General features: G+C 42.8%; 47 protein-coding genes (1 of these 47 running past the window's edge). 13 read left to right on the forward strand and 34 right to left on the reverse strand.

Annotated features, from left to right (window positions below; translation table 11 throughout):
- Positions 1–787: 787 nt before the first annotated feature.
- The 3 genes from DSL64_RS23795 to DSL64_RS23805 form a co-directional block, all read right to left on the reverse strand.
- Complete coding sequence (locus DSL64_RS23795; RefSeq protein ID WP_115833458.1) at positions 788–1,798, reverse strand: LLM class flavin-dependent oxidoreductase; 1,011 nt, start codon at positions 1,796–1,798, stop codon at positions 788–790.
- Between the two features lie 318 nt (positions 1,799–2,116).
- A complete protein-coding gene (locus tag DSL64_RS23800; RefSeq protein ID WP_115833459.1) occupies positions 2,117–2,800 on the reverse strand; it encodes an alpha/beta hydrolase in 684 nt (227 codons plus the stop codon).
- Positions 2,801–2,885: 85 nt separating this feature from the next.
- On the reverse strand, positions 2,886–3,635 hold the full coding sequence (locus tag DSL64_RS23805; protein WP_115833460.1) for an NUDIX hydrolase: 750 nt from the start codon (positions 3,633–3,635) through the stop codon (positions 2,886–2,888).
- A gap of 139 nt (positions 3,636–3,774) precedes the next feature.
- Here DSL64_RS23805 and DSL64_RS23810 point away from each other — a divergent pair, with 139 nt between their 5' ends.
- Positions 3,775–5,409, forward strand: a complete 1,635-nt coding sequence (locus tag DSL64_RS23810) for a carboxylesterase/lipase family protein (RefSeq protein WP_115833461.1) — start codon at positions 3,775–3,777, stop codon at positions 5,407–5,409.
- A 118-nt stretch (positions 5,410–5,527) separates the two neighbouring features.
- On the opposite strand, the gene DSL64_RS23815 is transcribed toward DSL64_RS23810, so the two are convergent.
- Both DSL64_RS23815 and DSL64_RS23820 read right to left on the reverse strand, forming a co-directional pair.
- Positions 5,528–5,719, reverse strand: a complete 192-nt coding sequence (locus tag DSL64_RS23815) for a hypothetical protein (protein ID WP_115833462.1) — start codon at positions 5,717–5,719, stop codon at positions 5,528–5,530.
- Positions 5,720–5,728: 9 nt separating this feature from the next.
- Positions 5,729–5,977, reverse strand: a complete 249-nt coding sequence (locus DSL64_RS23820; protein ID WP_115833463.1) for a DUF1223 domain-containing protein — start codon at positions 5,975–5,977, stop codon at positions 5,729–5,731.
- Between the two features lie 270 nt (positions 5,978–6,247).
- On the opposite strand from DSL64_RS23820, the gene DSL64_RS23825 reads away from it, so the two are divergent.
- The 4 genes from DSL64_RS23825 (at position 6,248) to DSL64_RS23840 (ending at position 13,649) form a co-directional block, all read left to right on the forward strand.
- A complete protein-coding gene (locus tag DSL64_RS23825; RefSeq protein ID WP_199539488.1) occupies positions 6,248–8,665 on the forward strand; it encodes a TonB-dependent receptor in 2,418 nt (805 codons plus the stop codon).
- A gap of 15 nt (positions 8,666–8,680) precedes the next feature.
- The gene (locus DSL64_RS23830) at positions 8,681–9,901 is read left to right on the forward strand and encodes a DUF4374 domain-containing protein (protein WP_115833465.1); all 1,221 of its coding nucleotides are present in this window, start codon (positions 8,681–8,683) and stop codon (positions 9,899–9,901) included.
- Positions 9,898–11,142, forward strand: a complete 1,245-nt coding sequence (locus tag DSL64_RS23835) for a PepSY-associated TM helix domain-containing protein (RefSeq protein WP_229217208.1) — start codon at positions 9,898–9,900, stop codon at positions 11,140–11,142. Before DSL64_RS23830 ends, DSL64_RS23835 begins: the two co-directional genes overlap by 4 nt.
- A gap of 65 nt (positions 11,143–11,207) precedes the next feature.
- Positions 11,208–13,649, forward strand: coding sequence for a TonB-dependent receptor (locus DSL64_RS23840; protein ID WP_115833466.1), 2,442 nt, complete (start codon positions 11,208–11,210; stop codon positions 13,647–13,649).
- Positions 13,650–13,724: 75 nt separating this feature from the next.
- On the opposite strand, the gene DSL64_RS23845 is transcribed toward DSL64_RS23840, so the two are convergent.
- The 5 genes from DSL64_RS23845 to DSL64_RS23865 all read right to left on the reverse strand — a co-directional run bounded on the left by DSL64_RS23845 (position 13,725) and on the right by DSL64_RS23865 (position 24,149).
- On the reverse strand, positions 13,725–16,589 hold the full coding sequence (locus DSL64_RS23845) for a PVC-type heme-binding CxxCH protein (protein WP_115833467.1): 2,865 nt from the start codon (positions 16,587–16,589) through the stop codon (positions 13,725–13,727).
- A gap of 75 nt (positions 16,590–16,664) precedes the next feature.
- The gene (locus tag DSL64_RS23850) at positions 16,665–17,954 is read right to left on the reverse strand and encodes a hypothetical protein (RefSeq protein ID WP_115833468.1); all 1,290 of its coding nucleotides are present in this window, start codon (positions 17,952–17,954) and stop codon (positions 16,665–16,667) included.
- Between the two features lie 106 nt (positions 17,955–18,060).
- Positions 18,061–19,317 carry a DUF2264 domain-containing protein gene (locus tag DSL64_RS23855; protein ID WP_115833469.1) on the reverse strand — a complete coding sequence of 419 codons (1,257 nt, stop codon included), beginning with the start codon at positions 19,315–19,317 and terminating at the stop codon, positions 18,061–18,063.
- A gap of 91 nt (positions 19,318–19,408) precedes the next feature.
- Complete coding sequence (locus DSL64_RS23860) at positions 19,409–20,275, reverse strand: tetratricopeptide repeat protein (protein ID WP_115833470.1); 867 nt, start codon at positions 20,273–20,275, stop codon at positions 19,409–19,411.
- A gap of 109 nt (positions 20,276–20,384) precedes the next feature.
- The gene (locus DSL64_RS23865; protein ID WP_115833471.1) at positions 20,385–24,149 is read right to left on the reverse strand and encodes an ATP-binding protein; all 3,765 of its coding nucleotides are present in this window, start codon (positions 24,147–24,149) and stop codon (positions 20,385–20,387) included.
- Between the two features lie 326 nt (positions 24,150–24,475).
- Here DSL64_RS23865 and DSL64_RS23870 point away from each other — a divergent pair, with 326 nt between their 5' ends.
- The gene (locus tag DSL64_RS23870; RefSeq protein WP_115833472.1) at positions 24,476–25,627 is read left to right on the forward strand and encodes a hypothetical protein; all 1,152 of its coding nucleotides are present in this window, start codon (positions 24,476–24,478) and stop codon (positions 25,625–25,627) included.
- 46 nt (positions 25,628–25,673) lie between these two features.
- Here the strand turns inward: DSL64_RS23870 and DSL64_RS23875 are convergent, their stop codons facing one another.
- Positions 25,674–25,973: a winged helix-turn-helix transcriptional regulator gene (locus DSL64_RS23875; RefSeq protein WP_115833473.1), complete on the reverse strand. Its 300-nt coding sequence runs from the start codon at positions 25,971–25,973 to the stop codon at positions 25,674–25,676.
- A gap of 232 nt (positions 25,974–26,205) precedes the next feature.
- Between DSL64_RS23875 and DSL64_RS23880 the strand changes: the two genes are divergently transcribed.
- Complete coding sequence (locus DSL64_RS23880; RefSeq protein WP_115833474.1) at positions 26,206–27,120, forward strand: ClpXP adapter SpxH family protein; 915 nt, start codon at positions 26,206–26,208, stop codon at positions 27,118–27,120.
- 105 nt (positions 27,121–27,225) lie between these two features.
- Here DSL64_RS23880 and DSL64_RS29350 read toward each other — a convergent pair whose 3' ends face one another.
- The 6 genes from DSL64_RS29350 to DSL64_RS23905 form a co-directional block, all read right to left on the reverse strand.
- Positions 27,226–27,411 (reverse strand): hypothetical protein, encoded by a 186-nt coding sequence (locus DSL64_RS29350; RefSeq protein WP_229217209.1) that lies wholly within the window; start codon positions 27,409–27,411, stop codon positions 27,226–27,228.
- 5 nt (positions 27,412–27,416) lie between these two features.
- Positions 27,417–28,871 carry a glycoside hydrolase family 32 protein gene (locus DSL64_RS23885; RefSeq protein WP_229217210.1) on the reverse strand — a complete coding sequence of 485 codons (1,455 nt, stop codon included), beginning with the start codon at positions 28,869–28,871 and terminating at the stop codon, positions 27,417–27,419.
- Between the two features lie 40 nt (positions 28,872–28,911).
- Entirely contained in the window at positions 28,912–30,060 is a 1,149-nt protein-coding gene (dgoD, locus tag DSL64_RS23890; RefSeq protein WP_115833475.1) for a galactonate dehydratase, read from the reverse strand.
- A 144-nt stretch (positions 30,061–30,204) separates the two neighbouring features.
- The gene (locus DSL64_RS23895) at positions 30,205–30,894 is read right to left on the reverse strand and encodes a response regulator transcription factor (RefSeq protein WP_115833476.1); all 690 of its coding nucleotides are present in this window, start codon (positions 30,892–30,894) and stop codon (positions 30,205–30,207) included.
- Positions 30,891–32,540 carry a sensor histidine kinase gene (locus tag DSL64_RS23900; protein ID WP_115833477.1) on the reverse strand — a complete coding sequence of 550 codons (1,650 nt, stop codon included), beginning with the start codon at positions 32,538–32,540 and terminating at the stop codon, positions 30,891–30,893. The genes DSL64_RS23895 and DSL64_RS23900 overlap by 4 nt, the downstream gene beginning before the upstream one ends.
- A gap of 9 nt (positions 32,541–32,549) precedes the next feature.
- Positions 32,550–34,016: a TlpA family protein disulfide reductase gene (locus tag DSL64_RS23905; protein ID WP_115833478.1), complete on the reverse strand. Its 1,467-nt coding sequence runs from the start codon at positions 34,014–34,016 to the stop codon at positions 32,550–32,552.
- Positions 34,017–34,220: 204 nt separating this feature from the next.
- Here DSL64_RS23905 and DSL64_RS23910 point away from each other — a divergent pair, with 204 nt between their 5' ends.
- The gene (locus tag DSL64_RS23910) at positions 34,221–34,421 is read left to right on the forward strand and encodes a hypothetical protein (RefSeq protein WP_115833479.1); all 201 of its coding nucleotides are present in this window, start codon (positions 34,221–34,223) and stop codon (positions 34,419–34,421) included.
- Between the two features lie 159 nt (positions 34,422–34,580).
- Here the strand turns inward: DSL64_RS23910 and DSL64_RS23915 are convergent, their stop codons facing one another.
- A complete protein-coding gene (locus tag DSL64_RS23915) occupies positions 34,581–35,441 on the reverse strand; it encodes a sugar phosphate isomerase/epimerase family protein (protein ID WP_115833480.1) in 861 nt (286 codons plus the stop codon).
- A gap of 277 nt (positions 35,442–35,718) precedes the next feature.
- Here DSL64_RS23915 and DSL64_RS23920 point away from each other — a divergent pair, with 277 nt between their 5' ends.
- Positions 35,719–36,495, forward strand: a complete 777-nt coding sequence (locus DSL64_RS23920; RefSeq protein WP_115833481.1) for an alpha/beta fold hydrolase — start codon at positions 35,719–35,721, stop codon at positions 36,493–36,495.
- A gap of 189 nt (positions 36,496–36,684) precedes the next feature.
- The gene (locus DSL64_RS23925; protein ID WP_115833482.1) at positions 36,685–38,805 is read left to right on the forward strand and encodes an FUSC family membrane protein; all 2,121 of its coding nucleotides are present in this window, start codon (positions 36,685–36,687) and stop codon (positions 38,803–38,805) included.
- 123 nt (positions 38,806–38,928) lie between these two features.
- Here DSL64_RS23925 and DSL64_RS23930 read toward each other — a convergent pair whose 3' ends face one another.
- The 3 genes from DSL64_RS23930 to DSL64_RS23940 form a co-directional block, all read right to left on the reverse strand.
- The gene (locus tag DSL64_RS23930; protein ID WP_158547976.1) at positions 38,929–39,807 is read right to left on the reverse strand and encodes a DMT family transporter; all 879 of its coding nucleotides are present in this window, start codon (positions 39,805–39,807) and stop codon (positions 38,929–38,931) included.
- A 226-nt stretch (positions 39,808–40,033) separates the two neighbouring features.
- A complete protein-coding gene (locus tag DSL64_RS23935) occupies positions 40,034–40,768 on the reverse strand; it encodes a DUF481 domain-containing protein (RefSeq protein ID WP_147300412.1) in 735 nt (244 codons plus the stop codon).
- Between the two features lie 202 nt (positions 40,769–40,970).
- Complete coding sequence (locus DSL64_RS23940; RefSeq protein WP_115833485.1) at positions 40,971–41,213, reverse strand: hypothetical protein; 243 nt, start codon at positions 41,211–41,213, stop codon at positions 40,971–40,973.
- 584 nt (positions 41,214–41,797) lie between these two features.
- Between DSL64_RS23940 and DSL64_RS23945 the strand changes: the two genes are divergently transcribed.
- On the forward strand, positions 41,798–43,030 hold the full coding sequence (locus DSL64_RS23945) for a PQQ-dependent sugar dehydrogenase (RefSeq protein ID WP_115833486.1): 1,233 nt from the start codon (positions 41,798–41,800) through the stop codon (positions 43,028–43,030).
- A 48-nt stretch (positions 43,031–43,078) separates the two neighbouring features.
- Here DSL64_RS23945 and DSL64_RS23950 read toward each other — a convergent pair whose 3' ends face one another.
- From DSL64_RS23950 to DSL64_RS23995, 10 genes are all read right to left on the reverse strand, one after another.
- On the reverse strand, positions 43,079–44,200 hold the full coding sequence (locus DSL64_RS23950) for an aldo/keto reductase (protein ID WP_115833487.1): 1,122 nt from the start codon (positions 44,198–44,200) through the stop codon (positions 43,079–43,081).
- A gap of 148 nt (positions 44,201–44,348) precedes the next feature.
- On the reverse strand, positions 44,349–45,161 hold the full coding sequence (locus DSL64_RS23955; protein WP_229217211.1) for an alpha/beta hydrolase: 813 nt from the start codon (positions 45,159–45,161) through the stop codon (positions 44,349–44,351).
- A 147-nt stretch (positions 45,162–45,308) separates the two neighbouring features.
- Entirely contained in the window at positions 45,309–45,767 is a 459-nt protein-coding gene (locus DSL64_RS23960; protein WP_115833489.1) for a hypothetical protein, read from the reverse strand.
- Between the two features lie 294 nt (positions 45,768–46,061).
- A complete protein-coding gene (locus DSL64_RS23965) occupies positions 46,062–46,928 on the reverse strand; it encodes an AraC family transcriptional regulator (RefSeq protein ID WP_115833490.1) in 867 nt (288 codons plus the stop codon).
- A gap of 55 nt (positions 46,929–46,983) precedes the next feature.
- Entirely contained in the window at positions 46,984–47,715 is a 732-nt protein-coding gene (locus DSL64_RS23970) for a LytR/AlgR family response regulator transcription factor (RefSeq protein ID WP_115833491.1), read from the reverse strand.
- Positions 47,715–48,791 (reverse strand): sensor histidine kinase, encoded by a 1,077-nt coding sequence (locus DSL64_RS23975; protein WP_115833492.1) that lies wholly within the window; start codon positions 48,789–48,791, stop codon positions 47,715–47,717. The genes DSL64_RS23970 and DSL64_RS23975 overlap by 1 nt, the downstream gene beginning before the upstream one ends.
- Before the next feature lie 224 nt (positions 48,792–49,015).
- Positions 49,016–49,459: a hypothetical protein gene (locus DSL64_RS23980; RefSeq protein ID WP_115833493.1), complete on the reverse strand. Its 444-nt coding sequence runs from the start codon at positions 49,457–49,459 to the stop codon at positions 49,016–49,018.
- A 132-nt stretch (positions 49,460–49,591) separates the two neighbouring features.
- Positions 49,592–49,996, reverse strand: a complete 405-nt coding sequence (locus tag DSL64_RS23985; RefSeq protein ID WP_147300413.1) for a hypothetical protein — start codon at positions 49,994–49,996, stop codon at positions 49,592–49,594.
- A gap of 91 nt (positions 49,997–50,087) precedes the next feature.
- Complete coding sequence (locus tag DSL64_RS23990; protein ID WP_147300414.1) at positions 50,088–50,537, reverse strand: hypothetical protein; 450 nt, start codon at positions 50,535–50,537, stop codon at positions 50,088–50,090.
- Positions 50,538–50,842: 305 nt separating this feature from the next.
- Positions 50,843–52,033 (reverse strand): peptidoglycan DD-metalloendopeptidase family protein, encoded by a 1,191-nt coding sequence (locus DSL64_RS23995; protein WP_115833496.1) that lies wholly within the window; start codon positions 52,031–52,033, stop codon positions 50,843–50,845.
- A gap of 397 nt (positions 52,034–52,430) precedes the next feature.
- On the opposite strand from DSL64_RS23995, the gene DSL64_RS24000 reads away from it, so the two are divergent.
- Positions 52,431–53,417, forward strand: a complete 987-nt coding sequence (locus DSL64_RS24000; protein WP_115833497.1) for a ScyD/ScyE family protein — start codon at positions 52,431–52,433, stop codon at positions 53,415–53,417.
- Positions 53,418–53,527: 110 nt separating this feature from the next.
- Here DSL64_RS24000 and DSL64_RS24005 read toward each other — a convergent pair whose 3' ends face one another.
- Positions 53,528–54,793, reverse strand: coding sequence for an erythromycin esterase family protein (locus tag DSL64_RS24005; protein WP_115833498.1), 1,266 nt, complete (start codon positions 54,791–54,793; stop codon positions 53,528–53,530).
- A gap of 188 nt (positions 54,794–54,981) precedes the next feature.
- Between DSL64_RS24005 and DSL64_RS24010 the strand changes: the two genes are divergently transcribed.
- Positions 54,982–55,632 carry a PH domain-containing protein gene (locus DSL64_RS24010; RefSeq protein ID WP_158547977.1) on the forward strand — a complete coding sequence of 217 codons (651 nt, stop codon included), beginning with the start codon at positions 54,982–54,984 and terminating at the stop codon, positions 55,630–55,632.
- Positions 55,633–55,635: 3 nt separating this feature from the next.
- On the opposite strand, the gene DSL64_RS24015 is transcribed toward DSL64_RS24010, so the two are convergent.
- On the reverse strand, positions 55,636–56,298 hold the full coding sequence (locus DSL64_RS24015) for a hypothetical protein (protein WP_115833500.1): 663 nt from the start codon (positions 56,296–56,298) through the stop codon (positions 55,636–55,638).
- A 183-nt stretch (positions 56,299–56,481) separates the two neighbouring features.
- A protein-coding gene (locus tag DSL64_RS24020) for a PQQ-dependent sugar dehydrogenase (protein WP_115833501.1) crosses the window boundary here: on the reverse strand, positions 56,482–57,671 show its 3' portion. It continues 43 nt past the right edge of the window; the window shows 1,190 of its 1,233 coding nt (coding positions 44–1,233); the start codon falls outside the window, past its right edge; it ends in the stop codon at positions 56,482–56,484.

Genomic DNA, 57,671 nt, shown 5'->3' on the forward strand with positions numbered 1-57,671 from the left:
GGTTACCTAGAAACAGGTACCTTTACTGGCTCGATCTAGTTTTTGGTGATCGTCTTACATTAAATAGGTAGTTCTAATTGCTTAGAAATGATTTTATTATCCTTGATACTAACTGAAGGTTTTATATTCTCGTAGCAGATTTCATACAGAATGCGGGTATAACCGTATTATGTTTTGAGAACTGGTTAGAGTAATTGTTGAAGGTAGATATACTCTGCTAAGCGGAGAGGGTTTTAGAAAGTGTTCCGGTATTTTCTATTGCTTTTACAGGCGATCAGTTATTACCTTCAAAAGCCAGTGAGTTATCAGTTTAGCCTGACCAAAGATATGTCGTAATTACCTCAATATAAGCTAATTGCTTGGTTTATTCAGATCCCTGCATCTCACAGTGCGGAAACACTCCACGAAAATGGTAGTGCAGAACTTCCTTAAGAAAGCCTGCATTTGGATATTAGTAATCACGTTGTTACTTTAGAGGTGGATTGATACCTGCTGATGTCGGTAATGATTAAGGTATTTATTGGGGAATTTTGATTAGCGGGAGAATCGTGGGAGATTTAAACCAAGAGTTGCAATGCGTTGATTATTAATTTTTTACGTTTTGGGCTCGAATCTCTTCCTCTCTGCAAAATGCCGTTTGAAGAAATTCAAGCGGCATTTTCCGTATAGCGGACAATACGCGGGACAAAATTAGATACGTTTGGTATGGAAACAAGCCCATAATAAGAAGCACTCAGCCATCAAGCTAAGTGCTTCTTATTCATATTATAAATCCAGGGAACTACTTTTAGCCTTCTTGTTGCGCCTGCTTCAAAACCTCATAGCTATGAATACGCGCCTGCGGATCGTAGATGTGACTGGTCACCATGAGCTCATCAAGTTGCGTACGCTGTTGAAAATACGTCAGATCTTTACTGATTTTATCTTTGTCGCCGATAAAAGTGTATTTCATCATTTGCATCACCGCAGCTTCCTCATAGTCGCTCCATAGTCCATCCATACTATCCACCGGTTGCTGCAAAGCACGTCTTTTACCTGTAATAATTCCGGTAGCCAATTGCAGAAATGAAGTAGCGAGCCGCTCGGCTTCACTGTTTGTATCTGCCGCAATCACATTCACACATGCCATCACATAAGGTTGAGCAAGGTGTTTTGATGGCCTGAAATTGTTACGGTAAAGTTGAATTGCGGTAAGAAAATGATTAGGCGCAAAGTGGCTTGCAAATGCATAAGGCAATCCCAGGTGGGCAGCCAAATGCGCACTATCAGGACTCGAACCTAATATCCAGATCGGAACATCCAACCCCTCTCCGGGAATCGCCCGCACCTTTGCATTGCTATTGTCCTTTGAAAAATAGGTTTGCAATGCCATTATATCGTCAGGAAAATCTTGCACCGATTCCATATAGTTTCGCCTGAGCGCTCGTGCTGTAACCTGGTCTGTTCCTGGTGCACGACCAAGTCCCAGATCAATCCGGTCGGGGTATAGCGACGCAAGCGTACCAAATTGCTCGGCTACGATCAACGGTGCATGATTCGGTAACATAATACCTCCGCTCCCAACTCTGATTGTTTTCGTGCCTCCGGCAATATAGCCAATCAATACTGAGGTCGCTGAGCTGGCAACACTTTCCATGTTGTGGTGCTCGGCAAGCCAATAGCGGTTGTAGCCAAGCTCTTCCACGCGCTGTGCGAGCCTCAGACTATTTTTGAACGTTACACCTGCATCATTTCCCTCTGTTATTGGGGCAAGATCCAGAATGGAAAAAGGTATATTTTGAATTAGTTTGTCTGCCATATCGAATTATAAACTGCAAGAATACTTCTATTAAAAAGCATTTATTCAGTTTATGAGTTCCTGAACGCGGCTATCCCCTGACATAGTAACTTACCGCAACAAGCAAAACTATTACCCTGCCATTCTTTTATACTCATCGAAATATTGATTCAAAAACAGCACCACACACCCCGCCGCATCGCTCCAGTACTCAAAATTGTGCGCACCAGGCTGTTCAAGATAACTATGGTCTACTGTGAGTTGGCTGAGCTGTTGGTGTAATGCTCTGTTGTAGGACAAAAAAGGATCCGACTCGCCGCAAGTTAAGATCAGGTGCTGTTACGTGAACTGATATTGCGCACAGTTCGACAAAATATCATAACTCTTCCAGTCTGCCACATCAATCAATTGATCTATCCCAAAACCTTTCATATATGGCTCAATGGAAACAGCTCCGCACATACTTCCTATAGCACCAAATTTTGATGAGTATTTACCACCCACGCGTAACGAGCCGTAACCACCCATGCTCCATCCCATTATCGCCCTGGCAAAACGGCTTTTAATAGTTGGATAATTCAGGTCAATATAAGCAGGCAGCTCCTCTCCCAGAAAACTTTCATACTGCACGTTCTTTTGTTTGTTACTATTCAGATACCATTTATCATAGCCGCCATCGGGAATAACAAAAACAATTTGGTACAGATCTGCCAATTTTCTTAACGAGGGAATATCCACCTGAATGGTTCTGATCGGATTGCCGCTATAGCCATGTAACACATAGACAGAAGGGTAGCTCCCCCCCTTTTCCGGTTTGATGACCAGCGTAAAAATCTGTTTGTTTATCGATGTAGAGTGTACTTGAAGGGTATCCACCTTCGAAGCATCAGCTTCTAACCTAATCAATAGCATCGATAACAGAACCAACCTGATCCCAAGTCTGTGCGGCGATGTGATTTTCACAATGTTTGAAAATACACTTTTGTTTACAGTCTCAAAAATCTCTTTTGTCAATGTTTTCATATCCTGTGGTTTGTTCAGGATGCAAACTTAAACGTGAGAAATCTGAGAATACTTAACATATGTTGAGGGGAAACTTCTTCTCTTTCTAATTCCCCTTCACAAACTGATACAAATAAGGTGCTTTGTGCGCCCCTCCGCTATACTGCTTTTCTAACCTCTCCAGTATGCCAAGCCCCAGTACCTTTCGCTGAAAACCGGAGCGTCTCAACTTTTGGCCCAGAATCGTTTCATATAATTTCTGAAGTTCGCGCATAGTAAACGACTCAGGAAGCAAAGGTGCAGCCCAGCTATCATTCCCACCCAGTTTTCTGTCAAGATCTGCCCTAAGCGTATCCAGCGCTTTCTGAATAATTGCCTGGTGATCCAGCATCAGCTGGGGCAGATTTTCCAATGTATACCAAACGCAGGTATCTGAAAGTGTATCGGGAACCGGAGCGGCTTTGCTGAAATCGATAAGCGCATAATAACCTACTGAAACGAAACGGCGTAAAAGCCAGTGATCATCAGCCGGATTCATCCCTTTAGCCTGCATAATGGTTCGTAGGGGAACCTTGTCGTAACGGGCCAAATCTCCGAAAGTATAAAACTGATCAAGGTAGATATCCGCAAGTCCTGTTCGCTCATGCAGCACGCGTCGGGCTGCATCGTTCAAATTTTCACTTTCTCTGATGAACCCTCCTGGCAGTGCACAAAGCGTAGTGTTACGGTATTCAAGCAAAAGAATTTTGAGCTGATCCTGATCAAATCCAAAAATCACAAAATCCATAGCCAATCCGGGTAAGTAGCCAATTCCCCGTGAATTCTGATGTAGTTGGTTTTCTTTATGTTCACTCATTATAGTAAAATAAGATGTGCAAGTTAGAAAAAAGAAAGATTGTCAAAAGATTTATTTATTATTGTCCCACAATGAGACAATATTGATTTAGTGATCCGATTGTCGTAATTAAATAGCACCTATTCTTCATAAGACTTAAATGAAAACTATTTTTATTACTATGTTGCTCGCTATGCAAATGTTGCATACAGCCACTGCCCAATCCGTTAAAACGGCATCCGCGCCACAAGCCAAAACTGCTAACGGTCTGGTTGAAGGCGTCACTGAATCATCCGGAGTCCGCTCATTTAAGGGGATTCCATTCGCAGCGCCACCTGTAGGTTCGTTAAGATGGCGTGAACCACAACCGGTTAAAAACTGGCAGGGAATCCGAAAAACGAACAAATTTGGTCCACGTGCCATGCAAAATGCAGTATTTGGAGACATGGGTTTCCGCTCAGATGGCATGAGTGAAGACTGTCTGTACCTAAATGTATGGACACCTGCGAAATCGGCCACCGAGAAACTGCCTGTACTTGTGTATTTCTACGGCGGAGGATTTATAGCAGGTGATGGCTCAGAGGGTCGTTACGACGGAGAGAGTATGGCAACCAAAGGTATTGTGAGCCTCACTGTCAACTACCGCCTGGGTGTGTTCGGCTTTTATGCTTCTGAAGCGCTGACCAAGGAATCGCCTCACAACGCTTCCGGCAATTATGGATATCTGGATCAGGCAGCAGCTCTGGCCTGGGTGAAACAGAATATTGCAGCTTTTGGCGGTGATCCAAACCGTGTTACGATTGCAGGAGAATCAGCTGGTTCGCTTTCTGTGAGTGCATTGATGGCCTCTCCGCTGTCTAAAAACCTTTTCTCGGCAGCCATCGGCGAAAGCGGCTCAGTCTTGGGTACACTACCACCGGTGCAATTGACTCAGGCAGAGCAGGCAGGAGCCAAATTCAACGAGCAGCTGGGTAAGAAAACACTTGCAGAAATGCGTGCTATACCTGCTGAAGAATTATTGAAGGCTACTGCAGGATCAGGCGTCCCCCGATTCTCTTCTGCTGTGGACGGATACTTTTTCCCTGAAGCCCCTTTGAAAATATTCCAAGAAGGAAAACAGTCTCAGGTACCTTTACTTGCAGGTTGGAACACGGAGGAAATGAATTTCAGAATGGTTTTAGGCAAAGAGGAACCTAATTTGGAAAACTACAAAAAGGCGGTTCAGAAACTATATGGTGAGCAAGCCGACAAGATTCTAAAGGAATACTCAGCCAGCTCCGACGCTGAAGTGGAGCAGGTGGCGACCGATCTTGCAGGTGATCGTTTTATTGGGTTCGGGACCTGGAAATGGATAGATCTCCAAAGCAAAACAGGTGGCGACAAACCGGTATACCGCTATCTTTATGGCCGCCCACGTCCTGCTATGAGTGCTGAGATAGGAAATGTAACAGCAAACCTTGCAGGTGGGGTTTCCAAAAGTACGGAAGCCAGCAAAGCGCCATTGCCAAAAGGGGCAGTACACTCTGCGGAAATCGAATATGCCATGGGAAATCTTTCACACAATAAGGTCTATGCCTGGACGCCGGACGACCATAAAGTGTCGGCAACGATGCAGGATTACTTTGTCAACTTTATCAAAAAAGGAGATCCAAACGGAAAAGGTTTGCCGCAATGGACAGCCGTCAAAAAAGACGCAAACGCGGCCTACATGTATCTGGATGTGAACAGCAGCTTAAAAACGGAAAAGCATAGAGGGCGTTACATTTTATTGGAGGAAATAGCTGGTAAAAATTAACCGCTTCTTCATTGCAAACTTCTCTGAAAAACAACAATGCAGTGGCTGGCGCAATCTTGCCACTGCATTATATTAACAGTAATTACCTAACTGAATATACTCGTTAAGGCTAAGTATTTTACGTTATTTTTAATCGGTTCGCTGCCAGAATATTACCTGACTTTTTATTCTGAACCAGTCCTAATACTTCCCAGTCTTCTGCCGAAAACCCCTCCGGTAACCCGACAATAACCTCTCCTCTTCCGGAGTTATCCAGTGCAAAAGAGCGCAACACTCTTACAATCTGCGCGTGGCGTAATGTTCTGCCCATGTTCCCACCTCATTTGATATGCCGTTCTGCCTGTTTCTGTACCACCGCAATCACCAATTCCGAACTCTCGATTTTTCCAGAAACCTGATAGGTAATAGCCATTTTCCCTTCGTGTCGCTCACCATTCAATTTCAGAGAATTGCCTGGCGTATTCTGAAAACTACTAATCAGAGCTTTGGCTACTGCCACCTGATCTGATCCAACAAATTCCGCTTTCCCATTAACAACAACCTGTGGCGTATAAACCTGACTTTGCAACCGTCAGGCTTGTCGAAGCCCGGGAGTGAAGACATCAGAATTCCGCTCGAATATACAGTAAAAACTGGCACGCGAACACATAAAACATCCTATTTCTAAAAATTTCACATTTTATTTTAATGTATTTAATTTACTCAAAATCAAATATTTAAATCATCATTATTAGTTAACAAAAATGAACCTTATCTAAAATTACCAATATTTTTCTCCCTCGACCTTCGGGATAAAAGTGCCTGCGCTACTTCCATAGAGTAAGTAATATAAAACTTTATGGATTTAAAATTACGCAGTAAGTCTACCCGATTCATTTTTACCTCTATCCTACTGCTGTACTCATTGCAGAGTATGGCTCAGCTCTACGTTCACGGAACCATCAAAGGGATTTCGGGAGAAGGAATTCCCGGTGTTGCGGTTCAGATCAAAAATTCATCACGGGGCGAACATACCGACGCTGACGGTAAGTTTCGTATTAATGGTCTTAAATCCGGAACCTATCAACTTTTGTTTTCGGCAGTAGGATATAAGAATCACCAACGGGACGTGACGCTGAAAAGCGGACAAAATCAGGAAGTGCTGATCGTGATGGAAGAAAACTCACAGCATCTGAATGAAGTCCGCGTTGTTGGGAAAACAGAAAGCAGAGCACTTAAGGAAGGAGCCTATAACGTCAATGCACTTGATACGAAGGCATTTGCGAATACATCTTCCGACATTAACCAGGTGCTTAACCGTATGAGTGGTGTCAGGATACAGGAAAGTGGTGGTTTGGGTTCCGACTTTCGGTTTTCATTGAACGGCCTCTCCGGAAACCATATTAAGTTTTTCATCGATGGAATACCCATGGAGTCATTCGGAGGAGGTTTGTCGTTGAATAACATACCCGTCAATCTTGCCGAAAGAATAGAAGTGTATAAAGGTGTTGTTCCAGCTTACCTGGGGTCGGATGCACTGGGTGGTGCTGTCAATATAGTTACCAAAGGCAAAGGTAACAACAAGCTGGACGCAAGCTATTCCATCGGTTCGTTTAACACCCACCGTGCAGCCCTTTCAGGAAGTTACACTGCTCCTAAATCCGGAATTACGGTCAACATCAGCTCTTACTACAATTTTTCTGACAACAACTACTGGATGCGGAATAATCCTGAGGCGAATGTAAAATTACAGGTAATTGAAGATGGTAAATTCGTTGTAAAAGATCGTCTCAGACGTTTTCACGATGGTTTTGAATCCTATATGGGACAAATTGAAGTGGGGATATCCAACAAAAAATGGGCGGATGTATTTGTTCTGGGTTTGACACATACGAATACCTACAAAGAGCGCCAGACGGGCGCTACCCAGGATAAAGTTATCGGAGAGATGACCAACAAAAGCCATAACACGGTACCCTCCCTGCGTTACCGCAAAGACGATTTATTTGTTAAAGGACTTGCATTAAGGGCTTTTGCTAATATTTCGAATGACAAATCGGTGGTTACCGATACAAGTTCGAGAACCTGGTATCAGTGGAACGGAATTCCTGATCGTGTAAATCAAACCAGCGGAGAATTAAACGTAAACAAGTCTATCACGCATCTTACGGGAGGAAATGCACTTGCCCAGCTCAACCTGAACTATGCGCTGACACCAGACCACATGTTCAACCTGAACTATAACTACAATGCTTCATTCAGGGAAAGTTACAATGAGATTGACCCCTATAATCACTCTTACGACCGGTCAAACCGCCTGAACAAGAAGATTCTGGGTTTTACCTACCAACAGGATTTCTTTGATTCAAGGCTATCTAATAGCTTCTTTGTTAAACATTTCGGATTTTCAGGTAAGGTAATCGGTACCGACAGTTCAGTATCCAAAGAGCACTCCAGCTACTGGGGATATGGCGGGGCTTCCCGATTCAAACTGACAGAAGGAACGGGTATTAAAGCTTCGTATGAATATGCGCTTCGGTTGCCAGGACTGATCGAACTGTACGGAAATGCGGAAGAGGTGATTGGAAATGCCAATCTCCAACCAGAAAACAGCAACAACTACAACCTTGGCGTGTTTTTCACGAAACGTGTAAATAATCACACGTTCTTCGCAGAAGCCTCAGCATTTTACCGTAACACCAAAAACTATATCTATTCGATGCCTGCATTAAGCTCCGTAGGTGGTGATTTCTCTATGTACTACAACGCAGGAGGTATCAAAATCAATGGGTTTGAAGCAGATTTGAGATATGAGTACTTCCGCTTACTCAGCTTTTCTGTGAATATGAGTTACATGAACGCGGTGGACCGGGAACGCTACGTGCGGGGAACCAACCGCGAAAAGATCACCTACCTGAGCCGCATTCCGAACCAGCCGTGGCTTTACGGTAGCACGGATTTTAATATCGGAAAAAGTGATCTGTTCGGGAAAGGCACCCGCCTGCAGTTCAACTGGTTTACACAATTCATCAACAGCTACTCGCTCAGCTGGTCGAAACTGGGTAATAAGTCCACCAAGGATTATATACCAGTTCAATTCATTCAGAATGTTGGAATTACCTACTCTTTGAAATCGGGCAGATACAACATAACTCTTGAAAGCCGCAACCTGACAGATCAGATTGCTTATGACAATTTCAAACTACAAAAACCAGGCCGCTCTTTCTCTCTGAAACTGAGGTACGTGCTCTCTTCTTACAATCTTTTTAATTATTAATCAATTTCTAAATATATGTACAATTCACTTAAACAATGGGTTTCGATCCTGAGCGTATGCTCGTCACTGTTCTTATTCTCCTGTAACGACAAGGAAGGAAACGAAACAGTGACACCATCTACTCCTGGAGAATATGCAGTAATTTTTACCGCAGATAATGGCAACTCATACATGCTTAACGCATCGTCTTTGACAGAGGGTAGCATTTCGGCCGTAGGTAAAGGGACAGATGTAACGAGCATATTTACCTGGGAAGAAAATATTATTCAGAAAGGGCGTGATTTCTATCATCTGGACCCTAACGCAGGAAAATTCGGCAAATACCGTTTTGAAAATGATGTATTATCTACAGTATCAGAAATTGTATTTACAGCTTTTCCGAGTCCATATCTTGGATGGCACGTATGGTTGGACGACAACCAGGTGATGTTCGGACCAAGAAGCTCTAACTTGTACGCGATCGTAAATACATCTACAATGACGCTTGTAAAAACGGGAGAGTTTGAAAAAACAGGTATTCCGGCTGACCATAGCAGGAGAATTTTCTCTGCCATTCCAAAAGGCAACAAGCTGCTGATCGGATATGGTTTGTATAATGAAGTGACTAAGGTTCACTACGACTCTTCTTACATGGCGGTGATGGATTTCCCAACACTTACTAACCTTACTGTTACAAGTAAAGATGGTCGCTCGGCGCCTATTGGTGCACTGCGTAACGGGTACTTCAGCCAGTTCAGCGAAGGTGGAAACACTTACGTATTGACACACCCTATCGCACTGGGTGCCAATAAGCCGGCCATGCCAACAGGTTTTTATCGCGTGAAGGACGGCAGCTACGAAATCGATCCGGGTTACTTCTTCAATGTTTCAGCAATTCGCAACGGAGACAAGCAGCTGGGTGTTGGTTACCTTGGCAATGGCAAAGCACTTCTCATCAGTGCACATGATGCAGAAACAAACGTAAAAGAATGGAACGACTGGTGGTATGCTTCTATGTGGGAATACCTGGTTGTAGATGTGAATACGCAACAGGTAGTTAAAAAACTTGATCTTCCTTATGTACTCAATTCACGTTCGGCAGTAGTCCATGAGGGAAGTGCCTATATCGCGGTTAATGACCCTAATGCAGATGCCATTTACGTGTGGGAATACAATAGTGAAAAAGATACTTTCACCAAAGGGTTGAAAATTGAAGGAGGTAGTGACAACACACCTACTCTGTTCAAACTGAATTGATTTTTTTTCAGTCGGCAGCGCCACTTACCAAAGTTGGTGTGGAGCTGCCGATGTTGTACCTGAGCAAAATTATGTTTACTAAAATAAATGCATGGATACACCTGTGGCTCGGATTATTTTCCGGCATAGTGGTGATCATTCTCAGCGTGACAGGATGTTTGCTGGTGTTTCAACAGGAAATATCCGATATTATCTATCCGTGGCGATCTGTAGAGGCGCGTACCAGTGAAGAACAACTACCTCCCTCAGAGATATTTAAGGCAGTTAAGGCTTACGTTCCGGACAAAGAAATACAAAGCATCTGGTATTACGGTCTTGATAAATCCGTAAAAGTTAATCTCAAATCAGATTCTATTCTTTATGTAAATCCCTATACGGCCGAAATGCTCGCCTTTAAGGATCATGAAGATTTCTTCCACGAAATAGATGAGGGACATCGTCACCTGTGGCTTCCTCCCAAATACGGCGACCCGATTGTGGGCTGGGGTACGTTCATTTTCTTTATTTTAACCCTAAGCGGGCTCATACTTTGGTTTCCAAAGAAATGGAGCAAAGCAAATATCAATAAAAGTTTCAAGATCAAGTGGAAGGCCAGTTTTAAAAGGGTTAACTATGACTTGCATAATGTATTGGGTTTTTACAGCTTGCTTCTGGCGTTGATTATTGCCATTTCTGGTCTTGTGATGAGCTTTCAATGGGCGCGTAAAAGTGTATACTGGCTTAGTGGCGGAGTGAACAAACCTCGCAAGGAACGCCGGAATGAGCCAAAGGAAGAAAAACCAGTTATCACGATGAAAGAGGCTTTGTTGATGCAAAAGACCGACCAGATATGGAACAAGGTCCGTAAGGAGTATGCTATCTACAATAAGGAAGAAGTTATTATTGGTTATCCGAAAGATGCAAGTGAACCCTTGTACACCTGTACAGATATGATTTACGGTTCGTGGCGCTATATCTATTTTGACTTACAAACCATGCTGCCAACCAAAGGTACCCAGACGCCTTTAAGCGAAGAGAAGGCTGCCGACTGGATTATGCGGGCGAACTATGGAATCCACACCGGTCTCATTCTGGGAACAACAAGTAAAATACTCTATTTCCTTGCAAGTCTGGTCTGTGCCAGCTTACCGATCACCGGATTCTACATTTGGTGGGGAAGACGAAAAAAGGATAAATCCAAAAAGATCAGAACCAGCAAGACAGGGATTGCTACCGTCGATCCGGGATTAGCAGCCAGATAGTTTACGTTGGCCTTCATCGTCTACCTTTGTGCATGGTTTAAACGCCGGCATCACTAACAAAACATATGAACAAATACTACCGAATTTATACTGTTTTCTCACTGCTGTTTTGCAGTCATATTCTGGTTGGACAGGCATCCAAAACGCCTTATCTTGTGAAAGGTAACGTCTCCGACTCAACCACAAAAAAGACGATTGAGTTTGCCACCATCAGTATTCTTGATGCTGAACAAAAAGTGATAGCACTCACCTACTCTGATGAAAATGGCAATTTCAAATCGTCCGATATTTCGGAAGGAAGCTATTTCATTAACCTTTCATTTGTGGGATATGGACAGAAGAATCTTCTTTTCAAAATCAGCAGCCAGAAACCAGTTTTTGATTTTGGTAACATATTACTTAATTCCCGGGTAAACCAGCTACAGACCGTTACGGTCACAGGTAGTAAACAACTTGTAGAGCAGCAGCCTGGTATGTTAATCTATAATGCTGAAAAAGACATCAGCAACAATGGTGGTACTGCTGCAGACGTACTGCGCAAGGCTCCTATCCTTAATGTGGATGCGGCTGGCAATGTATCCATGCGGGGTAATTCCAATCTCAGGATACTTATTAATGGCAAGTATTCCGGTCAGATGGCAAGAAGCCCGGGAGATGCATTGAATATGATGCCGGCCGGATCTATCAAGTCGGTGGAAGTAATCACAAGCCCCTCTGCCCGTTACGATGCTGAAGGTGCTGCCGGGGTGATCAACATTATTACTAAAAAAGGACAACAGAGTGTAAGCGGAACTGTAGAAGTTGTAGGTGGAAATCTGGAGCAGGCAATTAATCCAAGACTTTCTGTTAACCGGGATAAATGGAATATCAATTCCACTTTGCACTTGCACCGTTTCCGTAACAAAGAATTAACCGAACTTGACCGCACTACACTTGAAAATGGCCGCCCAACAGGACGCCTTTACCAGGAAATCACAAAAGACAATACCAATCCGCACAGCTCGGGTGATATACAGATTGAATATACCCCCGACTCTCTAAACCTCTTCAATTTTTCTGTGAATGGCTGGTTGGGCAGATGGCCTGACAACAGTACACAACGTAACCGCCGATTCTCTGCAGATGACGCGTTACTCGAAGAATATCAGCAATCGGCCACAACACAAGCTCCCAGCAAAGGGTTCGATTTGAACCTGGGTTATACCCATAAGTTCAGAAAACCGGGAGAAGAACTTTACCTGATGGCACAGCACAACCGCTCAACCGATGATTTCAATTATATTTCCTCTCAAACAGGACTTGAAAGAAATCTTCTTTTCAGGGAAACAAACGACAACCGTACTAACAATAATGAGTGGACTTTCCAGACTGATTACATTTTACCGCTGGACAAATCAGGACAACATGCCCTTGAAACGGGATTGAAAGCAATACTTAGAAATGGTGGAACGAACTACAATGTACAGGAGAGCAGCGACAGCAATCCGGATGTATTGGTTCCGATTGGTTCACGATCGGATCAGTTCGACTACAGGCAGGATGTAGTGGCTGCTTATGGGCAACTCAAACTCAAATGGAAAAATGGTTGGGCTTTACATGCAGGAGCAAGAATGGAAGGCACCTTTCTGGAAGGCAAACAACGCATACAGAATACTTCTTTCAATAATGAATTCTGGAATTTTGTACCAAGCGCAACACTATTCCGAAAACTCAATGCAAACAACAACCTTACGTTGAGTTATACCAAAAGAATATCAAGACCATCGCTATGGGATTTGAATCCGAATGCAAATAGCCAGGATCAGAATAATATCACTGTCGGTAATCCACGCCTCAGACCTGAGGAAGTTAATCAGACTGAATTTACTTATGCATTACAGACTGACAATGATGTTTTTCTCAACTTCTCTTTATTTACCCGCAAGACCAATAATTCAATAGAAAGTGTGGTTTCAATAGGAGATAATGGTGTTGCCACAACTTCGAAGCAAAATCTTGCATCCAATGCGCAGCATGGGCTTAACTTTTCAACCTCCTTCCCTATTTTACCAGGGTGGAAGTTCAATAGCAATGCCAATGTGAGATATGCCAAATTCCAAAGTGGTGCGCTAAATATCAGTAATGATGGTATTGCCTGGGGAATTAACCTGAATAGCAGCTGGAAACTTCCGAAAAACTTCAGCGTTCAGGTATATGGTGATTACGATGCCAAGAGCGTGACCCTGCAAGGATATGAGTCGTCCTGGTTGTACTACAGTTTCTCTGCAAAAAAGGAAATTCCCTCTAAAAAGCTGACTGTTACGCTGACAACAGTAAGTCCGTTTGGTCAATACATTTCACGAACAGATGTGGTACGGGCTTCAGATTTCAATTCGACGCTCAACAATCGCTACATGATGCGCTCAGTGAGACTGTCTCTGAACTGGGAATTCGGAGGTTTGATTAAAGGTACGCAATCAAGAAAAATCAGTAACGATGATCAGAAAAATGTGAAATCGGGAGGATAACCAAATCCTCAGCAGGAAGACAAAAGGACGTGCAAAGCAATCTTTCACGTCCTTTTCCTATATCTCTTCTCCAAACTATTTATCCAGGTATTTACCAATCAGCATAATACTTTCATGCTGATTATGAGAGCCGCTTTTTACTAATTTCTCATTTAGTTCTTTTAATGCCTTTTTAGAATCTACTGAGCCAATCTCTCCGATTCTCTGAATAGCAAAAGGCAACATTTTAGGAAACACGGATTTCTCTGCAATAGCAAGTGTACGGCTGGCATCCAGTGCCGCCAGAGGTTCAAGTCCGTACCAAACCATTAATGGAAGATTATGATCATCCTTATCCTCCACTTTGGAAGCCAGTGCCTCCATTACTTCCCAGCGAGATGCGATGTCGATACGCTGCATGGAAGCAACTAGATACAGTCTCACTAGGGCAGATTCTTCATTCTTTGCCATTTCAGCAAACTTTTTAAGTGCATTTACTGAAACAATTTTATCCTCTACGATCAGCTGAACAGCCCAGCTTCGGATATATTCATCCTTATCATTTAGTAATGCTTCTAATTCTTTATCATTAATCCCACCTGTAACATGGAGTGTCCATAACGCACGAAGTTTGCGGGTTACGTCCGGATTGCTATTCAGTATTTCCCAAAGCGCTTTATGTACTTTCTTGTTGGCTCCGCGTTGTTGTAGTATTGTGCGCGCCAGCCTTACATACCATTCATTGGCATGAAGCTGATATGCAACCAATTCTTTGTCCGTCGCTTTGGACAAATCCACTTTCACCCACTTGTCATTGTCATGAGTAATTTTAAAAATCCGGCCCATGGTTTTATCATGTACATCCGGATTGGGGCTATGGCACTGGTTTTTATCGTACCAGTCAATCGCATAAACCGAGCCGGAAGGATCATACTTCATATTCAGCCACTGTGACCAGCTGTCGTTCATCGCAAGAAAATCGGGCTGGTGAGTGGCTATATAACCCGACCCTTTTCTTGTCAATTGGTCAATATTAAGCCTGGCCCCATTGATGTTATTCATAAAAATCTGGTTTCGATATACCTCGGGCCAGCTGTTGCCACCCAGGTATATCATCGCCCCTGCATGCGCATGGCCACCACCGGCTGAAGCTGACCTGAAATTACCCGCATGTGGTCCTCGCTCTCCCACCCAGTGTACATGGTCAGCTATGGTTTTGATGTCATCAAAAGTATAAGGATTGAAATGATTGCCGGCCTGACGCTGGTAGCGTGCTCCTTGTATGACATGATACATATGCGGAATCACACAAACCGTAATGAACGGATGACCGTAATCATTGAAATCGATACCCCATGGATTGCTGCTTCCTTCCGCAAAAACTTCAAACGTATGTTTCGAAGGATGATACCGCCATACACCCGCGTTAATTTTGACTCTGTCTTTATCAGCAGCACCGGGCTTTCCAACATTTGAATGCGTAAATACACCATGTGTTCCATACAGCCAGCCGTCGGGTCCCCACCTGAGGTTGTTGAGCACTTCATGCGTATCCTGGGTTCCCCATCCGTCGAGAAGTTTCTGAACCGGACCAGCTGGTTTATCATTTTTTTCATCAATAGGTATAAAGAGCAGATACGGTGCTGCACCAAGCCAGACACCTCCCATACCTACCTCTATCCCGCTTACGAGGTTGAGTCCTTCTGCAAAAACTTTTCTGCTATCCAGTGTACCATCGCCATTGGTATCTTCAAATATTAAGATGCGATCCCTTCCCTGTCCCTCTGGTGCCGGCACAGGATAGGTATGTCCTTCCACCACCCACAGTCTGCCCCTCGAATCTATCGTAAAACTGATTGGGCGTACAATATCAGGCTCTGCAACTGCTAATGTTACTTTGAAACCCGGTGGAGGCGTCATCGCTTTGGCCGCATCTTTTCCTGAGAGGCCGGCATTCAAAACGAGATCCAGCGGTGGGAGTATGATAATATCCTGTTGCTTTAATTCATTGGGAAATTCAGGACGTGTGTAGTAGAACCTGAAATCGTCAAAATTGATATGTGCCCATTTATCATGCGGGATATAAGGAATTTGAGATATACCGGTCTCGTTATCAATTATTCTGATAAAAATCTGTTTCCCTTGATAGTTTGCCAGATCCACAACCACAGGTTGCAAAGTAGCTCTTCCCTGCCCCGTGATATGAAACAGAACTTCTTGCTTCTCCGCACCTACGAGTTCAACACGGGTATCCTGCAAGGCTCCACCTGATACCCGGAAAGCGGCAAACGGATGAGTTACTGTAAAGGGAGCAGATTGAATCTGACCAGTTAGTTTGGCGTTAGTCGTACCTCCACTGCTCAGAAAATGTTGCCCCTGAAATCCAATGTGCATGTCCTTTTCATGCACAGAAGATGGGTCGGTCGAATAAATTGCATCTTTAAAAGCTTCGCCGGTAGCTGTCCAGTCGGCAGTATTGCCCTTTTCCAAATCCAGATTGAGTACTTTTCCATTTTGTACAGGAAGATATCCCGTCACCATAGTCTCTGAAATCGAACCTTTCACTACCTCGAAACTCCCTACCATACCTGCAATACGATGTCCGGGAACAGAACAGTAATAGGTGTCAGTCTGGTCAGCTGTAAAAACAAGACTCGTACTTGTGCCCTTTTCCAGTATAACCTTACTCTTGACTCCCATTTTTTCCATAGCGATATCATGGGTCATCAGCTCTCCATTTGTGATCGTGATACGAACACGGTCACCCTTATTGGCTTTAAGCGTCGGATTGCGTGCACCATCCTTAGCAAAAAAACCAAGCATAGTGGCTTCCAAAGCATAGTCGCGGTCGAATTTGGCAGTATCCGCTTTGGCCGTTTTACTCTTTTGGGCATGAGCAATACTGAATGTCAGACACGCCAAAACTGACAGAAAAGATTTAAATCTAGAATTAAGGGGCATAGGAGATATAACTTTAATAGAAATATTTGATGTAAAACTATGAAAAAACCAAATATTCCTATTAATCAACTATACCTACTTTTTAGTTCCCGCTCTGCCGGCCTCCAGATAAGGCAGAGTACTTCGCAAAGCGGCGTTATCCAGCAAATTGCTCAAACGAACGGGATCAGGATATGGAATTTGCCCCTGTACCAGGCAACGTTGGTCTCCAGAGGTAAGATACGCCTCTACTCGTTGCTGCTGAATCATTCTATCTTCATGGGATTTGCGCATTGAGTTTAACCCTGACCTGAAACGCTGTCTGTAGCTTCCAAAGAGAGCCGCAAAAAACAGAATCAACAAAAAACCTGGAACATACCTGAATTTTCTATGTGTATAGAAATTCTCCTTCCACCTTATTACAAACCAGGCATTCCCGGCTATCCCCAATGTCAGAAGATCTGTATACCTGGATATGACTTCACCCAACTCGCCACCTCGACCGTAAGCCATTGCCGCAGCTTGTAAGGTGGACCAAACGAAACAACCAGCCATCAATATGTCGGTTTTAGTCAATTTTCTCTTGACAAGACATGAAGTAATAATGATTGCAGCTGGTATCCAGATGACACAGATAATAAGTTTACGCGCCGTTAGTGGCCAGCCGATGTGCCGAACAAAAGATGCAAGAAACTGGCCTACATTTTGCGCGTGGAGTCCAGAGTGCCCGGCAACATACGGCATTAATTTATAGGCTATAAAAGCCATCATCAGAAGTATACTGATGATCAACAAAGCCTGACTTCTCTTGACGGGTAACATCCATTGGTGCATCAGATACACACAGGCAACTGCAATGGGTGTCAATAATCCTGAGGCCATTGTAAAAATGCTTAATACACTCAGTACCAATACGCCCATAACAGCCAAAGGTACGTACGGATATTGCGAGGACAACAACAGAGCTGTTACTGCAAAAAAGCATAAGAAATAGAACTGACTCTGGAATCCAAAAAGGATATTCTCCCATGCAAATGGCAGTGCCACACCTGCAATAAGAACCGGTATAAGTAAGAGTCGCCATCCGATCAAGGCATTGCGATTATACAAATGCCAGATCATGATTAATGGAGCCAGAACACCTAGAAAGATATTTATTCTCGCTTCTATTATATTGCTCCAGGAGCCACTCAATTCGTAGCAAAGCAGGATTAAAATATGACTTGGAATAAGCCAATGTTCGTTTTGAGGATGCCATAAGTCAGATAGCTGGAATGTTCCTTCCAACCATGGGCGTAACAGCCAGTCACCTTCGGCATCCCACTGATCCCAAAAAGGTAATGCCACAGCAAACGATTCTACATAATACCATCTTGGTAAAAGCATGCTCAATGCAATTACCAGATAAAAAAGTGGCCACAAGCTGGACACTCTTATATTGATTTTTTTAAAAGGGTCGAGGATCAAAGGATTTTACTATTATTTGTAAACTTTATTTTAAAGACGCTCCATGGTCATTGTGAAAATCTTCGCCGCTCCATATTTTTTGAGAGCTCCACTTTTCAGCAGCATCAGCCCAGAAAGGATCCGTTTTCGGCAGGCCTAAGGGGAGGAAAATACTGGTTGCCAGATACGGGCTTCCCTGATTGTTATATACATCAGCCAGATCGGGCTGCGAACCGTATAACCCTAACGTCAGCCAGCCATTGGCATAGGTTGTCGGGCTTTCAAGAGTCTTGCGAATAACCGCAGTAAGCGCCCCCCTCACCTGAGCAGGTTTGAGTTCCTGTGGCAACTTACCTGTTACTGCCATATTCGCTAAATGATGAAATGCAGCACCACGATAAATAATAGAGCGACCAGTGGCGGGGAATGTTCCATCACCATTGATCAGACGCTCCTGAATAACCGCGTACCGTTCGTTCCGCTTTCTTATCTTACCAAACATGTTATTATACGCATTGGTTTTCTGACCGATAACATCTGCAATTGCTGTCAGATAGGGATGGATCACATAACTGTTATAATAGTCAAACGCATACGACGTCCCGTCCATGTACATCCCATCTCCTACATACCACTGTTCCAACTGCTGCAAGGCATAATCAACCCGCATCGGGTCCCACTCGTATCCGTATTTGCTGAAAAAGGCTTCGGTCATTGCTGAAAAAAGCAGCCAGTTGGAAAACACCGGCTTGTAGCGGCGCGTACTTCTCAACGCAGTCACCATGCGTTGCTGATCCACAGCTCTGAGGTTTTCCCATAACCACGGAGCTCTCACAAATGCCGCGGCCAGGAAAGACGCATCTACCAACTGTTGCCCCCCCAGGTCAAACCGCATATAGTCTTTTTTCGTGGAGTCCAGAGCGTTGGCTATTCCTTCCAGAGCCCATCTTCTGTATTGATTTCTCAATGCCACCTCATCTGCCGCTCCGCCTTCCAATTGCAACCAAGGCGCTATTCCGCTTAAAACTCTGCCAAGAACCTCCAGGTATTGAACCTGTATCCGCTGCTCCTTATTATCTACTCTGATTGAGGTAACCTGTGGCATAGCGATGCGAAGACTATCATGTGCCAGTGCAGAAAGTACCGGGCGGCACATTTTGTCCATCTCAGCCAGCCAAAAACTACGATCCGAAAGCACCGTCACTGGCTTCTTCTGAATCTTTTTCTTCTGAGCACGGGTTTGCAGGTTCAGATTGAGAAGAAGGACAAAAATAAGGGTCAGACGTAAGAGGTTTGAATTCATGTATTTCATAAGAGAATATGGGATCCGGCACATCGGATTAACTACTGCCGGCGTGAATTGATGTTGCAGATAGGTACAGATGCGGTTACTACTAACTCATATTAAGCGCTCTTTTCATAAATCCACCTAAAAAACTGGCAACGAAGGTGAGAATGAGTGAACCATACAGACTGAAGTTTTCTATTTCGGTTTGCCCGGTTGTTTCTGGTTGGGTAGTAAAAAGGAAATAACCTGCAAGTACAAGTACAACCTGCAATGCTGCCAGAATCCAACCCTTTTGTGGTTCAGCGAAACCCAATGCTATAGCACAGATAACAGCTACAATATATGGTAAATGAACACTCTCCGCATTTTTAATCACCAAAATGACCAAGGCACTTGTAAACAGCACCAATACCATACTAACCAGTAGTTTTTTATCAACGAAGGGTTCAGCGCTTTTAACTATTCCACCTGTCCGCGACAATTGAAGAATCTGCTCTGCCTTATCTGTATCGTTCTTTGCAGCCTTATGATGACCCAACTTCTCATTAACCTGAGCACGAAAAAGATAGGGATCCGGACTTGTCTCTTCCGCCTTACTCACAGCTCTATTTGCAGCAGCCAGCGCATCTTCGTTCTGTCCGTTCTCAAATTGTAATTTACCCAGTTCGAGATGAGCCAGCCAAACATCTTCGTCTATACTCAACGCTGATCTGATATCAGACTCCGCCTGAGCAAACCGGCCCTGGGATTTGTAGCAAAGTCCGCGATACAGGAGTGCGATACAGGAGTTGGGTCGACGGGACAGAACGTCATTAAAATAGATAAAAGCCTGCTCATACTCTCCGTTACAATAATACGAGATTCCTGCAGAAAAATCTGCTTCTTCTTTTTCTGATTTAGTTCTCAGATCAGCGTAGTTGCGCAGATAATAAATATAACCGCAGAAAGTGAGGACAGCCAGTAATTCGAGCATTTCCGGAAGACATTTTTAACAGATGTATTATGAGGCTAAGATAGTACAAAACGAATCTGCAAAAAAGTAAACTTCTGCCACACGGGCAACGAATCTACCATCATATCTACTAATCTGCTGATTTATGAGCAACCGGAAGATAGACTTCAAACGTCGCACCTTCTCCTTTTACTCCTTTCGCCACGATCACTCCAGCATGATTATCCACTATTCTCTTGCAAATCGAAAGACCTATTCCAGTACCTTCAAAATTCTGCACGGTATGCAGTCTTTGAAATATAGTAAATATCCTGTCTGCAAATTGCTGATCAAATCCGATTCCATAGTCCCTGAACACAAGACATACGTACTGCTCGTCCGGCTGTAGTTCAATTGGCAACGAAGACTCTACCTTATCGACATATCTTGCGCCGATCTCTACACGAGTATTGTCAGAAGAGAATTTGAGTGCATTACCCAGTAAATTATAAAATAACTGATTCATTTGTAAAGGAACTGCTTCAATCACAGGCAGCTCCCCCACCTCAATAACGGCGCCCTTTTGTTCAATCAAAAACTCAAAGTCTTCCAGTACTTGTTTTAATACAATGTTCAGATCGGTTGGCTCAAAATTACCATCAGAACTGGCTACCCTTGCAAAACTGAGTAAATCTCTGATCAAATGAGACATACGCTCCGACGAAGTTCCTATCCTTCTCAAATAATCGTGAGCGACTGTGTCTCCGCCTGGAATGTTCTGTTCCACAAGTTGAGAAAAAATCTGAATTTTCCGGAGAGGCTCCTGCAGATCATGACTGGTGACATGCGCAAACTGCTCCAGTTCCCTGTTGCTGTTCAGCAGTTGTTCATTTATTTTTTTCAACTCTGCAGTACGTTGGGAAACATGTTTTTCAAGAGTTTCTTCAAGCATTTTCTTGTCATGGATATCCGTACTAGCTCCAAGCCAGTTTTCAATTGTACCGGAAGGACCGCGTTGTGCCACACCCCGGCTCAGATGCCAGCGATATTCTCCGTCATACCTTCTGTATCGGTGTTCGTAAATAAAGTCCTCGCCCGTTGTCAGAGACTTTTGCCAGTGTACAAGATTGTCTTCGCGATCATCAGGATGCACCATGGCAATCATACCATTCTGCTGCAACATTTCTTCACTAAGCCCCGAATACTTAAGTATGTAGTCGTTATAGAAATTTTTACCGCCCGTTTTATCAATCCTCCAAACAAGTTGAGGGGTACTATTGGCCAGAAGCTTAAAACGCTGCTCACTTTCACGTGCCAGTTCCAGAGCCGTAATCAGTTCAGTAACATCGTTGGCAACAACCATTACTCCGGTTGTAACACCTGTAATATCGTGCAACGGTTCAAAAACAAGGTTTACAAATAATGTTGCCGGCCTCCCGTGCCGCAGAATAGCAAGAGGCCATTCATAAAGCACCTTTCGCTCACCGGAGTCAAATACTTCCTTGGCCAGTTTCTCGAACCCATCTGAAGGCGCCTCTTCGAATGCTCTTGCAAAAGTAGCTCCCAGCACCTGCTCACTTGTTTTTCCCCAATACCGTAACATCATGTTATTGGCAAGTTCAATGATTAGTCCGGGTCCCCGGAAAACACCAATTGCCACCGGTGCGCGCAGGAAAAAGTTTCTCAACTCGGCCTCAGTCTTCTGAGTTATGCTGTTAATCCGTACCACAGAACTTACCTTAGAGATCAGCTCTCGCGCCATAAATGGCTTCACCAGATAGTCGTCAGCTCCCCATCCAAGTCCTTCTACCCTGGCTTCCTCGCCTGCTCTGGCCGACAGCAAAATAACAGGAACCCTGATACCCGGCCTTTGACGTAATTCAATCAGCAGCTGCTTCCCATCCATAACGGGCATCATCACGTCACTGATAATAACATCCGGACGATCAAGTGCTATTTTATCCAGAGCATCCTGCCCGTTTACGGCAAAATCTATTGTAAAATAAGGAGATAACAGTCTTCCGATATACGCACGCATATCGGCATTGTCGTCAACAACCAACACCTTCACCTCTTTTTGAACAGAGAACTCCTGTTCGGAAATCTGTTGTTCGGAAGAGGACTTTTCTTCCATCTCTATATTCTCCGCATCGAGCAAACTCATCGCTTCACGGATGAAAGTCTGTCTTTCCAGAGAAACCTTTTTGTGCGCCTTGCCTTCAATAATCTGATCCTGAGAAAGGTGCTTACTGCCAGTGGGGATCTTTACCGTGAAGGTGCTCCCTTCACCAAAAACACTATCCACACTAATCATTCCATGGTGCAGATTTACAAGTTCCGAAACGAGTGATAGTCCGATTCCTGTACCTTCATGGGTTCTGCCCAACGCATTTTCAACTCTGTGGAAGCGTTCGAACATATGCGGAAGCTCATGCTCCGGAATGCCGACACCCGTATCACGTACGCTTAGAATCGCCTGATCGCCAGCTTCCATCACCTGCACAGTAATACTACCGGCCAATGTATATTTAAATGCATTGGAAATAAGGTTCAGTACGATCTTTTCCCACATATCCGTATCCACATACACCGGTGCTTCAATATGCTGAACCTCAATGATCAATTCCATCCCGGCACTTTCAACAACAGACCTGAAATTAGATGCGAGGTCTTCCGTAAGCTCTCCGAGACTTACCTGTTCAAAGGAAGCTTTTACTCTGCCTGCTTCCATCCTGCTAAAATCCAGCAGATTATTTACCAGCTTTAAAAGACGCTGTGCATTGCGGTATATGGGCTCATAATCTTTCCGGGCTAACCCGGTTTCGGGATGATCTATTGCCTGCTGCAAAGGTCCCAGAATCAACGTCAGCGGCGTACGAAACTCATGACTCACATTGCTGAAGAAGGCAGTTTTTGCACGGTCAATCTCTGCAAGTTGCTGAGCACGTTTTTGCTGTTGCTGGTAAGCATCTACATTAGAAAATGCGGTGGAAACGGTATTGGCAAACAGTGCAAAAAAGTTTTGATATTCCTGATCCAGAGAACGCCCCGAACTCACACCGGCGACGACGTAACCGTACGGACTTTCCTGTCCGGCAATTGATATCGGGAAAACAAGCGCCGTTTGGGGAGAGAGTTCAAAAGGACCGCTCTTGGTTTCGGGAAAAAGTTCGGTAAGTTGGGTAAGCTGAGTCGGCCAGCTATTTGTTTGGGTAAGTTCCTGCACTGTAAATGAAACATCACTCCCCGACAGACCTGCAGACACCTGCAAATGGGTCTGACCGGAATAATGATCCAGCTCGTAAATTTGTAAAAACGGCACATCAAAAACAAAGTCTCCCTGAACCTGAGCAATAATATCGCAGATTTCCTGATTTGATTTTGCATCAGCGGTACGAATAGCCAGATCCCGTAGTACTTGGGTTCTTCTGGCACTTAGAATCTGATCCGTAGTCTCGGTAATCGGGTGAAAAATACCTCCTACATTCCCTGATTCATCCCTGATCGGAGCAAATGAAAATGTCATAAAAGCTTCTTCTATATAGCCATATCTATCCAGCAGCATCTGCTGATCCTTGATATAGGTACCCTCACCTGCAAGGCCCCGGTCAAAAGCAGCACCTACAACCGGAAGAGCCGTTTCCCAACATATTTTGAAATTCTGACCCATTGACTCCGGATGTTTAGCTCCGCAGATAGGACGGTAGCTGTCATTATAAATCTGAATCAACTCCGGTCCCCAGGCGATCAGTATAGGGAAAGTAGATGAGAGACAAAGACTGACACTGGTTCTTAAGCTCTGAGGCCATCCACTAACCGGCCCCAATGCAGTAGTTGACCAGTCCATTGAACGAATGAGCTCGCCCATCTGGCCCCCACCAGATAAAAATTGTTCATCATTTTCAAAACGCTGCATTATGGCTTTCAGTGGTAATTTGAAGTTTTTGTATATCCTATAAAGATAAGAGGTTGTTTCTACTTAGCATCACTTCTGATTGGTTGTCAAAAAAGGATATTCTTCCATAAACCTTGCAAAAAGAATACCAATGGCACTAAAAAGATGATGCAACTGCAATTTGCGAAATCATTTATCAATTTTTAAAATCGAACATTAACTAGTTGTACGAAAAATAACCACCTTTGCAATCGAAGAAATTCTAAATTCTGCTCTCTCCGGAAAAATATTGGCTTATTTAACTATCAGTAAGATTGTTTATGAACTTCCCATTTTCAACTAACTCTATGGTTAGTGCCAAAATTCAATCCCTTATCATTTCATTCCTCCTATTCTGTATCGTTCTATCCCTTACGTTCCCCAAATACCTGGAAATTTTAAAACATCCTTCACCGTCAGATGTTTACGGACATTTCTTCTATAAAATACAGCATCCATTCACTCCAGGCACACAGGTATCCACTGCCAGCCATGAGTCCAAAATAGCATTCAGGCTCACAGCACCTTTAATCGCAAAACTTATCGGAGTTCAACCGGGAGCCTCCGGCAGAAGTGTCGTATGGCTATATGTACTGCAGTCAGTTTTATTGATTCCTTTTCTTTACATGCTGCAAAACCTTCTCAAAAGATATACCTCTCTTAATAATTCACTTCTTTTTGTGGTGGCCTGCTGTGCGACCTATCTGGCCAAATCATTTTTTTGGGACTACGATTTCTGGTTCGATGGCTTCGCCTTTTTCTTTATTCTGGCGAGCATGTATTTCAGGCATATAATTCCCGTCGTTGTTTTTTCTCAGCTTGCCTGCTGGACCGACGAAAGAGCAGTAGCTGCAATGGCAGGTGTGTATCTTTTTCACCTGCTTCGTGAGGTAAATTTCGAAGCAGCCGTAAAACTGAATAAGCAACTGTTTATCAATTCTTTTTACAAAGGACCAACCAGCTACATCTTTTTATCCTGCATGCTGTATGTAGGCCTGCGTTTAATGTTACTGCAAATTTTTGGCCTTTCTACACCAAGAGGGGAAGCTGCAGGCGTGAGTCTTTCACTGATTCCTTTTCAGTTCCAACACAGGCTTGTCGGTATATTCCTGACGTTTGAGGGACTTTGGATCATTTTTACGCTGACTATGCTTCATATCTACAAAACAGGTGACAGGCTTTGGTTTTACCTGATCGGCCTGATCCTGCTCATGCAATTACTGATTGCCTACAGCGTTTTCGATATTACAAGAAGCATTACTTACGCGTTTCCCCTGTTCATTATCACGTTCATCATTTTTAGCAGGATTAAATCTGAAACGTCATTCAGCACAATCGTCATCAGCACATTAATCTGCATTGCGATTCCAACACAGTTTCTGATTTTCTTTCCTCGTCAGATACCCTGGACTATATTGTCTATGCAGGAGCTGAAACCTATCATCAAAACGCTATTGTAACAACCCGGGCATTTTAGAAATCAGTACAGACTCGTTTTCTAAAATACTAAGAAGACAGGTTTTCCAATTGTAAAAATATCGGCACCATTGTTCTTCCTTTTTCGGACAAAATATATTCTATGTGAAGTGGTTTAAGTTTAATGACTGTTCTATCAAGCAGCCCCTGCTCCTCCAGCTCTTTCAAAGCTGTAGCTATGGACTGTTTGTTGGAACCTTCCAGTTGTCTGAGCAAAGTATTGAAACGAACTGGTTCTGACAGGGCTAGTCTGAAAATTTGTGGTTTCCACTTACCAGAAAGCTGTTTCAGAAGCAACTCTGCCGGACATTTTAATTCACTGGACTCCATTCCGAATAATTTTAATAAAATTTCACTGTACTTTACCGCATACCTAACGGTCAACAACAAACTTAACAGCTAAGTTGCTGTTGGAAATGATATAGTCACAAAAATTTGACTAATTGACTCGCTTGAAATTTAAAAAGAACTTTGTAGTGATAAATGAGCTGGTAAAACTTATTGAAATACCATCAGCAGTTAATCAGGGTATTCCTGACAAGTCACTTGATTTTATAAATGTATGCAAACACAAGACATTAATCCACTTCTTTGCGATATTGAAACCGGTATGTGCGAAATGCCGGAAGTTAGTATTGAAAACCAAAATGATATCGTATACTCTTCTGAGAAAACTGTTAAAATCATCTATTTTACAGACCCAATTTGCTCCTCCTGCTGGGGCATCGAACCGCAATTGCGTAAACTCAAACTGGAATACGGTCAGAATTTTGAGATTGAATACCGTATGGGCGGTCTTCTTCCTGATTGGAGCTACAACAGCGGCGGCATCAGTAAACCTTCTGACGTGGCGCATCACTGGGATGAAGTGAGTATTTACTATGACATGCCCATTGATGGCGATGTGTGGTTGGAAGACCCTCTGGATTCTTCCTATCCGCCTTCTATTGCATTTAAGGCAGCGCAATTACAGGATGAGCAAAAGGCTGTAGCGTTGCTGCGCGAACTTCGTCACATGGTCTTTTTGCAGAAGAATAATATTGCCAAATGGGAACATTTACTGGAAGCAGCAAAAATCACCGGATTGAACACCGAACAATTTACTGCGGACTACAAAGGAAAGGCGAAGGATCTTTTTGAGCAGGATTTGCTATTGGCCAAACAATTGGGTGTGCGAGGTTTTCCAACCATGTTTTTTGTTGACCAGGACGGAAATCAGGAAAAAGTGTATGGTACGAAACCCTACGAGGTGTATGAAAATGCATTGCTGAAACAATTCCCGAATGCAGGTAAGAAACCTGTGGATACGAATTGGGAAAATCTGTTTTCAAAATTCAATACGTTAACATCAAAAGAATTTTCTGAGTTAGCCAATTTTGACCGGCAAAAAACAGAGGTTTATCTTCAAAATCTGGCAGATTCAGGTTTAATAGACAAGTTGAACACTAAAAACGGGAATCTCTGGATTAAAAAATAGGTCGTCAGAAAACGCATCACCTCACACCTTACAGCTCCTAAAATAAAGAATGCTGGATTAACTTTCGAAGTAATCAGAAGTAAATCCAGCATTACACTATCACCACTATTTCCAGATTGATCTGGTTTTAAAAAGCTCCAGATGCTTTATTTCTATACGGTTACCCCAGAATTCAAGGATGGATTTATAATCTGCAGCCGGCTTTCTCTGAAGCGAATAGGAATAAGCACCGTTATCAATAAATACCTCTACAGAGGTCTTATCGACATAAATGTCAGCTGTGATTTCCATACTTGTCATTCCGGAGAATAGAATACTCCATTGACCAAATTAGAATTCATGTCGTAATCCAGTATGCGTTGTCCAAATAAAGACAAGCCTGCGCTGGTAGCATGGGATAACTGAATAGTTGTACTGATACGGAACTGATCTGTCGTTTCTATTGATTTCAGTTTTTCGTTCGCCGACTGAGATGACAAAGACGACCACCGACCGGCAGACTGAAACAATTTCTCCACTTCTTTAACAGGACTACTCACCAGACGTACGCCATTTTTGGTATTGCGTAACTTCAGTTCCGTAGGCATCAGCATCATACCATTGAACGGCATTCCCTGATGTGAAATTCTGCCCCAACCGATTTGTATTCTCCGCGGATCGCTGGCTGGCATATTGGCAAATGTCTGAGCCGCGTAAATACTTCCCGTTGTATAGTAGTGCTTCCCTGATTCAGGCGTAAATTTTTTACCATCAAAAGAGCCTATCATGTATGATGCCGAGGCACCATACATCACCCATTTGGATTTAGTTTTATCGCCATCCACAGGTAATTCAAACAAATCAGGACATTCCCAAAAACCGGTGATATGGCTCTCATATTGCCATTCCTTCAGGTTTTTGGATGTATAAACAGAATGACCATCACGCTCATTGAGCACCATTACCCAGTGTTTGGAAGGTTCGTACCACATCACTCTCGGATTCCTGGTATCTTGGCTATTCCATTTTGCTTTCGAATCAATGAGCGGATTTTCACTGTATTTCGTCCACGTTCGCCCCTTATCCAGACTGTAAGCCATACTTTGTACCTGCTTCTGAGGATTGTCGACAGTATAAAAAGCGATCATCGCAGGAATACTTCCTTTATTGAAGCCTGCGGTATTGTTGTAATCGATGATCGTAGAACCTGAGAACATCGTACCGGTACTGTCAGGTGACAAGGCTGTTGGCAACTCTTTCCAGTGAACCATGTCAGCACTTACAGCATGTCCCCACGACATATTCTCCCACTCCCGCTCGTAAGGATTATGCTGGTAAAAAAGATGGTACTCACCATCATAGAAAACCATCCCGTTGGGATCATTAATCCAGCCCCGTTTAGTTGTAAAATGAAATTGTGGCCGGTTCTTTTCATTGTAAAGAGAATCCTGACCCGTAATCACGTCGTCCTGATAAATTTTGCCGAGCCCCTCTTTTTTGCCATCGTAGCTGATAGATATGGTTTGTCCTTTGAGCGCAGACACATCGCAGAATACCCAATAATCAGGCTTACCGGAAGCCAGCCTGATTTTGAAAGAACGCTCCTGTCTGTCTTTCACTTTGAATTGCATGATCCCATGTGCCTCGCTTTGAGAAACCGGCAAATTCAGATAACGTTTGGTGATCGTGATTGGAACAGACTGTGCATGAGCGAACTGAACAGCAACCAAAAACATTGAAATAGACAACAGACTGAAAAATCTGACACCCATAAAGTATGGATTGTTAAGGAAGTTTAGGGCTGTTTAATGATTACCATTCCGCTGCACTGCCATCTTCATGTTCCCAGAGAGGATTCTTCCAGTTATGTCCTACCTCAGCCAGATGACGGACTTGCTCTTCATTGATTTCGATGCCTAAACCAGGCCCATCGGGTATATTGACAAACCCGTTTTCATACTGAAATACAGATGGGTCTGAAAGATAATCCAGCAAATCACTACCCTGGTTATAATGTATCCCAAGACTTTGCTCCTGAATAAATGCGTTGTGGCAAGTTGCATCCACCTGCAAACACGCTGCCAATGCGATAGGCCCTAAGGGACAATGAGGTGCAGCCGCTACATCATAAGCTTCCGCCATCGATATAATTTTTTTACATTCGGTGATACCTCCGGCATGCGACAAATCGGGCTGAATGATATCCGCATAACCATCGGAAAGCAACTGTTTGAAGTGCCATCTGCTGAACATCCGCTCGCCGGTAGCGATTGGAATGCAGGTATGGTTGGCTATTTCGCGCAAAGCTTCATTATTTTCAGGCAAAACAGGCTCTTCAATAAACATCGGTCTGTATTGTTCCAGCTCCTTTGCCAGCACTTTTGCCATCGGTTTATGAAGACGCCCGTGAAAGTCAACACCTATGTCCAGATCATAGCCAACTGCCTCGCGGATTGAAGACACGCGCTCTAAAACCAGATCAATTTTTTTATACGAGTCGATATACTGCATTTCATCAGTCGCATTCATTTTGATTGCTCTGAAACCCGATTCAAGTGATTTTTTAGCAGTATTGGCTACATCTGCAGGACGATCTCCACCGATCCAGGAGTATACCTTTATTTTGTCGCGACACTTCCCGCCCAAAAGCTGGTACACCGGAGCATTGTAAAATTTGCCTTTAATGTCCCAAAGCGCCTGGTCAATACCAGAGATAGCGCTCATCAGAATAGGCCCACCGCGATAAAACCCGCTACGGTACATCGTGTTCCAGTGTCCTTCAATATCCATCGGATCCTTCCCGATCAGACCTTCCATTAATTCGATTACGGCCGCTTTTACAGTAGCCGCCTTTCCTTCAATCACCGGCTCTCCCCAACCTACAATACCCTCGTCTGTTTCAATCTTCAAAAACAACCACCTTGGTGGCACCTGGAACAACTCGTAACTTCTGATTTTCATTTTATAAATCCGGATTCAATGTGAAACAGCGAAGCTATTTATTTCTTCGCTAATGGCAAAAGCAGCAAGCGGAGGATTTATATCTGTGTGAAGAGAATATTTGACGAGGCTGATAGATACATTTAAAGAGGATTGATATCCACCTCAGCAAACGAGCCTGTAGCCAAAGCCCCGATGATTAATGATTTTTACGGAAGGGTCCTTCCTCAGGTGGGATCTCAATTTGGAAATGTACACGTCGAGACTGCGCGAACTGAAAAAATCATCATTCTTCCATACTTTTAGCAAAAGTGACTTTCTGGGAAGCATCTGAAGCTGGTGTTCGAATAAGGTGGCCAGTACCTCGCCTTCTCTCGCGCTCAACTGTATCACCCTTTCTCCAAGAGTAAGTTTGTTTCTTTTCATGTCATATTCAAAAAGGCCAATAGATACGAGTTCTGTTTCTGCAACACCTATTTTTTGTACCAGATTCCTGTTCAGCAGCGCTTCAATACGTACTATAAGCTCATCGAAATCAAACGGTTTTTTAATATAGTCGTTACCACCTGCCCGAAATCCTGCCAAAAGATCTTCTGTGGTTGACTTGGCTGTGAGGAACAATATCGGAATGTAAATATCCTTCGTTCGAATAGCGTGAGCTATCTGCAAACCATTTAGAAGAGGCAGCATTACATCCAATATAACCAGGTCTGGTTTTACTTCTATGTAAGTTTCGTAGGCCATCAAACCATCAGAAATATGAATTACTTCGAAATTCTGGGTTTCCAAAGTATCTCTGATAATTTCGCCTAAGGCAAGCTCATCCTCTACAAGCAAAATGCGCGCAGCTTTCATAACGATTCCGGTAGTGTAAAAATAAATTCAGTACCCGACTCCCCGCACCTACCCAGACCAATTGAACCGCCGTGTTTTTCAATGATCGCTTTCACGTAGCTCAGCCCAAGTCCATATCCTTTGATGCGATGCCCGTTAAGATCAGGGACTCTGAAAAATTTATCAAATATAAATCCTCTGAATTCTGCAGGAATCCCAATGCCATTATCCATGACCGACACCTGAATTCCATTAGCCACGTTACGGCAATTTATAGCAATACTGACTGCATCTGCCGAATACTTAATTGCGTTGTCGATCAGGTTAACCACTACATTCTGCATATGTAATTTGTCAGCAAACACATCAGTCTCAGCCTCGTACCGGACTGACACACTGATCTGCTTCTCTTTTCGTAACTGCTGGGAATCTGCAATAGAATTCAGCATTGTTTTGAAGTCAAAACCTTCCGGGTTCAACTGAAATCCCCCGTTTTCGTACAAGGATACATTCAGAATCTGATCCACCATCAAAGAGAGCCTTTGTATTTCAGAAGTGGCCGTCCGAAGATATATGGATGTTTTACCAGGATTCTGATTTAAATCAACAAATTTCAAACCCTGAACCGCAGCCTGCGCCGTTGTTATAGGTGTTTTCAGCTCATGGGATATGTTACTGATGAAATCATCCTTTATTTCAGCAAGTTGCTTTTGCTTTACAATGGTATTGTACATTACCCACATGCACATCCCGACAAACAGCAAGGCGATTACAGAACCCAATATCCCAGTGAGCATTTGCCGTCCTATAGCCGTGTAAGGTGTTTTTACAGATAGCAGAACCGTCGGTACTTCTCCTCTTAAAACATCATTTATATCATTCAGAATAGGTTTGGATACGAAAACTGAATCCTTCGAAACGTTTAAACTGTCAATATAGCTTTGCAACAAATCCAGCTTATAACCCAGTGACTGCTTATCGTCCGAACCCGGAATTACACCAAAAACCTCCCTCGATGCGGCGGATTTCTTCTTTATTGGTGGTGGTTGCACCACTTTCTTTGTATAAATGTCGCTTAAGTCCTTGTACCACCTAACTTTACCTATAAAGGACTGGCCGGCATCAGCAAAGGTTCTAATGACCGCGTTTGCCAAATAGGTTGTATCCTGAATCGAATGAAAAAAGTAGGTCAACTTCATCTGTGCAGCTTTCTCAGGAGAGCCATCTGGATAAGAATTGATCCCTATTGTAGCAGAATAAAGCGGTTTGAGCTCACTAAACGTCAGATCAGACATTTTCCTTACAAAAAAAACATGAGGGTCTTTGTGAATTGCAAGTGTATCGCGGCTGGTTGCATCGTACATGGCATAACTATTATCTATACCGTTATTAAAGCCAATTTGGATTCCCTTGGTGAAGTCAAAAATTCTGAATCCAAAGTCATTCTTGTTCCGCACTACTTTCTGCATAAGTATCCTTACTGTATCAGCAAGTTGCCTGTCTCGTTCAATCAGGGCGACATCCAGTAATTTTTTAATATCAGCCTGCTTCTTTTCCTTGCTGACCGCGTAGCTGTCCATCAGCCAGATTCCCTGCAGTATCACAACCGCAGTTATCGACAAGCACATCAGCACCAGAATCCATTTCATCGGGTATTTTCTCATCATCAAAGCTGATTAAATTGATAATATTTTCCCGATCTCCTCTACTCTCTTTACATGGCTTCCCACTACATAACCCTCGCTATTCACCACGAAATGGGATGGATAGGAATGAAATTTAAAAACGTTATTTAATATCGCTGCTTCGTCGTTTGTCAAATTGATAAAGTCTCCGTTGATCTTGTATTTTTCCTTCACACGTTGTACGCCTTGTTCTTTAGTTTTGACAGAAAAAAATACAAATTTGATAGGTTTGCCTTCAAAGGCTGAGATCAATTTGGGGTAGCCGGGCATTTCCATCATACAAGGCGCACACCAATCTCCCCAAAAGTCGATAAAGACACTAGTACCCTGTAATTTTTCAAATATCCGGATCAAATTAACCTTCAGACTATCACTTGCTTTAGACTCCCGGATCTGGCTGATGATATGAAAGCTTGGAAAACCCTTATTGATGGATGCTGACAATTTCTCAAATTTGTTTTGGAGGACCGGATTATCAATCACCGCAGAAAACACTGCCCCCGCCACTACGTTCGCCCTGGCTCGTGCATCAAACTGACTGGCATACACGTTATAATACATCAGTTGCTTGACCAGTCCGTCGGATACTTTATCAATCAGTGGCAGACTGCCCGTAACAGGGCTATTCCCATTCTCCTCTTTGAGAACAGCATACTCCGGATTGATCGCCAACATAATGAGGTATCCATACGAAAGCCTGTTCAGGAATTCATAGTACGCAGAGTTATTGAAGGCTTCAGCATTTTCAATGGGTATTGATCCAATCAGACTTTGTAGCGTCTCATGAGAAATCGTCTCGTTTACTTTCCCAAAGAAGGGATGTAAGAGAATCTCCCTTGCTGCCATATAAGTCAATTGATTCTTCTGCCATTTACCGAAATCCTCATTTTGAACCTTGCTGTTACCAATAAATGTATCCAGTAATGCCAATTGTTCTTTCAAAAGTTTCAACCTTAAAGAAGCAAAATCGCTGTCCGATAAACGTTTGTCTCCCGGATTAGCCTGCGTTGCAAAATCTTTTCGGCGCAATTCATTTTGGAATTGAAGAAACAAATGATTGAATCCGGCAAATTCCCCCTTACATACAAAGGCATCGGTATAGGAGCGTTCTTTTCCCAGCTTTTGCGTGTCTATTTCGAGCTGAAGGTGCCCACCCGGCTTTGCTACAGCACTTACATATCCATCTCCATAATTAAGCTCAATATCACCAGCGAAGGGTTGAAAAACCAAGCCCTCGAAGGATCCGTCAGAAGCCACCTGAAATGCATGGTTGTCACGGTTTCCCGATACGTCAAATGTGATGATCTTCACAAAACTTTCGTGCTCGCCTCTTTTGAATCCCAGGATTTTACCCGTTACAAGAATACTGTCTTTATCAGTTAAATTGGCTGGTAATTTTTGCCCGAAACCGGAGTATGCAACAGTTGTAAGAATCAGAATAAAAAGGAGTCGCTTCATGTTCTAAAGATTTAGTCTGAACCAAATATAGATGGAGTTACAATCTCATAAAACCTATTTAGGGAACGTTAACATTGATCAAAAAGAGAAAACCACAATTCTAGTATCTGCCAACAACCTTGTAGCACACTGAAAGTTTAAATACGCCATCTTATTGACAATGAGCAGCAATAACCCGTATCTTTGCGGCTCAATATCAAAAATATGGTTGCTAAAATTTTAACCTCTATCGGGCTGGCCAGCTCCAATATCCTGCTCTACTACTTTTTAATGCAATTAGAAGTGATTCCAGGTTACAAATTACTCTTTATTCTGGTGAGAGCAGTATTCATTACAAGCATTCTCATGCAAAGTCTGGTGGCTTGCGGATTCTTCAAAGGACAGAAGCTCTGGACCTGGAAATAAGCCGGTGTTTTGTTCTAATGGATGTAACAATAAAAAAGTCCGGACATGCGAACATACCGGACTCTGATTTACTTTATTATCAATTTTTGTTTTCTGATTGCTGAAGGATTGCTGCTAAGGCAAGTATGTTCATCTCATTTGCATGTGATGAGACCTTTTTTAGTAAGTCAGACTTTTCAGATAGGATATCGTCTGCGGCACCTGAGTCTTATAGCTTGGGCTTTCGTCTTCGATATAATAATGTTCAATTCCTGATTTCCTGGCAGCTTTCAGAATAGCAGGAATATTCAATTGCCCTGTTCCCAAAGCCACATCATTTTCTACCGGCGTACCTCCTGAAAGGTTACCTTCCACACCTTTTTTAAGATCCTTAAGGTGCATCAGTTTATAACGTTTCGGATACTTGGTCAGTAATTCAGCCGGATCGCCGCCAGGGAAAAACGCCCACAGAATATCAAGCTCGAAGCTTACGTACTTTGGATCTGTTTTCTGAATGATATAATCCATCAAAGTTCCGTTTTCGTACTTTTCCCATTCATAACCGTGATTGTGATAGCAGAAAGTCAGATCGTGTTCATCTTTCAATTTTTTACCGATCTGGTTAAAGTCAGCAATGGCTTTATCAGCCATCTCTTTTGTAAAGGCTCCGCTATGAGGAATCCAAGCCACACGAACAAATTTAGCACCCAGGGTTTTGGCATTATTGGCTACCTCGTCTGTTTTGTTAAGCGCGTCGGGATACTGTACACCAAAGGAAGAGCATTTAATACCACGCTCGTCGAGCATTTTGCGAAGTTCTGCAGCCGTTTTTCCAAACAAACTTGAAAACTCCATATCCTTAATACCGAGTTTCTGCAAAGTGTCAAGCGTTGCAGCCGGATCTTTGGCCAGACTTTTCCGGTAGGTGTACGATACCATTCCCGGTGTTCCGGGAAAAAGAGGCTTGCCCTTTTGAGCAACTACTGCACTCGTAACAAGGCAGATAAGGGTAAAAGCTAAAACAATACTTCTGGTTTTCATGTTAAGGATTTTTGGGTACAATAGCAGGACGAGTTTGGTATGTTCCGACCCCGATAAACAGTGATTCAATTCAAAAGTGCGCAAAATTGACTATTTGAGCAAATATCAAGAAGTCTATAAAACTTCGAAGCACTGGAATCATAAAATATACAAATACCATTAACCAGTATTTGGTACAAACAAACAGAATCAGGAGAACAAACAGCTATCTATCTTTATGATTAAGAGAATCATTGCTTCCTTTAATCGCAACTAAACTCAGCAACTTATAAAACCCATGGCTATCAACTTTTCCAATGGCTATTCTCTGGTGAATGGGATCAGTATGTACTATGAACTGTATGGCGAGGGACAACCGCTCGTGTTACTGCACGGAGGCGGTTCTACAATACAAACCACTTTTGGGCGCATCATTCCGGAACTGGCCCAATTCCGCAGGTTGATTTGTGTAGAACTTCAGGCGCATGGTCGCACCGGTGACAGGGATACCCCTATCAGCTTTGCGCAGGATGCAGATGATGTGGCAGGTTTGCTGAAAAATCTAAATGTTGAGAAAGCAGATATTTTCGGATTCAGTAATGGAGCCACCACAGCGCTTCAGATGGCAATCAGCCATTCGACCATATGTGGGAAAGTAATGGCAGGCTCAACCCTGCTCAAACGCAACGGAGCACCTGCCGGCTTCTGGGAATTTATGAAGCATGGTACGTTTGATCACATGCCTGACCTGTATAAAGATGCGTTCTTGTCTGTAACTCCCGACCAGGTAAAGCTGCTGAATATGTATCAAAAATGCGCAGACAGAATGAATCAGTTTAAAGATTTTACTGACGAAGAGATCAGATCCGTTCAAGCGCCTGTATTGCTTATTAACGGTGATACAGATGTAGCCAGCTCAGAACACATTGTCGCCGTATCCCGCCTGATCCCCGATTGCCGGCTTGCTATTCTGCCGGGAGGGCACGGTGCCTATTTGGGTGAGATCACAACGATTTCAGATCATTTCGATAGCCGCCTCATTCTTTCCTTACTGCAACAATTCCTTTCATCATGATACATTACTGATCCGAATCCCACTGGCATCACCTATTTAAGACTCCTTATCATTGTAACCGCACCTTCATTATCTGAATGAACTTTGCTAGCTTTGAGTCGATTCCTCAAAAAACAGAAATTGTTGTGGAATGACACAGATTGGCATAATATATATGTGTATCTGCATCGGGATTTTCAGTGAGTTTATATGAATCAAAAAAGGATCAAAAAGCAGATCAGTAATTTTCTTAACGGAGAGTATTTTACCGATGCCCTTCGTATTACGCTCAGCATTATTGTTCCTGCCGGTGTGCTTTTCGCTCTCGATTTGCCACAACCTGCCATCGGCGTTGCACATGGCGCGCTGCTGATCGCACTAACCGATATCAGGGGTACAATCGAAGACAAACGTACCACCTCCATTGTGAGTATCCTGCTATTTTTCGTCGTATCGCTCCTATCCATTGTCGCACTTCCCTACCCATGGCTGATGGGCGTAATTCTCTTTTTTGTAACCTTTGCCTGCTCCATGCTAACTGTCTATGGGAGCCGGTTTTCGATCTCAGGTACCGCAGCCATTGTACTGATGATTTTTATATGGGGACTGAAACCATCCGGACTTTCATTTTGTATTTATCTCCTGACAGGCAGCATTTTATATCATTCTATTAGTTTGCTTCACTTGTGGATTTGGCCTGAAAGATACTTGCGTTATGCAATCTCGGAGTGCCTTTTAACTACACACGATTATCTTAAAGTAAAAGCGCTTTTTTACGATCCGAATATTCCGCTGGAAGAATGTTACAAGAAAGCCATTTTAACTCATAACCGGGTGAGTGGGGCGCAGCAACAATTAAGAAGCATTCTCCTGCGTGACAAAGCGGCAATGCATAACAGTAACCTTAAAGGACAAGCACTGCTACGTGCAGCCGAAAAGACCATCGACCTCTACGAACAGATTACGGCAATTCATTATTACTATGATTTCATCAGAGAGCAATTTGCCATTACCGGAGCGCTGGACCTGATCCGCCAAATGGTGGAACATCTTACCGCCGACATGCTTCATATAAGCGAAATGAAGCCTTTTTCTCAGCAACAGCAAAGCCTCGAAACAAGCCGCCAACTCAGCCACCTTACGGCCAGATTTGAGTACGTAATCAGTAAAGAAAGCCACTCAAATGCTGAAATTCTTTCGAAATTACTGGTCAATCTAAAAAGCATACATGCAGATATTCAAGGTATTCACCGCATACTCAGCAATGCGAACGCCACCAGTATTACCAACGAACCTAAACCGGAATACCACCATTTCGCTCCGTTCGAAAATATGGAATGGAAACAGCTCTTGGCACATTTCAAGATCAGTTCGCCTATCTTTCGGTTTTCCCTCAGACTCGCACTGACATGTCTTTTCTGCTACATTTTAGCCCAGTTTTTTGAGCTTGGGAGATACAGCTATTGGATATTGATCACCGTTGTTGTTATTATCAAACCTGCATTTAGTCTTACGCGAGAGCGAAATATACAACGTCTTACAGGAACGATTATCGGTATCGCCATTGCACTCATCTTATTGTTTTTTGTCAAAAATACGATCGTTTTACTCGCTTTTGGAACGGTGTTTCTGCTTACGTTCTTTACCTTCAACAGAACCCATCATCTGCTGAGTGTGATTGGACTTACACCTATGATTATTCTGGTTCTTTACATCTATGGAGACAGTGGATGGGGTTTTGTGCTGGAAAGGATTTATGATACGCTGATAGGCTGTGCAATCGCTTTTGCAGCGACGTATTTATTTCCGTCGTGGGAATCGAGCAGGGTACCGTTTTTATGTAGAGAGCTACTGAAAGCCAATATCCATTATCTCGAAAAACTACAGGATGTTATCTCGGAAACGCCGCTCACTCCTACCGGTTATAAACTGGCAAGAAAGAATGTTTATATCGAACAGGCCAATCTGTCATCAGCTTTTCAACGTATGCTTGGCGAGCCCAAACACAAAACAATAGCATCTGAAAACATTTACCATTTCCAGATGCTAAACCATATTCTGAGCTCTAATATCTCATCTCTGTTTATGTCTGCTGCCAATCGTCAATCGACGGATTTCTCCTTTATTCAATCCGTCATCACCTCACTCACACAAAGCGAATTACTTCTGAATAAACACCTTCCGCAATCTGTCTCTATTGACGCCAGTGATACCCATTCTTATGTTCAGGACTATTCTGTAGAAAAGCATCAGGATCCCTTGTTCGTACTGAAAGATATTGCCAAAGAAATCAGGATTTGTTGTTCGGAGATCAGAGCAAATCTGATTTGACAGAACCCGCTACCTGGCTGGAAATGACTTTAATAATTCTACATTCCCCCGCAAATCTATGTAGAAACAATGTGCACCCAATTGGTACTTCGTTTTCTTTATCGCCTTGATTGAGTCAAAATCTCAGCTTCGCCTTAACCGTTTCAGCCAGTTTAAACGGAGTTCAGAAATAACCATTGCAGCTATTATAAATCCTCCACCAAAAATAATCCTTTCTGTTAATGCTTCATGCAGAAAGATTACTCCCGCAACAGTGGCAAACACCGGCTCGCAAAGATACACCAGCGCTATTTTCTCTTCAGGCAGATAACGCTGAGCAGCATTCTGAACCGAGTACATAAATGCAGTAGCCGGCAATGCAGCAAATAAAACCGCCTGCCAGAAATCACGATCGGCAGGAACCCAGTTGACATCGCCGTCAAACAAAGCCATGAGTCCACACCCTACTGCACAAACCAGCATCAGCACAATTACAGCCGGAATCGGATGCTCTTCGTTTGATACATGCGCAACCTGCAACACATACAGAGCAAATCCGAAGGAACATGCTAGTGCCAGCAAATCCCCGTAACTGATTCTGAGTTGATCAGCGGCACTGATAATGAAAAGCCCGGTGACGGCAAGCAGACAAGCAATCCAATTATTCAGTTTCACTGGTTTTTTATAAATGAAGAATTTCAAAACCGGTACGAGCACCACTTCAAATCCTGTAATAAAAGCTGCATTTCCGATAGGTGTGTAACGCAGACTAATCGTTTGCAAAATCGTCGCTGCCAGTAAAGGTATACTGATCAATGTACCTATACGTATTGTATTAAAGGTGATTAGCCTAATCTGCCGATAAAACCATAGCGCTACAGCAACAGCCGCAGTCAGGAATTTATAGAAAAGAAAAATGAATGGAGAAGTAACGGAAATACCCGTTTTCACAAATGTAAATGAGATACCCCAGAAAGCAGTACCCAAAATTAACAACAGAAGAAACAGATTCTTTTTGCTCATTGTAAACCAAATGTTAGTGTTAAACAATTGGTCAGAGCATGTGCAGTGTAAGCACAAAAGAACCAAACACATCCCCAATTTCTTCTCTAACGCTGGGACACGTTTGCTGATAATGAAGTTCTAATCTGCCACAAAAGTAGTGCCGGAGAGATTGCCTTGCAAATATTCAAGAAAAATCCGGTGAGAATGAACTCAGAAATGCAAGGTGCCCCTACTTAGAAGTTGACTAGAAGAAGCGCTCAAAGACTATCCCGTAAGTAAGAATAAAATTCTCCTTTTCCGTCCTGCTGATCAGGTTGTAGTTCAAAGCTGTGTTAAGTGTGACCCAGCGCCAAACCTTAAAACCTACATTTAAATTCGTAGTTACGATATGGTCATTCCGGTAGGTGAGTGAAGGTTGCCAGAAGCCAGAGCCCGTTAAAGTGATAAAATCTTTGTGTTTCCAGTTGAGTTGTAACCTGAGGGAATTTCTGACTGTCTGATACCCGAACTCCGCGCTGTCAGGCTGGATGATATTGCTCCGCTCATACAAAATTCCATCGCTGACACTGAACATCAGATTTTCCTTATTCACAATACGATATGCCAAGCCCAGACCAGATTGTACTTGCTCATTGATTTTCAAAGAAAAACTGGAAGTAAAATTAACAAGTCCCCAGTAGTAAAAATCAGGCACTTTTTTGTTGTAGACATTAAAATCAACGGAGGCGTTGACATCATTATTGGTCATTGTTTCCAATGTTCCGCCATACAGCCATGCCGCGTTGGTATTCATTACAAACCGTTTCTTTTTGACGCTAAAGTTGCCGCTATTGTTTAACAGATAGGTCATCCCTTCGGATGTTTTGTTGAATGTCCCAGACGTCGACAAACGTACTCTATGTGTAAGCGAGTCACTGAATTGGCCATAAACAAAACCTATATTCAAAAAGAAAAACAGAGAAAAAAGAATGAATTTCATACAAACAGCATTGATAAGATGTAACTTTTCTGATACACCTTTTTGAAAAACTGAACTATTGCCGCCTACCGGCAAAAGAACAATGCCACTTATCACACATCGGTCACATACGGACTGCAACAAGGAATGGAAAGGATTATGATAGAATAAAAACTACATTTCGGGTATTGTGCCTACAATTGCAATCAGACAGGCTACAACCTTACAGACTATCCAAAACCTCTATTACCGCATTGATCAACCCTGAATCCAACGTTTTTCCATCTACCGGCGTTTCTATCAAAGCTCTATACTGTTGACTGTCATCTTTCTCAAATACTACCTCTGTCTCGCCGATCGTCAGGTACAATTTATAGGTATATCCAAAACTAACCAGCCTTCCGTCTATTGTTAACTCCTCTCCTTTATACTCAACGGGAATCTGAATCGGTTGTTCATTTTGCATAACTCTCTTTTAAAATTTCTCAAAGATAGCTGACCACCTTCGGGTAAGAAAATCAGGAGGGGCGATTTTGCCAGATAGAGGGAAGGTTTGCAACACAAATTTCTTTCCTTTAAAAAAGTAAGGAAGACCTGTCCGGAATCCTCTATGCCCAACACACCCTTTTCCCTATTCCCAATGCCCTTCTAATTGCTTTTTATCAACCAATGTCTGGACGATTCTAAGAGAAATTGGCATTTGTTATCAATATTCAAGTAACTTAGAGGTAGCTACTAATTTTTCACAAGGATTGAATCAAAAGTAGTTTGGTTAGAGAATTAGAAAGGGTGGTCATTTTATGGTCACCCTTTTTCCTTAAATAGCTCCCATATTCAAGATTTTTTACGATGAAGGGGAAATATAGACTTGCATTTCGTCGAATTTTTCAGCGGGTTGAGGAGGTTATGGTTGTTGTTGGTCAAAAATAGCCTTCAACGCCTCAACAAACTCCATCTCTGTAAGCGTTATGGTAACGGGCATTCTTTTTGCCTGTTATCCATTTTCACACGTCACAAGAAATCATCACATCTAACCATCTGACTTAATTTATGAGAAAATTAGCGCTTATCACATTGGCAACCGCGGTAATATCGGTTGCTGCCTGCAAGGACAACGTGACAGATGGCCCTGAAAATCCTGTTGAATCGGATACTACAACCTCTGTTGAAACCAATCCTGCCAATACCAATTACCGACCTGCTTTTGCCGGACAAACCCGCATTACCGCTGTAAAGACCTCTACGAACTGGTCGAGCCAGGTTTTAACAGAATCCCTTCGCAGCCCCTGGGGAATCACAACTTTACCCGACGGACGTTTGCTGATAACAGAAAAAGCAGGAACCATGCGCATAGTGACCAGCTCAGGTGAGGTCTCAGAAGCTATCTCAGGCATACCAACTGTAAATGCGGGTGGGCAAGGAGGTTTGCTGGGCGTAAGGGTTGATCCTGAATTTACAACCAACAGGATGGTCTACTGGGTATATTCTGAAGCTGCAACAGGGGGGAATCTGACAGCAGTTGCAAAAGGCAAGTTGTCGGCAGATGAAAGACGAATTGAAACACCAACGGTGATTTTCCGTGCCACGCCAGCTTATGGCGGCACACTGCATTATGGAGGAAGAATTCTTTTCGATCAGTCAGGGAATCTTCTGATCAGTACCGGTGAGCGATCAGACGCTGCAGTGAGAACGCAGGCACAATCTCTCAATGCTGCACCAGGGAAAATCCTCAGAATAACGAAAGACGGAGCTCCGGTACAAGGTAATCCGTTTGCAGGCCAAGCCAACGCCCGGGCAGAAATCTATGCCTATGGCTTCCGTAATCCGCAGGGACTTGCTATCCATCCGGTGACAGGCGACCTATGGGAAAGTGAGCATGGTCCTCGCGGTGGCGATGAAATTAACCGGATAGCAGCCGGCTCCAATTACGGCTGGCCGATTATCACTTACGGAGTAGAATACAGCGGTGCTACGATTGGCGCAGGTATCCAGCAACAGGATGGTATGCAGCAACCTGCCTATTACTGGGATCCTGTGATTTCTCCAAGCGGAATGACCTTCTATGCCGGGAATCGTGTTCCGGAGTGGACTAATAATCTATTTGTAGGTGCGTTGAGCGGACAGCATATTGCCAGACTTGTAATTCAGGATAACAAAATTGTAGGCGAAGAAAGGCTTCTTGCAGATCAGTCTCAGCGTTTCCGGGACATTACCCAGGGAAGTGACGGAGCACTATATGCCATCACCGATCAGGGAAGACTGTATAAAATTGACCGGCAATAAACGGAAACATACCTGAGTGATGATAAACCACTCAGGTATGTTTGGATATCACTTTCTGGTTTGCTCTGCCTGAACACCCGTGTATCTCGCCCCGACTATCTCAATCTTTGACAGATCCTCATTCAGCTTTTGTAGTTCCCCGGGCTGGAAAGCGTAATTAGCTGCCCACATATTTTCCTGCAAGTGAGCCAATTTCGTAGTACCGGGTATTGGAACAATGAAAGGCTTTTTCGCCAGCAACCATGCCAAAGCCACCTGCGCTACTGTTAATCCTCTTTGATCGCCAAATTCTTTGAGTAGCTGTATCAATGGCCAGTTTGCTACAATAGCATCGGGCTGGTAGCGCGGCAATGATTGTCGGTTATCATTGGAATTGACGTATTTAGTGCGTTCATTAATATACCCGGAAATAAGTCCTCGACTAATCGGACTGTAAGGAACAAATCCTATTCCCAGCTCCTGACAAACCTCTATGACATCCTTTTCAGGCTCCCGCGTCATGAGTGAGTATTCACTTTGCAAAGCCGTTACTGGCTGTATAGCATGTGCTTTTCGAACTACTTCTGCACTGGCTTCACTCAACCCGAAGTTCCTTACTTTTCCTTCTTTGATCAAATCTTTTACTGTTCCCGCCACATCCTCTATCGGAACGTTGGGATCTACACGATGCTGGTAAAACAAATCAATATAGTCTGTTTTCAAACTTTTAAGTGAGTGTTCCGCTACCTGCCTTATTCGCTCAGGCCTACTGTCCAAACCATTCGCCGGCTTCCCATCTTTAAAACCGAATTTGGTAGCAACTATTACCTTTTTACGTATGGGTATCAGCGCCTCTCCTACCAGCTCTTCATTCACCATAGGACCATATGCCTCGGCTGTATCAAAAAATGTAACTCCCAGATCATAGGCATTGCGAATCAGATTGATCATCGCTTTTTTATCCGGCACAAAACTTCTGTGATAACTCATACCCATGCAACCCAAGCCGAGTGCAGAGACTTCAAGCTTGTGTTTTCCCGAGCCCAATATTCTTTTATCCGGAGCTGACGATTTTGTCTCTGAATCTGATGGAGAAAACGATGATGCAGATGCAACTGAACTCACAGCTGCCATAGTCGCACCCAATGCCATCCCCGATTTTAAAAACGATCTTCTATTCTCACTTTTCATGATGCTGATCAAATTTGTTTTGAAAACTGCCCCGCAAAGGGGTTATACAAAACTGAGAATTTGAAGAATGGATTGCAGTATACAGATTACGGAGATTAGTACCATTATTACTGGTATTAATTCCAACTGCCGCAATTTCACTTTTAACTTACTTCACCGGATACAAAGCCCGGAGCGCGTTAAATACAGCCTGATGGGTAATGGTGGCGTGATCTTCTCCGGGCAAATAATCAAAATGGACTTGCAACAAAGGAGATTTAATTTGCTGTAATTTTTCAAAAAGCAGATTGGCATCTACCTCCATAACATGAGGTTGGGCACTCGGCGCCAACCCTTCCTTGCCCACTGCGATATATACATCCGTTTTCTTGTGTAATGCCGCAGGTTTCAGATTAAACAGTGAACCATTGTCCCACCACATACTCGGACTTATGATAATATACTTATCAAACAGTGCAGGCTTCTTTAAGAGTACTTCCGTTGCCAATAATGCTGCTAATGACTGGCCTATAAGTGTTTTTGAACTCTTTGTTTTAAACTTCTTCTCAATAAAAGGCTGGAGTTCCTGTTCTAGAAACCGAATGAATTTTTCTGAATGACCACTGGTGGGTAGCTTTTTCTTTTCCGACTCAATTGTAGTTTCAAAAGTAAAATCCCGCTTTCTATCTACGTTAGCAATCCCGACAATGATAGACTTTGGAACGCGGTCAATCCAGGCGAAATTATTGAACTGAAAGATACCCGTAACATGTATAAAGTCTTCATCCGCCGACCCGTCAAGCAGATATACAACAGGATAACGGATCGTATCTTTTGGATTATAGCCCTCGGGAAGGTATATATTCAAAACCCTGTCTTCCGACAATACAGTAGATTTGATCCTCTCTATCCTGCCCAAAACAAACGGTGTGCTGTTATCATCAGTAGTTTGACTGAATGCAAAATGGGCTAAAAAGGTCATAAAAATGACCGGCAACAATACTCTCATCCGGTTAGTTAAATAGTTACTCCGGCAAAAATAGGAAATTTAGTTTGAGGAAAATCCGGCGTACAGAGATGCATGTTCTATTTTCCCCTCCGCCTAAAAGTTGGATTACATGATGAATACCTATTTGCTGATCGCCAACTGATAAGTCCTCACAACATTGCCGTTTAGCGTATAACTTTCCAATGAGTTATACGAATCATTACACATAAATCCAGTGTTGCATTCCTGTTTAGTCACAACAAAATCGGATATAGCATACCGTTCGCCGGTGCTGATAAGCTTTACCACATAATTTTGCTCAACTGTCAACCTGGTTGGTAAGAGAATGAGCTGATAAGTTCCGGGTGAAAAATTGCTGGTAACGACGGTAACACTGTCGACAGGATTAGTAGCATTTGCACCCTTATTAAATCGCTGAATAACAATCGTGTCAAGATCACTATTAGCGAAATTGTTAAAAGCAATCTGATCCATATTGTCTGCACCAATGCACAGTTTCTTGGTACAGCATCCTGCTGTACCAATTACCAGCGGAGCTACAATGAACAGGACTAAAGGATTGAGTGAAAGGTTTTTCATATTATTTCATTGAGTAAGTAATATTCTGAATATCTGAAGCGGAATAGTTCTCCAATATCCGAATTATTCTCCGGCTCTTTCCACTCAGAAAGTAAAATATCCTCTCTTATCTCAATAGCTTTCAGGTTACGAAATGCCCCCGTCTCCTTAATCAAAAAAATCAATCTGTCAGTTTACGGTAGACTCGCGATAAACCAGGAACAAATCCCTAAGACAAACAATATCAACCAGATCAGAAAATATTTTTTAGCAGCCATGTTCTTCAAACAAGGTTGTGACAAATGAATTAAACTTTCAGGTATTTCTGAATTTTACCGGATTTGTATGAAGATGTTTTTTAAAGAAGTTGTTAAAATACGTAACTTCTGAAAAGCCAAGCGCATAAGCAATCTCTGAAACCGACCATGTGGTTTGTCTCAATAACAATTTTGCCTCGTTGAGTAAGCGGTCCGCAATATGATGGGTTGTCGTTTTACTGCTTACCTCCTTCACTACTCTATTTAAATGATTTACATGCACATTCAGATGTTCGGCAAAATCGGAGGCGAAACGAAATTGAATGCTACCACCCTTTTCTTTAACAGGAAACTGACCGGCCAGCTCCGTAAAAAATAAATGTGTAATTCTTTGAGCGGCAACATTAGTACTTTTGGGAAACTGATCCGGTGTAAGTCTTAACGAAAAATCGGTAAGCTCCAACAAATTTTCCCGTGTCAGTTCACGCAGTTCACTTTTGTCGGCTTGCCGCAGCCACAGCATTCTTTCAAAAGTGTTATACAAAAAATCATATTCTCTGTGCGTCAGATTGTACTCCCGGATCGTCTTGGCAAGCAATACCGGTTGTAATAAATCGAGGCAGGTTTGATAAAGTGCATGATCGAAAATGCAGATAAAACCAGACTCGGATTCTCTACCCGTTTTCAAACTTTGAAGCTGGTGGAAACTGTAAAAACCAAGACTTTGCCTGCTTATTTCTGCTCCGATTTTACGTCTGACAAGCTTTATAGCGAAATAGTCATCACATCTTTTTACAAAAGCCTCTTCCGCTTCATGATCTTCTATTCTATATAATCTCAAACCTTCCTCAGCATGCGCCCTGGGAAGAGATATCGTACGTCCTGGGTTGAAATTGTCTGTTAATATATCTCTGGTTATGATCATGGCTCAATACTTTACTCTGAAAAAAATCTAAAAATGACAGATATCACTGTCGACTTTAAGTTGGATCAACGGGCAGAATATGCTGTAAAATCCTGTCGAGGTTAGTTTTGTAACTCCGCCCGATTGGGATTTCTTCGTTATTGACACGGATATAGGTAGACGTGACCGCCTGCATATGATCAAGCGAAACTATAAATGACTTATGGATGCGTATAAACCGATCCGGAGGAAGCTTTTCTTCCAGATAACTGATCCTCAGATACGTAACCAGTGGGCCGGTTATTGTATGTATTCTCACGTAATCTTTAAGACTTTCGATCCACAAAATATCATCAAGAAACAGCTTTACCATTTCCTTATCAACCTTGAAATATTGATAAGCCCTTGTCGCTTTGGCAGGCGAAACAGGTTCTGGCAGAGCCCCACCAGACTGGGCAAAACGATGCACTTTGCCCACAGACATCAAAAACCGATCGAATGCTATTGGTTTCACCAGGAAATCAATGGCGTCAAACTCATAGCTATCCAGCGCATATTCACGAAATGCAGTTGTAAAAATAACCTTCGGCCTGTAGCCAAGCGGACGCAGTAAATCGAAGCCGGTTAAGCCGGGCATTTGTATATCAAGAAAGATCAGGTCAACCTGATTCTTCTGCAGAAAACCTAAACCTTGTCTCGGACTATTGGCCGTTCCTACAAGTTCAAGATCCGGCAGCCGGCCGATATAATCTTTCAGTAAATCAGTCGCTAAAGGCTCGTCATCGAGCACAAAACATTGAATTGCCATCAGACTAAATTAAATTTTAAAACCGCCAGAAATTGTCCGTTCTCCGCCAAAGTCACCAGTTCGTGCCCGTCAGGAAAAAGAAACTCCATTCTTTTTCTCAGATTACTCAATCCTAAACCAGAGCTAAATGCCAGCGGCAGATCCTGTGTCACCGAATTTTCTACTGAAAAAACCAGCAGATTATTGTGTACGGATAAGTGCATCTGTATCCAGCAATTCCCCTCCGTTTGTGCCGCACCATGCTTAAAAGCATTCTCCACAAAGGGAAGAAGCAGCATCGGCGGTATAAGTAATCGATGCAGGCTTGCCAGCGAATCAAAGTTGGTTTGCACATCAAGCCGGTCGCCATACCGGATCTGTTCAAGTGAAATATAATCCCGGATGTACTCCATTTCCTTCGCAAGTGGCACGCTATCCCGATGGCTTTCATGCAACTGATAGTTGAGCAGACCCGCCAGCCGATGCAGCAGATTAGGCATTTGTAAGGGCTGATGCAACGACACGGAAATGAGGTTGTTCAGTGTATTAAACAGGAAATGCGGCTGTACCTGCGATTGCAGCAAACGATATTCTGCAGACATTTTCTCTCTGCGGTAAGTTTCATTTTCCTGCTGTTGTTTGAGCATGTGACGTACCAGATCTACGGTCACGAAAAGTGCCACCACTAAATGCAGCTGGATAGACTCGGCAAAGATCTTAGGCCAATAAATCAAAACCTTGTTCAAGCCTTCAGGGTGATAGGCAGGGTAAAACAAATAGTAGTTGACGCACCTCCGCATCAAACCGAACAAGAGTAATCCACCAACAAGACTTATTAAAAATCCTCCGAGACGATTTCGAAGAAGAAAGTGCCTGACCGTTACAATCAAATGCCAGTAACCGGCCAGGATCAGAATAGGAATATTGATACTGATAAAACAGAAACTCCTCTGAAAGTTGTCCGAGTAAGCTCCAGTATTTAACCATTCAAACAGAAAGTAGGCAAGCCAGAAAACACTTTGCGTCCAGGCCTGTCTGTAATAAGGTTTTAATGAAGAAACTCCGATCATCAGCTGCGAATCAAATACCAAAATCAAATCTATAAGATTTCAGATTAATAATCCGGGCTATTCGACTAACGGCAAAAACACCACGACCAACTACATGGTTTGATCGCTTAATCAATTATTCAAGATAAGTAAAAACGACTCCGGTTATGTAAAACATAACGCGTGCGGCTATACGGAAGCAGGTATAGACGATGTGCTACCCGGATGAGTTTCTGTGCAGAATTCAGTACTGCTCTCTTCTTCCCGGACTCCTATTTGATTAAAATCCTTACAATGTATGGCGCTCCATTGCCGTCATCGCCGCTTTCAGAATAAACATCGACAACCCCTATCTCGTAAGAACCATAGCTCTTAATTCCCTGATATGATTTTTCGAGCACCTCCCAAGACTTGCCTGTTCTTTTTTGATCGCTTCTGACTGTGATGTCAGTTCTGAATACCAGATCTGTATCGCCAATACTAATAAAAACATCATAAACTCTGTGCATGGTAAAGACTCCATCCTGAGTTCCTACACCTTCACTAAAAATTGGCGTTACAGAAGCCAAAGTTACTTCCAAAGTCTCTTTCCCGATCGTAACCGGCTCAGAAACACCTTCCCTGAGTTCAATACCCTCACTCTGAGGATCAGGTGTATCCTTTTTACCGCAAGATAAAAGTGAAAGAATGAAAATGATACAGATATATTTCAGCATAAATCAATTGTGTTAGATCGGAGATGAATTTATAATACATCTGACACGACTAAATCCGGATCGGTTGGAAAACAAAAGAAAAATATACAAAAAAAGCTATCTTACCTGACTGCACATTAAATCAGTAAAAAATCACTTGTGAAAAGTAATACCGATGGCAAGATCTCCGGATGTTGTATCCTTTATCGGCTGATATTGGATAAATAATGAATCACCAGCCATATCTCTGACAATCTGCTTAATACTCTGATGCACAGGAATAGCAAAACCACCATTTTGAGAAAAAGAGTTGTTTGTTGAAAATCGGATAATAGCCATATCGGATAACGTCCCCTGATAACTTATTGAAAATGAAGAGGCCCTGTTTCTATTTTCCAGCACCATAACAGTATCCCGGCCAGGATTATTGATAGGAAGAAAGTGAGTAACAATCGGATCAGGAGCTCTATAATTATTACAGCTTAATAATCCAAACAACAGCAAAGCTCCCATAAATACACTGAGAACCAAAGTAGTAAATACTTTATCAATAACCATTTTAATAGGTAAGGATAGATAATTTAACATTCTTGACATATCTGAGTATTTTGCTGAAATAGAGAAAAAAAACAGACATTGATACTACAGCCTACTGCATGGATTTGAAAATATACTTATGATTGCCATCCTTTGAAATGACTTCCCCGTCCTGAGTAACTCTGGAAACCTGATCCCAACCGTTACACTTTTGGTTATTTGTATAGGTTTCCAATTTTATTTTAGCAAGAATCCTTTGATCGACTTCTAAATAAAGCTCAGGATCATTGGCAGACCTCGAATCTGATATAATTGTTGAACCCTGAAAGTACTTATCTTGAATCAGCGGACTTAATATATATCTTTTCTGCTCCCCATCTCTATAATACACTTTAACAGAGGCGTTTGCAGCTAAATCTTCCGGATAGTTTTTATCAGCGTCTGCAATCTGAAAAGAAAAATCTGGTGGCGGACTCATACATTCCTTTTTCGCGCAGCCGTAGGTAACGACAGTCAATACCAAAAATATAGTCTGAAACCTGAAAAATTGTCTAAAATGCATATATCCTCTCATTTCGGAAGTTCATTTATTGTTTTGCAAATTACCCATTTTGTCGAATTCAACAAGTCAAATAAGGTATACAATAAAATACCTACACCACCTTCACAACAATTACCATGCTGATCATCCTTTAATACGAAAGACAATTTCACTATTAAAGTTTACTACTTTATGAATAAAATGACAGTTAATCAGCTATGACTGTCCGATACATTTCCCTCCAATTGCACTTTCTTCATCCACTTATTTTATAAAAAAATATCTGAATCAATTTTTCAATTTCAATCTGACAGTCTCCAATTCAACTATTCTCTATTTTCGGAGATTTGATTATCTGATTTTAGTCCAACCATCGTAATATATCCCTTCGTACCATCGATCAATTCAACTCTATAACCTTTCGCCCATTGTCCGATAATACGTACTGTTTCGTTTTTTGCAACAACACGTATTTTCTCAGAATCTGAAAATGCAGGGGAGGAAAATAAGTTAACTTTCGATTGAATACGCACGGTATCGCCCAACCACTTTGAAGATACCGGCAAGCCAGGTACCTTTTCTTTCTTGTCGTTAATGAACGGAAAAGGATCCACAGCACCGGCACCACGCGCGTAAATTCCAAAATGCAGATGCGGCGAAGTTGTAATGGCGTTTCCCGTATTTCCCACTAAACCCAATGTATCACCTCGAATTACCCGCTTTCCTACAGACACCAGCTGACTATCCAGATGGGCGTAATACAGCGAATAAGGGCTGCCGGAAGCAGAAAGAAAAACAATTTTTCCGCCAAGGTTATTGGTACCTGTCTGGGTCACCCAGCCGTCTTCGGAAGCTACGACGGGAGTACCACGTGGTGCTTTAATGTCAATCCCCTCATGAGAACGGCTTCCACCGTCCCTTTGTGCGCCCCAGAAACTCATCAGGCTTTGAATACCGTGACCGGCAACGGGAAAAACCAGAGTAGGTAATGTCATGACAGTCACCGCAACTTTGAGTCTTTCATTCAGGCCGGTCTGGAGTCTCAGCACCAACGTATCTTCCTGATGATCAGAAATCGTCAACGTGTTGTTGTTTGTTTTTAAATATTCAATCCGTTGTGGTTTTCCATTTGCTTTGCTACGGTAGACTTCAACAAATAACTGTGACGAAGAATCTTCTTCACTTTTGGAGGAAGTGATCAGCAGTTTTCTTCCTTGTGGAACTTTGAAACGAATGGATTGTGCAGGTAGTGAATCACCGAGAAAAAATCTCTCCTGCAAGGGAACGGATGAAAAAAGAGTATCCGTTAAAACCTCCTTCCCGACCCGAAACCACGTTTGTCCGGCAGCTGTTTTCTCTGCTTTTGACTTATATAAGTCCTGTTCATAATGCTCTTGCGGCGTAACGGGAAACCAGCGGGAAACAGGAACCGGTTTGCAGGAAACCATGTAGACGAAAGCCAAAGCTGCCGATATACACCTGAGAATTAATTTTGTGACCTGATTTGCTGTTATCATATTTGGCTGTGATAACAAATTCATGCCATCAAAAGTATGCGACGTTAATCGGAGCGTTCATGCATATTCGCAAGACCATTTGCTACGTGGGGGCTCAACACTTTTCATCGGCACCAGTCCACTTGGGTAATTTCTATATCTGCAGGATTTGAGTTATACAATACCTGTAAAAAGCATAGAATAAAATCCCACTGGTCATTACGCCAGCAATAAAAACCAGGCAAAACGAAAAACGGGGGGAAGCGTGAGAGCCAAAATGTAAAATAGTCAGTAATTACTCCATTTCAGATAGTTAGATTAACACACAATAATCCTTTGAATTTCAATAGGTTATTTAAACTAATCCCATAGAGTATTTTATTCTTAATCCTTAAATCAATCTAACCAGCGTTTGAAAATGAGAAAGCTATTCTTAACACTATCCATTGCTGTATTCGCTCTCCTCTGTCAGCATTGTACAAAAGACCACGTACAACCTATTCCCGAACCAACCGCGTTTCAATCCGCGCCATTTGCCAGTAATCTGAAGGCCCCTATCGGAATCGAAGCGGATGACAAGGGTAACATTTGGGTTACTGAAGCAGGAACGGGAAGTAACAACAAAGACGCGAGCGTATCCATGATTACACCATCGGGTCAAAAAACAGTTTTTGTAACCGGACTGCTCTCAGAAACAAATCAGGGGTCGATTGAAGGGATCAGTAAATTACTCTATCGGGATGGAAAATTATATTTCCTGCACGGTATCAGCGGGCTTTTATATATCGCTGATGTGTCAGGATTCAAGTCAGGTGATGCTCCGGTGAGCCTGGCAAGTATCCCCTCTTACGACCTGAAGACCTTTGTGGAAAGCAAACGGTTGACTGATCCGGTTAACTCTAATGGGTTTGAGCTTGCCTTCGGTCCTGATAATAATTTATACATTGTGGACGCAGGTGGCAATGCGATTATTAAAAGAGATCAGACAAATGGTAATCTGAGTGTATTTGCCACCTTTCCCAAAACTGAAGCAGGCGATGAGGCCGTGCCAACCGGCATTGTTTACGATGGAAGCAAATTTCTCGTAAGTACTCTGACTGGCTTTCCTTTTATACCCGGCGCAGCGAAAATTTTTCAGGTAACAACTTCCGGCGTAGTGAGTATGTACAAAGGCAAATTCACGACGTTGGCAGGTATTGCGTTATCGGCAAATAACAAACCTATCGTTGTCCAGCATGGTGCTTTTGGGATGGGTTTCACTGCCGGAACAGGCAAAGTGGTGGATGAAAACGGCAATACGCTATTTGATAACCTGTCTCAACCGACCGACATCATACGCATTGGTGAAAAAACTTACTATGTGCTGAGCTATAAAGATGGAACGATCAGTAAACTTTCTTACTAAGAAGTTCGCATCAACCAACCGGCGTGTAAAACAATTGAGCCCTTCTACGATTTGTGAAGGGCTCAATTGTTATCTAAATGCGCCTGAGCAATCTGTTATTCGGCTTTACTTCAGTTCAAATAAAAGCTGGCATTGCCCTTTGTTTGCTGGGTGTGGATTACGTAATCGTAGTCTTCCAGCAAGTTGCCTTTAAAAAATTGGTTTTCAGTTGCTCCAAATACCAGCAACCTATATGTCTCGGGCAAAGTACCACCTTTTAGACCTGGAATTACTTTTGCAGTTTCGAATAGAAAAACAGGAATATCAATTTCTGAAAGGTATTTTTCAAATGTATCATCGCCTCCAGCCAAAACAGGGTTTTTATCAATTACCCTGCCAGCAGCTGGATTTGTCGCAGTATAAAAACCAGAAGCCGTAGTTTGCCCTATCACCTTGTAATCCTTCCCTAATTTTTTATTCAGGTAATATCCCATGCTATTCGAGAAAACGTTGGATGTCTTCTGAACATGCCCGTTGTGCGCCAAAATTATAATTTTGTTACCAGGCTTAGTTTCACTTAACACATTAACAGCCATGAGTGAGTCACGAACTGTCGATTGAAGAACAGGGTCCGCTGCTATTACCGGATCGTTCAAAGCAAGAAATTGCTTATAGTTTGTTACACTTTTGACAAATAAGCTGTTCCTTTTGCAATCTGAATTGCTTGTGTCGATCCTTTCAAACACAAAGTCACTGACATTTTTCAGATCCGCAAAATCCTGCTCACTAAACGAATGGTTGTACACTTCGTTGTTGAGTAGTCCGTAATAATAACTCAACTGTTTCAGAGAGTCGCTCACAGCATTTTTACTAGGGAAACACATATCACTGATATTCTGTAGTGCCTGAAACGGAGACTGCATATCAAAACCAAAAAACCTGATATTCTGCTTTCCTGATTGATTCAGACTTTTAATTGATTCAACCATTTCTACAAACTCAGTACATTCATAGTTATAGAGACGAAATGATTTCAGGATGGCTTTTAAATCACCTTCATTCTTAAAAATATACTCATTCAGTTTGTCGACTTCTGCCATGGGTGCTTCGAGACCAATTTTGTTGATCGATTTATCTGCGACAAGCGATCGGATCAACGCCATTCTCACCTTGAAAAACTCCGACGTACCATGGGATTGCTCACCAATCCCCAGCACCTGAAAATCTTTGCTGATCAAGTTAACAGCCGCCCCGATTCCCTCGCCACTTAAAACTTCCCCGGCTGGTAATTTTACTACATGCGTCTTTAGCGCCTTAACCAATTCTGCATGCTGCGCATTTGAAAATTTAAAAATTACGAATTGAAGCAGACAAATAATTATCAGAATAGATTTCATATATTAAATATATAATTTACTTCTATATAAAGCAAACAAAAGTTACACTTTACTTTCATATCCATAAATATTGTATTCTCTTTAAGATGTCAATCGGCCGTCCATTTCTCCCCATGTGCCACTTATCCTTTCCGGGAGCACCAAAGCCGTAACATTTTTGTACATTCAAAGGTATGCAACTTACTGCTATGGATACTTTACTCACCTTTTTGATCATTTTTATACCAGCCGGACTTTGTTTCTGGCAATTGATGCGTTTTACAAGAGATACTGTAGGTACACGCTCACCTTTAAAAATATCCCGTGTTTACAAGACCACCGCGCTGTCTTTCTTTTTTCGCCTTGACAGCACCATTCCTCTATATTGCTTTTTTGTAAGCGGTTTATTATTTAAGGTATGTTTTCTTAAACCTGCGCCAGTCTCCGTTTTTCTGGAAAATGCCGCTTTAAAATCTCTGACCTTGACTGTAATGATTGCCCTTTTCCTGCTTATTGGAATTCTGTCATTGGCTATTGACCTCAATCACTGGCAATATGCAAAAAATGTAGTGATCACCACACTGCCTGAACAGCACACTATTGAACTGAAAATGGGTGATACCGAACTTATTCTGAACGAAGGGGATATTCAGGCTATACACCATTATCACAATGATGCAAAACTTCGCAAGGCCTATGGGGAGTACCAGCTGACCAACGGCGATTTCTTTTTTCTTCCTGATACAGTAGAAGGCGTATGGGTAATCAAAGAGTATTTCAAAAATATACCCGAAGATTCAACAGTTAAAACGCTTCCTTTCATAAAACAGCATTCCGGCACCGAGTCAGCCGGTGGCTAACGATTACCTGAGAGGGTCAAACCGATACTTAACTGAAACAACTCCCTGAATATAACCAATGTAGGAATCTCTTTGTGGAGTACCGGCACCAGGTTGGTAATTATTGAATTCTTTACCGATGAAGTCCTTTCTTCCGGTTACAAACGATTTCTGAATTCCCCAATCAAGCATGAGTTGCCGGCTAATTTTGCTTGAAAAGCCGATTGTCGCTGCAGGAAATACAATAATTCCACGTGCTGATACAGGAATATGATCAAAGTCGGGATTAGCAGGATCTCTATAAGAACTATAGCTTATATCCCGTATCGCGTTTTGTTTGTATTGCGAAAGCACTGCAAACCCACCCACATACAAGCTGGCCTTCTGAGATTTTCCCTTAAAACCGAATGGATAAATTTTGCCTCCGGCTTTGACAAAGGCTCCGGAGGTTTCCAGATCGGATATCCCATCGTATAGTCTCCTGTCTAATACACCTGCATGTCTGCTGTTAAAAGTATACCCCAATGCGAGATTCAGGGAATAGGCGGTATTTTCCCGGATTTCAGAATTAACTTCCAGAGACTTACCAATGGCCGGTATCACATTAACTCCAATTTGTTTTTCCCACTGAGCATAAGTCCATCCTGGTAAAAACAATATAAACAAACAGATATAGATAGATTTCATAGATGCAGGCTTTAATTACATTTTTCGAATTGTAAATATTTCCCATTCACTCGGAGTACTTACAGGAACCGAAAAATATTCGAAAGGTTGGAAAGTGGTTACATATATATGTAAAACAAAGGAACCAGCTACCGGCCTAAATGCCGATAACTGGTTCTTTAAGAGTAACAGATATTTTTCGTCTTATTTCTTAAAAATACGATACAATCTTCCCTGATCGGTTACTGCATATAGCGCTCCGTCTTTTCCTTCTGTAATGTCGCGGAAACGTTGTCCTTCACCGGATAGCAGGCGTTCTTCACCTACCACTTTATTGTTTTCTATTACAATTCTGGCAATGTGCATGCTGCTCAATCCGCCAATAAAAAGATTGTTTTTCCACTCAGGAATGCTGTCACTGCTGTAGAAAGTGATTCCGCTTGGTGACAAAACCGGATCCCAATAGTACACTGGCTGCTCCAACCCTTCTTTCACCTGAATAGAATCCCCGATCTTTCTACCATCGTACTCTATGCCATAGGTGATAGTTGGCCATCCGTAGTTTTTACCAGGCTCAATACGATTGAGCTCATCACCCCCTCTTGGGCCAAACTCTACCTCCCACAAATCACCTGTTACAGGATGAAACGCAAGTCCCTGAACGTTACGGTGTCCGTAAGAATAAATCTCAGGTCGTGCACCTGCTTTTCCTTCAAACGGATTTCCGGCTACTGCTTTACCATCTTTGGTGATGCGGATCACCTTACCCAAAGCTGAATTCAGATTCTGGGCCTGAGGCCTTGTCTTGATATCGGAACGCTCTCCCGTACTGATAATCAGATTACCTTCTTTATCAAACAAAATACGTCCTCCGTAATGCAAGTTACCTGCAAATTCGGGTGTTGCTCTGTAAATGACGGTTGCTCCTTCGATTTTCTTTTCATCAGCGGAAAGCTTACCTTTTGCAACGGCGGTCAGGTTTCCTCCCGGACGCGGCTCAGAAAACAACCAGTACACCATTCTGTTTTTTTCAAATTCAGGATCAACACGAATTCCGAGTAACCCTCCTTGTCCGTCAGCATCTACTTTAGGAATACCAGTGATCGGCTCGCTAAGCTTTCCCTCAGTGGTGGCAATACGCATTGTACCCGCCTTTTGCGTGATGATCAATCTTCCATCAGGAAGCGTGGTAATACCCCACGGATTCACCAGCTCACTGGTCAGCACTTTGCCTTCAATTTCTGTTGCAGACTTAACACCGCCGATACGGGTTTGCCCTTCAAACGAAGGCTTGTAATCTGAATTTGCCTTTTGAGTTTCAACCGGCGAAAGCGTACTATCCGCCGTTTTGGCATCGGAGGTATCAGAAGTTTTTTGCTGACAAGCACCTATTG

The sequence above is a fragment of the Dyadobacter luteus genome, from assembly GCF_003383615.1.
Classification (GTDB): Bacteria; Bacteroidota; Bacteroidia; order Cytophagales; family Spirosomataceae; genus Dyadobacter; species Dyadobacter luteus.

What these genes read in the sequence shown, in the direction of transcription:
- DSL64_RS23860 (WP_115833470.1), bottom strand. Translation starts at nt 20,275, where the DNA reads ATGCTCGAATTACTGGCTGTCCTCACTTTCTGCGGTTATATTTATTAT.
- DSL64_RS23810 (WP_115833461.1), top strand. Translation starts at nt 3,775, where the DNA reads ATGAAAACTATTTTTATTACTATGTTGCTCGCTATGCAAATGTTGCAT.
- DSL64_RS23970 (WP_115833491.1), bottom strand. Translation starts at nt 47,715, where the DNA reads ATGGCAATTCAATGTTTTGTGCTCGATGACGAGCCTTTAGCGACTGAT.
- DSL64_RS23805 (WP_115833460.1), bottom strand. Translation starts at nt 3,635, where the DNA reads ATGAGTGAACATAAAGAAAACCAACTACATCAGAATTCACGGGGAATT.
- DSL64_RS23920 (WP_115833481.1), top strand. Translation starts at nt 35,719, where the DNA reads ATGGCTATCAACTTTTCCAATGGCTATTCTCTGGTGAATGGGATCAGT.
- DSL64_RS23800 (WP_115833459.1), bottom strand. Translation starts at nt 2,800, where the DNA reads ATGAAAACATTGACAAAAGAGATTTTTGAGACTGTAAACAAAAGTGTA.
- DSL64_RS23875 (WP_115833473.1), bottom strand. Translation starts at nt 25,973, where the DNA reads ATGGAGTCCAGTGAATTAAAATGTCCGGCAGAGTTGCTTCTGAAACAG.
- DSL64_RS23995 (WP_115833496.1), bottom strand. Translation starts at nt 52,033, where the DNA reads ATGATAACAGCAAATCAGGTCACAAAATTAATTCTCAGGTGTATATCG.
- DSL64_RS23825 (WP_199539488.1), top strand. Translation starts at nt 6,248, where the DNA reads ATGGATTTAAAATTACGCAGTAAGTCTACCCGATTCATTTTTACCTCT.
- DSL64_RS23795 (WP_115833458.1), bottom strand. Translation starts at nt 1,798, where the DNA reads ATGGCAGACAAACTAATTCAAAATATACCTTTTTCCATTCTGGATCTT.
- dgoD (WP_115833475.1), bottom strand. Translation starts at nt 30,060, where the DNA reads ATGAAAATCAGAAGTTACGAGTTGTTCCAGGTGCCACCAAGGTGGTTG.
- DSL64_RS23895 (WP_115833476.1), bottom strand. Translation starts at nt 30,894, where the DNA reads ATGAAAGCTGCGCGCATTTTGCTTGTAGAGGATGAGCTTGCCTTAGGC.
- DSL64_RS23880 (WP_115833474.1), top strand. Translation starts at nt 26,206, where the DNA reads ATGCAAACACAAGACATTAATCCACTTCTTTGCGATATTGAAACCGGT.
- DSL64_RS23960 (WP_115833489.1), bottom strand. Translation starts at nt 45,767, where the DNA reads ATGAAAAACCTTTCACTCAATCCTTTAGTCCTGTTCATTGTAGCTCCG.
- DSL64_RS24000 (WP_115833497.1), top strand. Translation starts at nt 52,431, where the DNA reads ATGAGAAAGCTATTCTTAACACTATCCATTGCTGTATTCGCTCTCCTC.
- DSL64_RS29350 (WP_229217209.1), bottom strand. Translation starts at nt 27,411, where the DNA reads ATGGAAATCACAGCTGACATTTATGTCGATAAGACCTCTGTAGAGGTA.
- DSL64_RS23830 (WP_115833465.1), top strand. Translation starts at nt 8,681, where the DNA reads ATGTACAATTCACTTAAACAATGGGTTTCGATCCTGAGCGTATGCTCG.
- DSL64_RS23945 (WP_115833486.1), top strand. Translation starts at nt 41,798, where the DNA reads ATGAGAAAATTAGCGCTTATCACATTGGCAACCGCGGTAATATCGGTT.
- DSL64_RS23815 (WP_115833462.1), bottom strand. Translation starts at nt 5,719, where the DNA reads ATGGGCAGAACATTACGCCACGCGCAGATTGTAAGAGTGTTGCGCTCT.
- DSL64_RS23915 (WP_115833480.1), bottom strand. Translation starts at nt 35,441, where the DNA reads ATGAAAACCAGAAGTATTGTTTTAGCTTTTACCCTTATCTGCCTTGTT.
- DSL64_RS23940 (WP_115833485.1), bottom strand. Translation starts at nt 41,213, where the DNA reads ATGCAAAATGAACAACCGATTCAGATTCCCGTTGAGTATAAAGGAGAG.
- DSL64_RS23845 (WP_115833467.1), bottom strand. Translation starts at nt 16,589, where the DNA reads ATGCCCCTTAATTCTAGATTTAAATCTTTTCTGTCAGTTTTGGCGTGT.
- DSL64_RS23990 (WP_147300414.1), bottom strand. Translation starts at nt 50,537, where the DNA reads ATGCATTTTAGACAATTTTTCAGGTTTCAGACTATATTTTTGGTATTG.
- DSL64_RS23955 (WP_229217211.1), bottom strand. Translation starts at nt 45,161, where the DNA reads ATGACCTTTTTAGCCCATTTTGCATTCAGTCAAACTACTGATGATAAC.
- DSL64_RS23905 (WP_115833478.1), bottom strand. Translation starts at nt 34,016, where the DNA reads ATGAAGCGACTCCTTTTTATTCTGATTCTTACAACTGTTGCATACTCC.
- DSL64_RS23865 (WP_115833471.1), bottom strand. Translation starts at nt 24,149, where the DNA reads ATGCAGCGTTTTGAAAATGATGAACAATTTTTATCTGGTGGGGGCCAG.
- DSL64_RS24010 (WP_158547977.1), top strand. Translation starts at nt 54,982, where the DNA reads ATGGATACTTTACTCACCTTTTTGATCATTTTTATACCAGCCGGACTT.
- DSL64_RS23985 (WP_147300413.1), bottom strand. Translation starts at nt 49,996, where the DNA reads ATGGTTATTGATAAAGTATTTACTACTTTGGTTCTCAGTGTATTTATG.
- DSL64_RS24005 (WP_115833498.1), bottom strand. Translation starts at nt 54,793, where the DNA reads ATGAAATCTATTCTGATAATTATTTGTCTGCTTCAATTCGTAATTTTT.
- DSL64_RS23900 (WP_115833477.1), bottom strand. Translation starts at nt 32,540, where the DNA reads ATGATGAGAAAATACCCGATGAAATGGATTCTGGTGCTGATGTGCTTG.
- DSL64_RS23930 (WP_158547976.1), bottom strand. Translation starts at nt 39,807, where the DNA reads ATGAGCAAAAAGAATCTGTTTCTTCTGTTGTTAATTTTGGGTACTGCT.
- DSL64_RS24015 (WP_115833500.1), bottom strand. Translation starts at nt 56,298, where the DNA reads ATGAAATCTATCTATATCTGTTTGTTTATATTGTTTTTACCAGGATGG.
- DSL64_RS23870 (WP_115833472.1), top strand. Translation starts at nt 24,476, where the DNA reads ATGGTTAGTGCCAAAATTCAATCCCTTATCATTTCATTCCTCCTATTC.
- DSL64_RS23850 (WP_115833468.1), bottom strand. Translation starts at nt 17,954, where the DNA reads ATGCTTTTACCAAGATGGTATTATGTAGAATCGTTTGCTGTGGCATTA.
- DSL64_RS23965 (WP_115833490.1), bottom strand. Translation starts at nt 46,928, where the DNA reads ATGATCATAACCAGAGATATATTAACAGACAATTTCAACCCAGGACGT.
- DSL64_RS23950 (WP_115833487.1), bottom strand. Translation starts at nt 44,200, where the DNA reads ATGAAAAGTGAGAATAGAAGATCGTTTTTAAAATCGGGGATGGCATTG.
- DSL64_RS23980 (WP_115833493.1), bottom strand. Translation starts at nt 49,459, where the DNA reads ATGCTGAAATATATCTGTATCATTTTCATTCTTTCACTTTTATCTTGC.
- DSL64_RS23855 (WP_115833469.1), bottom strand. Translation starts at nt 19,317, where the DNA reads ATGAATTCAAACCTCTTACGTCTGACCCTTATTTTTGTCCTTCTTCTC.
- DSL64_RS23885 (WP_229217210.1), bottom strand. Translation starts at nt 28,871, where the DNA reads ATGGGTGTCAGATTTTTCAGTCTGTTGTCTATTTCAATGTTTTTGGTT.
- DSL64_RS23935 (WP_147300412.1), bottom strand. Translation starts at nt 40,768, where the DNA reads ATGAAATTCATTCTTTTTTCTCTGTTTTTCTTTTTGAATATAGGTTTT.
- DSL64_RS23840 (WP_115833466.1), top strand. Translation starts at nt 11,208, where the DNA reads ATGAACAAATACTACCGAATTTATACTGTTTTCTCACTGCTGTTTTGC.
- DSL64_RS23925 (WP_115833482.1), top strand. Translation starts at nt 36,685, where the DNA reads ATGAATCAAAAAAGGATCAAAAAGCAGATCAGTAATTTTCTTAACGGA.
- DSL64_RS23910 (WP_115833479.1), top strand. Translation starts at nt 34,221, where the DNA reads ATGGTTGCTAAAATTTTAACCTCTATCGGGCTGGCCAGCTCCAATATC.